We start from the raw sequence: 55,076 nt of genomic DNA on the forward strand, positions 1-55,076 counted from the left end.
ACGAGCCCGAGCGTCGTCTACGCCAATGCCGACATCCTCGCCGACTTCGGTGCGGTCCCGTCGTCCCTGACCGTCGCCGTCTTCCAGATCAGCGCCGTCGCGGGCCGCGGCTTCCCGCGCACCGTCACTTTGGAGATCAACTGATGCCCAGCCCCAATCTGGCCGTGACCCATGTCGCGGCCGCCCAGAACCAGAAAGAGGTCACGATCAACGACGCGGTCGATGCCCTCGACAACGCCATGAACCGGGCACTGTCGGTGGCGATGGCCGACGCCAACCTGACGCTGACTGGCACCCAAGCCAACCGGAACGGCCTCATCATCCTCACCGGTACGCTGACGGCATCGCGGACCCTGACGCTGCCCGCCAATCACCGGCGGCTCGCAATCCGAAACGCGTGCCAAGGCGGCCATGACGTCCGTGCCAAATATGCAGGCTCCGGCGCGGAGGTCGTCATCGCCCCTAGCGCGACGGTGCTGGTTCAAGGCAATGGCGGCGATCTCTACGGGGTGGGCGGCGGCGCTGGCGCGCTGGGTGATCTCACCGACGTTTCCATCGCCGGCGCCGCCAATGGCGACGTGCTCCAGTTCGATGGAGCCGCGTGGGGCGCCACAGGTGTCGCCATCTTCAACCGCGCTCTGCTGCCCTTCCGGGGCGCGCTGCTGCGACGCTCGACCAATTTCAGCGTCGCGACGACCGGCGTTTACGTCGCCGTGCCATGGCAAAGCGTCGAGTACGACAGCGACGCATTCTGGGATGCGGGCCAGCCCTCCCGCCTGACCATTCCCGCCGGGGTGACGAAGGTCCGGATCGTGGGCAACATCGAGTGGCAGACCTCGCCGACCAGTCAGCTGGTCGAGGTGCGCAAGAACGGAAACAGCGTGCCGGGCGGCGGCGCCGTCATCGTCCGCGGCGACAGCGGCTACTCCAACCAGATGCGCAATCTGTCGAGCGCCGTCCTGCCGGTGTCGGCGGGTGATTGGTTCGAGCTGGCCGTCTATGTCGGCACGGCCGGGGAGCTGCGCGGCCTCGAGCGCACGTGGCTGGCGATCGAGGTTGTCGAGACTGCGGATGCGGCCGATCCCCCGGCCGACATCAGCGGCTACAAGGCCGGGCAGCCGGCCGCGGACGAGGTGATCGTGCGGGTGCCGGTGGCGCGACGCACCCGGCTGAAGATTGATCTTGCCGGTAGCCATGCCAGCGCCGAGGCGGCGGCAACCGCCCAGACGGACTTCGACATTCGGGTCGATGGCGTGAGCAGCGCCGCCATGCGCTTCGCCGCCGCCAGCACGAGCGGCACCTTCATCGCCGCCAGCGAAACCGTGCTGGAGCCCGGCCAGGTGCTCAGCGTGGTCGCGCCTTCGACGCCCGACGCCACGCTCGCCGGGATCGGGTTCACGCTGGCCGGCTCGCTTGTCCTCTGATCACTCCCGAATTGCGTCATGGACAAGGAACCAGACAGCGGGGCGCTGATCGCGCTGCCGGCCGCCGAGTTTGAAGCCCTGCTGGAGCGGGCGGCCGAGACGGGTGCGCGGCGCGCCCTGCATGAGGTCGGTCTCGATGGCCAGGATGCCGCCGAGGACATCCGCGATCTTCGCTCGTTGCTCGCGGGTTTCCGCCTCGCGAAACAGACGGCCGTACAGACCGCCGTGCGGCTGATCACCACCGGCGTCCTGCTCGCCCTGATGGCCGGCATTGCTATCAAGCTGAAGCTCTTCGGGCCGACGCCTTAACCCATCCGCCCGACTTATCAGACCATCGCCCGCCCTCGCCGAGGAGCGGGCTTTTTTGCGCCTGGAGACCTGCGATGACGACCATGACCTACAAACACTGGCGCGACATGCCCGAGCGTTCGTGGCGCTGGAAGGATTTCTCCCCCGCGGAGATCGCCTGCCGGGGCAGCGGCTCCCTGCGGATCAACGAGGAGGCGCTCGACAAGCTCCAGGCGCTGCGCGACCGGCTTGGCAAGCCGCTCATCGTCCGTTCGGCCTACCGCAGTCCGGCACATAACCGCGCTGTAGGCGGCGCGCCGCGCTCGAAGCACATGGACGGCACGGCCTTCGACATCGCCATGGCCAACCACGATCCGGTCGCTTTCGAGGCTGCCGCCCGAGCCGTCGGCTTCCTCGGCTTCGGCTACTATCCGCGCTCGGGCTTCATGCACATCGATCTCGGCCCGGCTCGGCAATGGGGCGAGCGTTTCCCGGTGCGGGCGACGGCGTTCGCCGCGGAAACGGCGCCCGTGCGGGAGGTCTTGGCCGACAGTCGCACGATGAAGGGCAGCGGCGCAGCAGGCGTGGCGACGCTTGGCGCCGCTGGCGTCGAGGTGGCGCAGAACGTCCTGGCGGAGACCCAGACCGCGATCCTGCCGCTCGTGCCCTATCTCGACACCTTGCGCTGGGTGTTCATCGCCGTGGCGCTCGCGGGCCTTGCCGTGACGATCTACGCCCGCATCGACGACTGGAAGCGGGGGCGTCGATGATCGCCGCTCTGCTCACCGGGATCGCCGCCAGCCCGTGGGCCCGTGTCGCGCTGCGATACGGCGCGCTCGCCCTCACCGTCCTCCTGTTCCTGCTGTCGATCCGCCGCGCCGGCGAGCGCGCCGGGCGTTTGGCGGAACGTCTCGAAACCATGGAGAACGCCAATGACGTGCAGCGCCAGATGCTGGATGCCGCGGCTCGCCGCCCTCGCGATCGCGGCGAGCTTGCTGAGCGGATGCGCGACGGGCGTTTCTGAGCCGAGCGTCGTCACCGTCTGCCCGCCCGTGGCCGAGTATAGCCGCGAGTTCCAGGCGCGGGCAGCCGACGAGCTCGATCTGCTGCCGAAACATTCGGCCATCGCCGAGATGCTGCGTGACTACGCCGTCATGCGGGATCAGGCGCGTGTGTGTCCTCGCCCCTGATCAGGAGCGAAATTGCAGCTTCAAGGTCACGCGGCAGCGTAGCTGGTGAAGACTTCGGTCGATCCGCCGCCCCGAACGAGGAACACGTCATAGGCTTCGCGTTCGCTTTCCGGCCCCATGCTAGGCGATCCGTAGGGCATACCGGGCACTGCGAGGCCCACTGCGTCAGGGCGCTCATCCAGCAGGCGACGAATCTCGGCGACAGGGACATGGCCCTCGATCATGTAGCCCTCGACGCGGCCCGTATGGCAGGAGACCATCTCCTGCGGAATGCCGTTGTCCAGCTTGTAGCGCATCAGAAGAGTCCCGGCGCTCGGCTCGGTCGTGACGGTAAAGCCAACGTTCTCGAGGATCTCGATCCAAGCCGAGCAGCAGCTGCAATTCGGGTCCTTCATCACATGGATCGCCGGTCCGAAGCCCTGCGCGAGGGTCCTCAGCGGCGATGCAGCCAGCAATGCTGCTCCGCCGATCAGGATCGCGCGCCGAGAAAGAGCATCTGGAGTCATCTGGTTTACCTTTCCAGATTGGACGTTTTTTTATGCGGTCAGAGGTCTATCTGCCGGAGCCGCAGGGCGTTGGTGATCACCGAAACGGAGGACAGACTCATTGCCGCCGCCGCGATCATCGGCGACAGCAACATCCCGGTGACCGGGTAAAGAAGCCCCGCCGCGACCGGCACGCCGAGCGCGTTGTAGGCGAAGGCGAAAAACAGGTTCTGCCTGATGTTACGCAAGGTGGCGCGCGCTAGCTTGCGCGCGCGGACAATGCCCATCAGGTCGCCGCCCAGCAGGGTGATGCCCGCGCTTTCCATCGCCACATCGGCCCCGGTTCCCATGGCGATGCCGACATCGGCGGCGGCCAGCGCGGGCGCATCGTTCACCCCGTCGCCCGCCATCGCGATCTTGTGGCCATCGCGGCGCAACTGGTCGATCAGGTCTTTCTTGCCCTCGGGCAGGATGCCCGCGCGCACCTCGTCGATGCCGAGCTTGCCCGCCACTGCCTGCGCCGTGCGCTCGTTGTCACCCGTCGCCATGATGACGCGCAGCCCTTGGGCGTGAAGTTCCTTGATCGCTTCCGCGGTGCTGTCCTTGATTGGGTCGGCCACCGCCACGATGCCGGCAAGCGCGCCGTCGACCGACACGAACATGGCCGTCTTGCCCTCGACGCGCAGAGCGTCGGCCTTAGCTTCGGCCGCTGCCGTGTCCAGACCCATCTCCCGCATCATCGCGGCATTGCCGAGCGCCACCTCGCGTTCGCCAACCTTGCCACGTACGCCCTTGCCGGTGACGGCGTCAAAGTCCTTGGCCTCCTGACGCGGGGCGTCATGCGCCTCGGCGCCCTCGACGATCGCCTCTGCCAGGGGGTGTTCAGAGCCGCGCTCCAGGGCCGCAGCCAGCGACAGCAGGTCAATCTCAGTGACCTCCCCAAGCGCCACGGTGTCGGTCAGCTTCGGCTTGCCCATGGTCAGGGTGCCGGTCTTGTCCACGATGAGCGTATCGACACCCGCCATACGCTCCAGCGCCTCGGCGTCCTTGATCAGCACGCCCGCCTGTGCGCCTCGCCCCGCTGCCGTGGTGATGGAGATCGGCGTCGCCAACCCCAGAGCGCAGGGGCAGGCAATGATGAGGACTGAAACGGCGGATGCTATGGCGAAGACTAGCGCGGGTTCCGGGCCGAAGATCATCCAGACGATGAAGGCTATGATGGCGATGACGACCACGGTTGGCACGAAGACCGCCGACACGCGGTCGGCCAGCCCCTGGATCGGCGCGCGGGACCGCCGCGCCTTCGACACCATCGAGACGATCTGCGCCAGCACGGTATCGGACCCGACCTTGCCGGCCTCGATCACCAGAGAGCCGTTCTTGTTGATCGTGGCGCCGGTCACCGCATCCCCCGGACCTTTCTCAACCGGCATCGACTCGCCGGTCAGCATGCTTTCATCCAGCGAGGATCGCCCCTCGATCACCGTCCCGTCGACAGGGACAGCATCGCCCGGGCGCACGCGAAGCCGATCGCCCTCCATGATGTTTTCCAGCGGAGCGTCGTATTCGCTGCCGTCCGGCAGAATGCGCCGCGCGGTTTTCGGCGCGAGGTCCAGAAGTGCGCGGATCGCATCCCCGGTGCGTTCGCGCGCGCGCAGTTCGAGAACCTGGCCGACGAAGACCAGCGCCACGATCACGACCGCCGCCTCGAAGTAGGTGCCGACGCCGTGGCCCATCCGATACTCTTCGGGAAACACACCCGGCAGGAAGGTGGCGACGATCGAGTAGAGGTATGCCGCCGCCACACCGATGCTGATCAGCGTCCACATGTTGGGGCTGCGGTTCACGACCGAATCCCAGCCGCGCCGGAAGAATGGAAGCGCCGCCCAGAGGATGATCGGCGTGGCGAGCACGAACTCGAGGTAGCTGGCCATCTGGTGCCCGATCCAGTCGCGTACCGGCAGCGCCACCAGTTCGCCCATGGTCAGGATGATGAGCGGTACTGCGGCAGCCGCTGAGATCCACATCCGGCGAGTGAAATCCGTCAGCTCTTCACTTGGCTCGTCCGAAGGCACCATCGGTTCCAGCGCCATGCCGCAGATCGGGCATGAACCCGGCGCATCGCGCACGATTTCGGGATGCATCGGGCAAGTGTACCGGACGTTGGCCGGGGCTGCCTTCTTTTGACTGGCCGCGCGGCCTGAGGCATAGAACCAAGGATCGGCCTTGAACTTCGTGTGGCATTTCTCCGAGCAGAAATGGAAGGTCTTGCCCTGGAACTCGGCGCGACGTCCGTCCGGCTTGATCGCGACCGTCATCCCGCAAACCGGGTCCGTTGCAGTGTTCGCTCCCGCCGGTATGTCGGGCGCTGCGTGATGATGATCGTGCTCCATGGTCTGCCAGCCTTTCGGTAATTCGTTTCAGCTTGCGGCGTCCACTCGTTGGAAGCTCAAGCACTTTAATGGTGGTCGTGCGCACCTTCGGGGGCAGGATTGCGCGCGAGGAAAACACGCTCGAACACGAACACCGCCATCATGCCTACAATGGCAAGTACGACAATCAGCGGATCGGTCTGCCACTTCATTGCCGCAAAGGCCGCCAGAACCACCGTGTCTAGCGCGATCGCGGTCAGCAACACCCCGCCGCGTGCTCCGATGTCCTTGCGGAGCGTCCGATAGACGCCCCAGTGAATAATGATGTCCATTACGAGATAGAAGAATGCGCCGAGCGAGGCGATCCGGCTAAGGTCGAAGAACACTGTCAGGAAGCCGGCGATGACGACGGTGTAGACGAGCGTGTGGTCCTTGATCGCGCCCGACATGCCAAAGTGGCTGTGCGGGATCATCTTCATGTCCGTCAACATGGCCAACATGCGAGAGACCGCGAAGACGCTCGCAATCAGGCCAGAAGCAGTCGCCACGACGGCAAGAGCCACCGTCAGGTAAAAGCCGGTTTGCCCGAGCGCCGGCTCGGCCGCCTCGGCCAGGGCATAGTCCTTGGCCTCCACGATTCTATCGAGCGGCAGGCTCGATCCGACGGCGAACGCGACGAGCAGATAAACGACAACGCAGATCGCAATGGAAAAGACGATGGCCCGACCCACGTTGCGGTGCGGATTCGTGACCTCCGCTCCGCTGTTGGTGATCGTCGTGAACCCCTTGAAGGCAAGAATCGACAGCGCCACCGAGGCGATGAAACCGCCTTCACCCGTGTCCCCACCCGTCGCCTCGAAGGAAATGCCGCTGGCCCAGAGGCCTGCCGCGCCGAACAACGCGATGCCGCCGACCTTGAGCACAGCCATGAGGATGGACAACAGCCCGACCGATCGGTTGCCCGAGACGTTGACGAGATAGGCGAAGACGATGAGCCCGACTCCTAGCAAGGGAACCAGGAAGCTGTCCGGGTCGGCGCCGAAACCGCGCAACACGTAGGTGCCGAACGTCCGGGCGACGAGGCTTTCGTTGATGACCATCGAAAGCGCCATCAGCAGCGCCGCACCCGCCGCAACTGTCGTCGGCCCGTAGGCTTTCTTCAGGATCATCCCGATGCCGCCTGCCGACGGATAAGCGTTCGACATCTTGATGTAGGTGTAGGCGCTGAACGCGGTCACGACCGCGCCGACAACGAATGACAGCGGAAAGAGCGGTCCGGCCAGTTGCGCAATCTGTCCCGTAAGCGCGAAGATCCCCGCACCGATCATGACGCCGGTGCCCATAGCCACCGCTCCGGAAAGGCTGATGCTCTCTTTCTGGTATTCTTCTGTCATCGGCGACCCATACTCTTTGCACAGATTTCTCTTATCGGACAATCCCTTCGCACGTCGTTGGTCAGGCGAATTTTAGGGTTCCTCTTAGTTAGTGAACGTGAACGTCTGTCATAACGCGCGCATTCACAAGATCGAGTTCAAGATCGAAGACGTCCCCCGTTTCGAGCTTATTGCGTAGAGGAGACAGCTCATACCAAAGGTGCGAAGTCGTGGATCGAGTACTTCCCCTGCAGGCACGCTGATCGATTGGAGTTCAGTGGTGTCCGAGGCTCCGATTCGGGCGATGAGTCTTGAGTTTTCGGCGATCCGGGAACTCACCCCCAATAGCACGACGGTTGTGCCGCTTTCGTTTACCAGTCGGAACCGAACTTCCGTCGAACTTCCTGCAGGACCGCTTGTGGCATAGGCGGTCTCGACCTGGACCTGGTCCCCCAACGACAGCGTCGGGGCGTCGGCATAGACACTTTCAAGGCCCGCAAGAAGGTTGAGAGAAACGGTAGCGACCAACACTCTGAGGACCTGTCCCAGCCGCCGCTTGCCGGGTCGCGCACCATCCAGTGTTGGACTAACCTCCGTCGATGGAGACGGAGGGGCGCACTTTAGGCGCCCCTCCTGCTCTGTTCGGGCCACGGACATCAGGAACGCCCGACCTGTCCGAGCAGCAATTCGAGCCGCTGGCGTGCCTTAGGCGGAAGCTTTGCGATGCTCGCGCGCGCTGCCTCCGGCACCTCGACCTCGCCTACGACGATGATGCCGACCATGCCGAGCCCGACATGGGGCGTGCATTTCACGCCGTAGATGCCGGGCTTGTCGAAGGTGACCGATACCTCCTTGTTGAAGCCGACATTGATCGACTGATCGGCGCCGGTGCCAAACCCGCCGATGGAGACGGCATTGTGGCCTTTGTCGATGGGGACGAAGACGACCGTATCGCCCGGCGATACCCGGATGAAATCCGGCTCATAGACGAACCGCTCGCTTCCAGACTGATTGCGCATCTCCATGCGCACTTCGTCAGCCGCCGCCGGAGTACCGAGCAGCAGTATGGTGGCGAAAGCGAATAAACTTCTTGGCAGCATACCAATCTCCTGCTTCAGAACCAGAAACGAATGCCAGTGACGAAAGAAAGGGTGTCGATATCCTCTCCTTCATCCTGCGCAATGTCAGCCGTCTCGCCGATCTTTCGCTCCCAACTTATGCCGATATAGGGCGCGAACTTCCGCTCGATTTCATAGCGGAGGCGAAGCCCGAGTTCGACATCGTTGATGCCGGAGCCGATGCCCCTCTCCCGGACGCTTTGGACTGCAAAGTTGACCTCTGTCGTTGGCTGCAGGATCAGCTTTTGTGTGATCAGGAGGTCGTACTCGGCCTCGAAACGAGCCGAAACCTCGCCTTCGTTGCTGACGAACGCGGAGGCATCGATTTCGAACCAATAAGGGGCCAGTCCCTGCAGGGCGAAGACGCCGAATCCCCGTTCGGGGCCGGGTTCGATGTCGTAGCGTACACCCGCCTGCGCATCGAAGAAGTCGGAGATCCGGCGGCTGTAGAGGAGCTGGATCTCTCCCTTCTCCAGTCGTCCATCCGTCGGTTTCTCGCCTTCGGTTTTGAGCCAGGCCTTGTGGTCGTCGTTCCCGATCCAGCCCTGGGCATCCCAGTTGAGACTGTCGTGCCCATCGTTAGCCCTGTATTCGAATTGCTCGGCCTGAAAGAAGGTGAACAGCTGACCGGGCTCGGCGGACTGGGCCGGGCCGAACAGGAACACGGCGGGGAGAAAACCGGCAAGGAACGCAAGTTCCTGCCGAGAATTGTATCGTGCAATCATCGATTTCATCGTTCTGCCTCACGCGCTTTTCGGCTCGACGATGAAACGCGTCATCATCCCAGCTTCCATGTGATAGATAAGGTGGCAATGGAACGGCCAGTCGCCCGGCTCGTTCGCCGTCAACACCGCAGAGACGGTCTTGCCGGGAGGTACCACGACAACGTGCTTGCGCGGCTTCCTGTCGGTCTGGCCGTTCTCCAGTTCGACAAACATGCCGTGCAGGTGCATTGGGTGCGCCATCATCGTCGTGTTGACGAACTTCAAGCGCACCCGGTCCCCGTAGGCCACACGGATCGGCTCGTCCTTCCCGAAGGGACGGCCGTTCAGGTTCCACATGTACCGTTCCATGATGCCTGTCAGCCGCACTTCGATCTCGTGATTCGGTTCACGGCCGTCCGGGTTCGGGGTCGACGCTTTCAGATCCGCGTAGTCCAGAGCCTTCGCCCCCGGCGGCGTGCTTGCGTCGGCCCAACCGAAGGGGCGGCGTTCTCCTCCCTCCGCCGCGGCTCCGCCATGACCCATGGCGCCGTGGTCCATGCCAGCCATGGGAGCCCCGCCCATCTTGCTATGGTCCATGCCAGCCATCGCGCCACCGGACATGGCGCCGCCCGCCATCGAGCCATGATCCATCCCCGTCATCGAACCGTGGTCCATGCCACCGTGTGCCATGCCCATGTCCGCCATGCTGAGGATCGTGCGCGGTCGCTGTTCGGGGATAGCAGCCTCCATACCCTCACGCGGCGCCAGCGTCGCCCGGGCATAGCCCGAACGATCGATCGGCTCTGCGAAGATCGTGAACGCCTTGTCATCGCGTGGAAGCACGATGACGTCGTATGTCTCGCCGACGCCAAAGCGGAACTCGTCGACCCGAACCGGCTGGACATTCTGCCCATCGGCCGAGAACACGGTCATGGGAAGGCCCGGTATGCGGACGTCGAAGAAGCTCATGGCGGATGCGTTGATGAATCTGAGGCGGACACGCTCACCGGGCTTGAAAAGAGCGGTCCAGTTGTCTTTCGGTCCACGGCCATTGATCAGGAAGGTGTAGCCGGTGACATCCGCGAGGTCGGTCGGGTCCATCCGCATGTCGCCCCAGTCGAGGCGGTCCTTCAGAGCGGTATTGAACCCGTCGCGGTTTGCGTCCCGAAAGAAATCGATGAGGGTTCGTTTCCCGTAATTGTAGTACCCGGCATCGGCCTTCAGGTTGGACAGCACGCGCATCGGGTCTTCTTGGGTATGGTCGGAGAGGACCACGACATAGTCGCGGTTCGCCCGTACCGGTTCGCGTCCGGAGGGCTCGATGACGATGGCGCCGTACATGCCCTGCTGCTCCTGCATCGCGGAGTGGCTGTGGTACCAATAGGTACCGGCCTGGCGCAGCTTGAAGCGGTAGGTGTAGGTCTCGCCGGGCTGGATGGCGACATAGCCGTTGAAGCCGGGTGCGCCGTCCATGACGCCTTCAATGAGGAGGCCGTGCCAGTGGATGGACGTGGGCACATCCAGACGATTGGTCGCATAGACCACGACCTCGTCGCCCTCGCGCCACCGCATCGTCGGCGCCGGCACGGAGCCGCCCATCAGTATGGCGTTGCTGCCAATCCCGTCGACGGCGATGCGACCGGCATCGACGTTCAGCGTGTACTCCTTCGTCGAAGAGGCGAAGCTGCGGCGGCCGGGATAGACCGCGAGGGTGCCGGCCAAGCCCGCCGCTCCGGCGAGTTTGAGTGCGTCTCGTCGGGAGACGCCGGAGATTGGTTTGTTCATCGTCTGCTCCTCCCGTTCACTTCGTAAAGTTGATGGGGCCGGCCATACCGGACTCGTAGTGACCCGGGATGTTGCAGGCGAACTCCAGTTCAGTCGGCTGCGTAAATTTCCAGACCAGTTCGGCCGTCTTGCCGGGCTCAACCAATACGCTATTGGGGTCGTCATGCTTCATATCGCCCATGTTCATGCCGCCCATCTTTGAATGGTCCATCTTCGACATGTCATGGTTCATGCCCGTCGGCGTCAGCATGCCGTGTTCCATCATCATCGCCATTTCTTCTTGGTGCTTGGCGTGCATGGCGGCGGTACCGATGTTGAACTCGTGAAGCAGCTCGCCCTTGTTCACGAGCACGAAGCGGACGATCTCGCCCGGCTTCACGGTCAGACTTTCGGGTTCGTACAGATTGTCGCGCATAGTGATCGTCACGGTGCGCGTCGCCTGCTCGGCCTTGGCGGCCTCGCCGAATGCCAGGCTATGACCGGGAGATGCGAAAGCGGCGCTCGTGGCGGCGATCGTCGTGAGGCCGGCGAGCAAAGAGATGCGGAGAAGGTTCGGGAGCGTCTTCGACATTTTGCGAATCCTGTTTGTCACATTGATGAGAGTGTCGAGGCTGTTTGAGGACACAGACCTCCAGCGGCCGGGAGCAAAACCTCCGGCGGGCGTGACAAGCGAATTGGAAGGGAGACGGGACGTGCGATAGTGCACTTCCGGACCTGCCGCGCCCGAACGAGCGCAGATCTTAAGTCAGCAGGAACGCGAAGTTCTCGATGTCCGAATCCCGCCCGAGCAGGGCAGCCGCGCGGAGATCAGACGCGAGCGCGGGGAGGACGGAAAAGGCCGTCCGGGGCATTCGAGCCGGCGAACCGGTCTACATGAACACCCAGCCGTATCCCGGAAAAGGTGATGACGGCGACTTCCGCAATGGCGGCGACGATAACAGTCGGAGAGCAAGCGACGACGCAGCAGTTTCCAAGGGTCCCGTGCGTCGCGGGCTGCCCTTGGTCCTGCTGTGCTGCGGTTTCGCCGCAATCCTCCACTTGCGAGACGCGCGCATGACAGTCGTCCGCATGGGGCGATGTGGTCTCGACCGGATGGTCATGGGGACCTGATGCGGGCATGGAGTGGCCAATGCCGACGCTCGCCATGAGAAATGCCACAGCGACGAGTGCGCCTAATAGGCGCCTCATACCATCACTCAGCGTGAAGAAGGTACTTCCCATGGAGCTTGGCTAGCATGATGCTTCTGGCAGGTCAACGGTTCTACCTCATCAAATCTTAGCATCCCTCAGTTTTTTCTTGCCCTGAAGAATCCGGGTGTGATTCAAGGAGTCCGCCTTTTTTCAGGCGGAGGAACCGTGATGGGCGGGATCGAACACGTTGCTCGTGGGATCATAGCGGACCTTGAGGCGAAGCTGCCGGGCCAGCGCAGGACGCAGCGCGGCAAGCTGGGTCTTCTGGTGGCGACGATGCTGGAGGTGCGCAGCGCCAATTGCATGGACCTTGCGGCCTCACTGCCACGGCCGTGCAAGCTGGTCATCAAGCGCTATCAGTGGATCGAGCGTTTTCTGTCCAATGATCTGGTGGATGTGGACGCGGTGATGGCGCCTTATGGTCGCGAGGTGCTGAAGCATCTGGCGGACGCCGGACAGACCGTTGTGCTGATGATCGACCAGAGCAAGGCGACCGATCTGCACCAGATGGTGATGGTCTCGGTGCGCCTCGGCAACCGGGCGCTGCCCTTGGCCTGGCGAGTGAAGGAGACGCAGGGCGCCATCGGCATTGCCGAACAGCGCAAGGCGCTGGAAGCGGTGCGGGCCATGCTGCCCGAGGGAGTGAGGGTGGTGCTGATGGGCGACCGTTTCTATGGCAGCCCCGATCTCATCGCCTGGTGCCGGAAGCAGGGGTGGCACTGGCGGCTGAGGCTCAAGCAGGAGCTGCTGGTGTTCGAGCAGGACGGCGAGACGACGCTTGGCGAGTGCTTCGCCCGTGGCGAGCGCATGCTCAGCGACATCGAACTCACCCACAAGCGCGTGCGGACCCATGTCGCCATGGTTCACGAGGAGGGCCACCCCGAACCCTGGATCATCGCCCTCTCCGAAGCCCCGACAATACACCGTGCCTTCGATTATGGGCTGCGCTGGGGCATCGAGGCCATGTTCTCCGACTTCAAGACACGGGGCTTCGGGCTGGAGGACAGCCAGATCCAGTACCCGGACCGCCTTGCACGGCTGATCCTGGTCATGGCGCTGGCCCTCTACTGGGCCGTCTCCACCGGCATGTGGGATGCCGAGCACAATCCCACCCCCGCCGAAAAAAAGACCCGCGGGACCGTCCGCGCAAGGCGGGGCGCAGCCTGATCTCCCTGTTCAAACGCGGCATACGACGGCTTCAGGCCATCTTCCAGTCCTTTGCCCCGTTACCTCGCCTCTGGGGGGCGTGGAGAAACTGAGGGATGGTAAGCTCATCAAATGGATGCCGTGCCGCTGCGACGCAACCAGTTCGTCTACATGGCCGCCTGCGGGGCCAAGCTCGCGGCGCTCAATGCGCTCTACGGGAATAGTCTCGCCTAGGACGATAGCACCATGCCCTGGGTGGTGTTCGCCGACCTGCAGGTGGCGGGCGTCGGCCTGAGCGAGGCCGCGGCGAGAGCCGCCGGCCATGAGGTCAAGACATCCATCGTGCCGCTCGACCATGTGCCACGCGCACGGGCAGCCCGCGACACGCGCGGACTGATCAAGCTGGTGGCGGGCGCCAACACCGACCGTCTGCCGGACGGTCAGACCTCGCGCCCGAGGGCACCGACAGCATTCAGACGCTGGCGCTGGCGCTTAAGTTCGGCATGACCGCCAAGGCGCTGGCCGGGACCATCTTTCCATACCTGACCACGGTCGAGGGCCTTAAACTCGCCGCCCAGACCTTCGACAAGGACGTGGCCAAGCTCTTCTGCTGCGCCGGGTAAGGTCCTCAAGAAGGCGTGACACCTTGGAACTCGACAAGAATTCTGCGGCGGTCTATGAATACATGATGGTCAAGCTCGTACGGATATTCGTGTTCGCCTTGCTCACCGCATTCGCGGTGGGTTCGGTCGCGCACGCGGCGAGCACAACCACCATGTCGATCAAGATGGCGCTCGCCGATGGCGGCGCCATGGATATGGCCGACTGTCAGGGCTGCGGCTCCGAGAGTGACGGGGACGAGGGCGGGCTTGACTGTGACATGGTCTGCGTCGCTCCGGTTCTGGCCAATCTCAGTCCGGAGGGCGGTGTCCCAGCGGTGACAGGTTTAACACCGTCGGTCCGAGCCTTTTACAACCTTGTCGGACGGACAGGTCCGCCCGAACCCTACCCTCCCCGAACGCTCATCTGATCGGACGCCGGTCGGGGTGCGCTCCGACCGCTGCGCCCTGCTGCGCTTCCCGGGCAATCGCGCGGGCAGTCGCTGCTCAATGCCTGTGCAGACAGTGTCTGTACATCTGAAGCACAGCGGAAATCAGATGAGAGCGAACCATGTCACCGATGACCTTGGCGCTATCGCGCCGAACTTTACTGAAGGCGTGCGCCGCCGGCGCTGCAAGCCTGAGCATGCCTGGCCTTATGTTGCCCGCACGTGCGGCCGGCGTCCGGGAGTTCTCCTTGCGGGCCGCGCCGGGACGGGCGCGGCTCGTTCCGGAGCCGCACGGCGAGACGCCCGCCTGGTGCTATAACGAGACCGTCCCCGGACCTGAAATCCGCGTTCGTCAGGGCGAGCGTCTTCGGATTACCGTCGAGAACGGGCTTGCCGAAGAGACCACAGTCCACTGGCACGGGCTCCGGGTCCCCAACGCCATGGATGGCGTGCCGCATCTCAACCAGCCGCCGATCGCGCCGGGCGGAACCTTCGTCTACGAGTTCGACGCGGTCGATGCCGGCACCTTCTGGTATCACCCGCATCAGCGCAGCTTCGAGCAGGTCGGCCGCGGCCTGTACGGGCCGCTGATCGTCGAAGAGCCCGAACCGCCAAAAGTCGATCGGGAACTCGTCTGGGTGCTCGACGACTGGCGGCTCACGAAGTCTGCCGAGATCTCCAACGATTTCGGTAACGGCCATGACATGAGCCACAATGGCCGGATCGGCAACACCGTCACCATCAACGGTCGCGTGCCGGACGCGCGTCCGGTGCGCAGCGGCGAGCGCATCCGGCTGCGGCTCATCAATGCCGCGAACGCGCGCATCTTCAGCCTCGACTTCCAAGGCCATACACCGACGGTCATCGCGCTCGACGGCCAGCCGGTAACGCCGCACGCGCCAATGGGCGGCCTCGTCGTACTGGGACCGGCGATGCGGGCCGACATCATTCTCGACATGATGGGCGAGCCCGGCAGTCGGGTCTCGGTCATTGACCGCTTCTATCGGGACCTCGAATACCGGCTGGTCGACCTCGCCTACGGTGAGACAGCGTTTAGGGACACCATGCCTGACTGGCCGATCGTCCTGCCCGCCAATCCCTTGCGCGAACCAAATGTCGCTGCGGCGCTCCGCCACGAGGTGATCTTCAACGGCGGCATGATGGGCGGAATGGTGATGGCCGAGATGGGCGGCAGCATGGGCGAAGGAACATCAAGGGGAATGGGCGGCGGGATGATGCGCGGCATGATGGGCATGATGCACGGCAATGGCATCTGGTTCGTCAATGGCAAGGCCGCCGAAGGCCATGTGCTAGACCCGATGCTGACGCTCGAACGCGATGGTTCGCATGTGATCGCCATGACCAATGCGACGGCGTGGCACCATCCGATCCACCTGCACGGCCATTCCTTCCGTGTGATCTCGCGCAACGGCGAGCCGACGCCGCACCGCGAATGGCAGGACACGGTGCTGATGGCGCCTCGGGAGAAGGTCGAGATCGCCTTCGTCGCCGACAATCCCGGCGACTGGATGTTCCACTGCCACATACTCGAACACCAGGCCGGCGGGATGATGGGTGTCATCCGCGTCGCCTGATCCAGAGATTCAAGGAGAACCACCATGCACAAGATCATCGTCGCCGCCCTCGCCGTCGCAATTCTCGGTGCAGGCGTCTATCTCACGAACGCATCGCTCGCGGTCGCCCAGGAAGCGACCCTCTACAAGAACCCGCAATGCGGCTGCTGCGAAGCCTATGCCGACTATCTGCGCGACAACGGTTTCACCGTGACCGTCAAGCCGACCCATGAACTGGTCGCCATGAGCCGCGAGGCCGGCATCCCGGACGATTTCCAGGGCTGCCACCTCGCCTTCATCGACGATTATGTGGTGAGCGGCCATGTGCCTGTCGCGACCGTCAATCGCCTGCTCTCGGAGCATCCGGACATCAAGGGCGTGACCTTGCCCGGCATGCCGATGGGATCACCCGGCATGAGCGGCGCCAAGACCGAACCTTTTACGATCTACGCCGTGGGTGACGGCAAGCCGTCCGTATACGCGGTCGAATAGGGAGATTTTCCGATGAACAACGCTCCGACCGGTATGGGCATGGGGATGATGGACGGCATGGGCGGCATGATGATGTGGGGCATGGGCCTTGTCTGGCTGCTCGTGATCGTCCTGCTCGTCCTCGGGATTGCGGCGCTGGTCAAATACCTCTTCGGGGGCAAACGCTGATGAACCGCGCCATTATTGGCGCCACGATGTTGCTCGGCGGAAGCGCCGTGGCCGGGCTGCTCTGGGTCAGGTTTGATCAAAGTGGCCCGACGGAGGCATCCGCTGAACGGCTCGACCGCGGACGCGCGATCTACGCGGCGAACTGCGCTTCATGTCACGGCGCGAAGCTCGAAGGCCAGCCGGACTGGAAGAGCCGCCTGCCGTCGGGTCGCCTGCCCGCGCCGCCGCACGACGCTTCGGGACACACGTGGCACCACTCTGACGGTGTCCTGTTCCGCATCACCAAGGAAGGACCCGCCGCGGTCGTCGGCGGCGGCTATCAGAGCGACATGCCTGGATTCGCTGGCGTGTTGTCCGACGAGGATATCCACGCGGTTCTGGACTTCATCAAGAGCTCTTGGCCGGAGCGGGAGCAGCAATACCAGGCCGAGATGAGCCGCCGCGAAAGGGAGGCGAGCCAGTAAAACCCCTGCCTGCGCTCGGGTTCCTGCTGGCACTGCTCGTCTCGACCGCGACGATGGCGGACGGGCCGAATGCCGTCCCGCTGCACGACACGCCGCAGCCGCTCGCCGCAATCTCGTTCGCCGATGAGAACGGCAACGCGCTTACGCTCGACCGCTGGCGCGGCAAGGTCGTCCTTCTCAACATCTGGGCCACCTGGTGCGCCCCTTGTCGCCACGAGATGCCGACACTGGACCGCCTTCAGGCAAGTCTCGGCGGCGAGCGCTTCGAGGTCGTGGCCCTGTCGATAGATCGCGCCGGTGTGGATGTCGTCCGCCGGTTCTTCGATAAGATCGGCATCCAACATCTGGGCATCGTCATCGACGAGACGATGAAAGCATCGCGCGACATCGGGATCTACGGCCTCCCGGAGACATTGCTCATCGCCCCGGACGGGCGGGAACTCGGCCGGCTGATCGGACCGGCCGAATGGGACACGCAGGAGATGGTCGCCTTCTTCGAGAGCGTCATCTCCGACCACACAGGAAAGGAATCTAGACGATGACCACGGAACGGCCCGCCACAACTCCAACTCCGCGCGTCCCATTGTTCCTCAGGGTGCCCTGGCTGTCGAAACGTCGGATTGTCCTGCTTGTCGGCCTCGGGGCGCTCGCCGCAGGACTTGCCCTGAACTGGAACTGGCTGACGGCCGTCGGCGCGGCGCCGGTCCTGATCAGCCTCGCGCCCTGCGCCGCGATGTGCGCCCTCGGCCTGTGCATGCGCGGCGGCGGGGCAAAGTCTTGCGCGACCCATGGCGAGACGGATGCAAGCCCACTGCCGCGGAACCGACAGAAGTGATGTCGCCGACCGGCGTCATCGACCGCAGGGATGTTCGAGGAGAAGATATGAGTCTCGCACGATTAACCGCTGTTCTGATCGGTGCATTTGCCTTCGCCATGCCGGCAATGGCGCACCATCCGGGCGCCGACCTCGACCGGGTCATGGGCAGCAAAGAGCAGTTTTTTCAGCCCATCGACAGCCCGGCCCCGCCCTTCAAACTGGCCGATGCCGATGGCACTATCGTCAGGCTGTCGGACTTCGCCGACAGGATCGTCGTGCTGAACTTCGTCCTTGCCGGCTGCGCGGATGTCTGTCCCCTGCACTCCGCCCTGATCGCCGACGTTCAGTCGAAGATCAACGCCACGCCGATGAAGGACATGGTCCAGTTCATCACGGTGACGACCGATCCCGAGGTCGATACCGCGGATGTCCTGAAGAGCTATGGCGGGGCGCACGGCCTCGACCCGCGCAACTGGATGTTCCTGACCCGCCGCCCGGGCGATCCCGAGGACGCGACGCGAAAGCTCTCGGAGACCTATAACGTCAGGTTCCAGCCGCAGGATGACGGGCAGCAGTTGCATGGCGTCGTCACGCATGTGATCGACCGTGGCAGCCGGTTCGCCGCCAGGTTCCACGGCCTGCGCTTCGAGCCCTTGAACCTGGTGCTTTACATCAACGGGCTGACCAACGCCCCCTCTCGCCCATCCAAGCCGACAGAGGCTGGCTGGTGGGACAGCGTGAAGGGGCTGTTCCGATGACCGGCGTCCATTCGGACATGGACCGAGTGCGCGGTGAAAGATCTATCGGTTGGCTTTCGGCGCTGCGCCGCTACATGGCCTTTGTCGCCGCCGCGAACCTGGTCTGGGAGTTCGCCCACATGCCGCTCTATACGCTGTGGGAAACCGGCTCGGCGGGGGAAATCGTTTTCGCTGCAGCTCACTGCACCGGTGGCGATATTCTCATCGCCCTGAGCGCGCTCATGCTTTCCCTGTTCCTTCTCGGGAATGGGGCATGGCCAACCGAACGCCGGCTTCCGGTCGTCGCGGGGACTGTGGCCTTCGGGCTTGCCTACACGATTTTCAGCGAATGGCTAAATATCGAGGTGCGCCAGGCATGGGCCTATCGCGACCTGATGCCGGTGATCCCCGTTCTCGGCGCCGGCGTCAGCCCGGTCCTGCAATGGATCGTCGTTCCGCTCGCCAGCTTTCATTTTGCCATGGCATTCCCGGCAACCTCTCAAAGGAGCGAGACCCTCGACCCTCCGGCATCGGCCTGACGGCCCCATTTCTGGCCGGCGCGGTGTCGTTCGTCTCGCCCTGAGTCCTGCCTTTGATGCCGGGCTATGTCGCCGGACACACGGCGGGCGCGATCGATATCGAGTCTGCCCACCGTCGACGACTGGCATTGAGCATGGGCCTCTACTTTGTCGTCGGGTTCTCCACCCATTTTCAGGGCTCTTGGCGCGAGCGCGACCGCGCTCGGTTAGATGCTGTTGAGCTACCGGTACGAGCTCAATTTCGTTGGCGGCGCCAGTGTCATCCTGTTTGAGGGCGACACCTTCCGGGATGGTGGCGGATACCGCGCTGGCTGTTAAGGGATGGAACGCCTATCGGCTTCGACCGAAGGCGGAGGCATCCTGGATCGTCTCGCGCTCAGAGAACGTTGGACCCCTGTCTCTCTCCCTCCGCCAACACGCCTGCACGAACCGAAGCCATGGCCGCTCGCGCGGCCATTTTTCTTTCGCGTTCAAAGGGCTTTGCCGAATGCGGGTTTACCGCGGAGACCGGGCAGCCGTGCCCGTCGGCCCCATTTTGCCGTCTCTGTCTCTTTCCGACTTAACCGGCACCTCGCTCGTTAAGCGCTGCGAACGGGGCTTCTTTCAATGGGTTCTGGAAGCAGCCGGACTTTACGGTTGTGCTAGGCTCTCTCGCGCGCACATCGCTGCAATCCGCCGTCAATTATGTCCCCGTCGCGTGAAAGATCGCAACGGCGCGAGTTGGCACACATGTGCGCGAACCACATTGCTGCGCAACGCGGCCGAGCGAGGCCAAGTGTGATGGTGAGGGATCAGGCTAATTGCGCCACTTGTTTTGAACAGTGGCGATGTTATATATGCCTTCATGATGCTGAACGATGCCGAACGCTTTTCCCTCGACGAGCTTTGCGCCCTGGCGGACCTGCCGCGTCGGACGGTGCGCTTCTACATCCAGGAGGGCCTGGTCGACCGGCCGGAGGGCGCCAAGCGAGGCGCCTACTACACGCGGGATCACCTCGAGCAGCTGCTGACCATCCGCAAATGGCAGCGGGCCGGTCTCAGCTTGGAGCGGATCCGCGAGCTCGCCGCCGGACCGGTGGAGGGCGTAGACCTGCCGCCGGAGAGGCCCCGTCGTCCGGGCGACGTCACGGTGCGGAGCCATGTTCTTCTCCGCCCCGGCGTGGAGCTCGTCATCGAGCCGAGGGAGGCGGGTCTGACGCCCGAAGAGGTGCGCGCACTCGCCCGGCAAGCGGCGGCGCTGTTCGATCGGTTGAAGAAGGAGACAACACGATGAAGGCGGGTGCAGCAGCGGTCCTGGAGAGTGTGCGCGGCGAGGCCATCTTTCTCGAAGAGGTCCGCGCCGAGGCGTCGATCAATGACCTTTTGGCTGAGGTCACGGTCACGCAACGCTACCGCAATCCCGAGGCGACAAATGTCGAGGCGGTGTACACCTTCCCCCTTCCCTTGGATGGTGTGCTTCTCGGCTTCGGGGTCGAGATCGGCGACCGCAGGCTTGCCGGTGTGGTGGTCGAAAAGGCGGAGGGCGAGCGCCGCTATGAGGAGGCGATCACCGACGGCGATGCTGCAGTGCTGCTGGAGCAGGCCGAGCCCGGACTCTACACGGCGAGTGTAGGCAATCTCTTGCCGGGCGAAACGGCCACGATCCACTTCCGCTATGGCCTTCTGCTGCGCTGGAACGGCGACCGCGTCCGCTTCGCAATGCCCACGACGATTGCACCCCGCTACGGCGATCCCGCCTCAGCAGGCCTCGCGCCCCACCAGGCACCGGAGTACGCCCTCGACGCGGAACGAGCGTTCAGTCTCAGGGTGGCTGTGCGCGGGCTACTCAAGGACGCGCGCTTCAACTCCCCTTCCCACGGCGTCAGCGTTGCACCGGAAGCCGACGCGACGCTCATCGCGCTCACCGGCGCGCCGGCCATGGATCGAGACTTCGTGCTCGAGGCGCGCTCGTCTCGACCGGAAGCCGCCAGCGCGCTGGTCGCGCGGGACCTCGACGGCTGGGTCGCTTTGGCGAGCTTCCGGCCCGAGATCCCCATGGCCGGCGACGATCAGCGCCGCAGCGTCAAGATCGTGGTCGACTGCTCGGGCTCCATGGGCGGCGATTCCATTGCCCAGGCACGCGCGGCGCTGGAGCGCATTCTGGATGACCTGCGGGCGGGCGACCTCTTCGAGATCATCGCCTTTGGCAGCAGCCAGCGTGCTTTGTTTGGCCGCGAGACACCCGTCTCGGAAACGACCGTCGCTCAGGCGCGGCGCTTCGTTCGTGCCCTCGACGCCGACATGGGCGGCACCGAGATTGCCGCCGCCCTCGAGGCCGCCTATGCCGTTCGGGGCGCCTCCGACCTGCACCGTGACCTCCTCCTCATCACCGATGGCGAGGTGTGGGACGACGGCTCGGTCGTGGGGCGTGCGAAGCAGTCTGGCCACCGCTTCTTCACCGTTGGCGTGGGCAGCGCCGTCGCGGAGGCGTTCGTGCGCGGACTCGCCGAGGCGACCGGCGGGGCCTGCGAATTCGTAGCGCCGCGTGAAGACATGGCCGAGCGCGTCCACCGTCATTTCCAGCGCATGTACGCGCCGCGCGCCCGAAGCGCCTTCGTCAGCTGGCCGGCGCAGGCGTTGTGCCGCGTGCCCGACGCGATCGGGCCAGTTTACGGCGGCGACACCGTCCATCTCTTCGCCTGGCTCGCCGAGAAGCCGGAAGGCAGGGTCAGTTTGGAGGTGACGCTGGCCGACGGGCGCGTCGTCAGGCACGAGACCGAGATCCATCCATTCGAGGGAAGTCCGGTGGAAATGCCCGCCACCGACGACGCATCGCTGCCGGCTCTAACACGCCTTGCCGCCGCTCGCCGCTTAGCCGCCACGGGGGACGGCAAGGCGGCGACCGTGCTTGCCGTCCGCTACCAGCTCATGAGCGAATGGACCAACTACATTGTGGTTCACGTCCGGGCGGACACTGAGAAGGCGGAGGACCTGCCGAAGATCATCAGGGTACCGCAAGTGCTGGCCGCAGGCTGGCATGGAATGGGCACGGTGCACGCGGAGCGGAGTTTCGCTCTCGATGCCTGCTATGACCTTGCTGCTCCTGCTATGGCGGAGCGGGCGGACGATCTTCGTTCACTGCGGTCCCGAGCGTACGCACGGCCGATGCGGGGCGTGGTTGCCGGTGCGATCGGCCCGACTGAATTGGTCGCGCTGCTGAACGCGCATGCCATGACTTCGTCGCCGTCATTCAACGACCTCGAGGTCTGGGGCGCTCCGGAAGCAGTGCTGGTGGCGCTTCGGGATCTCGTGGACCAGGGGGTGGACGAGGCCATGGTTGTGGCGGCCTTCCTGTACCTGCTGGCCGGCTCGGAAGCCGGCAACGCGCTCGATCGTCAGGTTCGCAGTCGTATCCTCAAGGCCTACAAAACGGAAACCCCGCATCAGGCCGTTATGGACGCCGTGACTTACGCCTTCGATGCCTGGCGGCGTCAATGGGCCACGGAGGCGAATGGATTTTGAACGTGCACACGAGAGCGGACTTTTATGACCTGTTGACCGCGGAGTACGTTGCGGTTGCGAACCGGAGGTGGCCTTACACAGGTCGCTCTGAGCTGGAGGACACGAACTCCAAGGAGGCTGGTTCCTGGTGACGTGCAATTACGACGCGATCCGGCGCGACAACGAACGACGATATGGCACGGACATAGGTCGCATCGGTCCGATGCTTCTCGCGGATCGTTACGACGACCGCACGCACTTCATTTTCGAGCTCCTGCAGAATGCGGAGGACGCGCTCGCTCGTCGAACAGGGTGGCAAGGACCCCGATCGGTCAGATTTCATCTGACGAGGGACGCACTCCAATTCGGTCACTTTGGGCAACCTTTTGACGAAGCCGACGTCCGCGGGATTTGCGGCATCGGCGAGAGCACGAAGGACCTGACCGCCATCGGACGTTTCGGCATTGGTTTCAAGTCGGTCTATGCGTTGACCGACCGGCCCGAGATCCATTCGGGGCGAGAAGACTTCGCCATTGAGAATTTCGTCTGGCCGATCACAGCCCCATCTCGCGATCGCGATGCGGACGAGACGGTCATACTGATCCCACTCAAATTTGACGACGAGGCCACGCACAAAGAGGTCGTGGCTGGCCTTGAACGCCTTGGAGCTTCCACTCTCCTATTCTTGCGGGAAATCGAGGAGGTCCAATGGAGCGTCGAGGGCGGGCGCTCAGGCATCTACCTTCGGGAATCGAAGGAGATCGACCAAGGCGTTCGACGCGTGACTGTCGTCGGTCATGAGCGGGAGGAGGCCGAAGTAGATGAAGAGTGGTTGATCTTCTCCCGACCAGTGCTTCATGACGGACGCAGCGTGGGGCATGTCGAAATCGCCTTCTCAATTGTCCGGGACGAGAAGTCGAAGACCGAGAGTCTCCGAGCGTTAGGGCGATCGCCCCTTGTTGTGTATTTCCCCACCGTGGTCGAGACGCACCTTGGATTCCTTATTCAAGGTCCTTACCGAACAACGCCGAGCCGGGACAACGTGCCGCAAAGAGACCCTTGGAATCAGGGGCTCATAGGAGAGACGGCCTCGCTTCTGTCAGAAGCTCTGCGTTGGCTACGTGATCACAATCTTTTGGATACGATGGCTCTCAGATGCTTGCCGATCGAACCGACGAAATTCGCCGACGGTACGATGTTCGCACCTATGTTCGCAGCCACGAAGGAGGCCCTGATCTCTGACCCACTGCTGCCGTGCCTTGAGGAAGTGTACATGCCTGCTAGCCGCGCGCGGCTAGCACGCACTCAGGAAGTACGCGAGCTTTTTGCTCCAGCACAGCTTGCGGCACTCTTCGACGAAGAGCAGGAGCTGCATTGGCTTACTGGAGAAATAACCCAGGATCGCAGTCCTGAGCTGCGGCGGTACGTTATGCAGGAACTAGGCGTCCTAGAGGTAACCGCGGAATCGATTGTTGCAAGGCTCGATAAGGACTTCCTAGAAGCGCAGCCGGATGACTGGATTCGGTCGCTCTATGGCTTCTTGAGTGGTCAGCGCGCACTGCGGCGACAGCTGATGGAGGTGCCGCTCATCCGCCTGGAGGATGGTAGCCACGTGCCGGCACGGGCAAATGGCCAGTCCCAGGCGTTCCTGCCAAGCACGATCAGGACGGGCTTCCCCACCGTGCGCGCGGCCGTGTGCAGCAGTGACGCCGCCCGCGAGTTCCTGCAATCGCTGGGGCTCACAGAGCCTGATCCGGTGGATGACGTCATTTGGAATGTGCTGCCAAAATACGAACAAGATAAGCTTAGTGTTAGCAGTGTCGACTACGATTCCGATCTGCAGCGCGTGCTGACCGCGTTCGCCACTGATTCGAAGGTGCAGAAAGATAAACTGATTGCTGCTCTTCGTCAGACTGCATTCGTTATCGCGGTAGATGCTGGGAACGGGGTGAAGCGCTTTGCCAGGCCCGAAGAAGTCTATTTGGCAACAGACCGGTTAAAGCAGCTGTTTGCCGAAGTTGCAGACGTTCTCCTCGTAGACGATTCGCATGGCTCCCTGCGCGGCGAGGAGGTGCGGGAGCTTCTGGAAGCGTGTGGTGCCGTTCGATATCTCCGGCCAATCCCGAGCGCGATCTTGTCATGGGAGGAACGCGAGAAGCTGCGCGCGCAAGCCGGGCATCCAGAGACGTCCGGGTACAATGACCGCGTCGCAGATTGGACGCTAAACGGATTGAAAGAACTGCTGAGCGCATTGCCCCATCTTGAGACCGGGGAACAAGGCAAGAAGGCCGGTGCTCTATGGGAGGAGCTCAGTCATTTAGAGGAGCGTCGCGGCAAGGGAATTTTTACGGGCGAGTACACCTGGACGCACTACGGAAGGTATCGCGCAACATTTGATGCCGGATTCGTCAAAGAGCTGAACGAGAGACCTTGGGTGCCAGACGGGGATGGCGGGCTGCAGAGCCCTTCATTCGTCCTGTTCGATTCCCTTGGCTGGAAGCCGAACCCGTTCTTGCAGTCAAAGATACGCTTTAGGCCGCCGCTCATCGAGGAGCTTGCAAGGGAGGCCGGCATCGAGCCTGCCGTGCTCGACCTCCTGAAGAGCCTCGGCGTAACAAGCGAGGCCGAATTACGCCGTCGGCTTAAAATTGAGGAGCCGCCGCCCAAGGAGGGTGATGGCGGCGCGGACAAAGATGTGCGGTCTCCGGAACATGAAGGAATGGCGGGAGAAGGCAACGGCAAGGGCAAGGGCGACGAGGAGAAGGCGGGGGACCATGAGGGCGATGGCCGTGGGACACGGCGGAAAGGCAACAATCAAGACACGGAAAATGCCGAGGATGCCGGGCTTGGTTCCAACGGGTCACCTCGCGAAGGCGTAGGTGGTAGGCCGCACGTCTTTATTTCGTATGTCGGGGCGCATCCCGACGAGGAAGAGCCCGATCCTGATGGGCTCGATGCAGCGGCGCGAATGAATCTCGAGGCGCAGGCGGTCGATCTTATACTTTCCCAGGAACCGTTCTGGCAGCGCACGCCTCCTAACAACCCCGGCTATGACCTGTTTGAGGCCGGCGAAGACGGAAGCCCGGCACGTTTGTGTGAGGTGAAGGCGATGAAGGGAGGTCTTCAGGCTCGCCCCGCAGGGCTTTCACGCACCCAGTTCGAATGCGCCCGGGAGCATGGCAAAGCATACTGGCTTTATGTCGTCGAGCATGCAGGGACCGACGGTGCGCGTCTGGTCAGGATTCAGGATCCGGCTGGCAGAGCACGCACGTTCACCTTCGATCATGGTTGGCTTGATATCGCCGACGTGGATGCCGAGTAAGAATACCGAGCGGCGTATTTGTATGGCGAACATCGACATCACCTCGGTCGATGCCGCGCGCGCAGGCACCTGCACGGCGCTCGTCCGGGTCCTTTAGTCTTCGAACACCATACCCGGCTGTTCGATCCACGGCATGAGAGCGGCGGCGGCGAGCTTGTCGAGCGGCAGCGCGGAAGGGCGGCGGTGGATCAGCAGCCGCTCAAGGACCCTCGGCGAGAGATAGGCGAGCCGGATGTAGCGGCTGACGAAGGGGAGCGTCACCTGCTCGGCCTGCGCGATGTCGCTCAGTGTCGCCGCCTCGCCGCGCTCCAGGCGCCGGCGCCAGTCCCAGGCCCGGGCAATTGCGCGCAGGGTGCGCGGATCGGGCCCCGGGTCATCGGCCGCCTCGTCGAGATTGGCCGGCGGGACGATGCGCGGCCGGCCGTTGCGGTGCTTCACCTTGAGCGGGATGACGACGCGGATGGTGGAGGGCGTGGTCATGCGGCGGCCTCCTCAGGCTTCTGGGCCAGCATCTCGCGCACCACGGTGCCAAGGCCGTCGGTACGCAGATCAACGGCGAGGCCGTCGGCGGTCACGGTCACTCGTTCCACCAGCAGCTTGACGATGCGGGCCTGCTCGGCGGGAAACAGCGCGGACCAGATCTCGGTGAACCGGTCGACGGCGGCGACCACGTCGCGTTCGTCGACGTCGGGCGTTTCCCGGCGCGCGGCGGCCACGGCCTGCGCGACGATCTCCGGCGCGCGCGCAAGGCGGCGGATCTCCCGCACCACCGCGGCCTCGACCACATCGGCCGGCAGGCGCAGGGGCGCCGCCGTGCCGGCCGGCTTGCGCCCGCGGATCGCGTCGGTGGACACATAGTAGCGATAGAGCCGGCTGCCCTTCCTCGTGGAGGCGGGCGTCATCGCGCGGCCGGCCTCGGTGAAGATGAGGCCCCTGAGGAGCGCGGGCGTCCTGCTGCGCATCACTGCTCCGCGGGAATAGCCGTTGGTAGCGAGGATCGCCTGCACTTTGTCGAAGGTGTCGCGGTCGATGATTGCCTCGTGCTCGCCGGGATAGCTCGCGCCCTTGTGCACCGCCTCGCCGACATAGACGCGGTTGTTGATCAGCTTGTAGACGATCCCCTTGTCGAAGGGCTTGCCGCGCTTGGTGACCCGCCCCTCGGCCTGCAGCTCGCGTACGACCAGTGTGACCGAGCCGAGTTGGATGAAGCGCTCGAAGATGTGGCGCACCAGTGCGGCCTCGGCCTCGTTGACGACGAGCTTGCGCTCCTTCACGTCGTAGCCGAGCGGCACGAACCCGCCCATCCACATGCCGCGCTTGCGCGAGGCGGCGAACTTGTCGCGGATGCGCTCGCCGATCACCTCGCGCTCGAACTGGGCGAAGGATAGGAGGATGTTGAGCGTCAGCCGCCCCATCGAGGTCGTGGTGTTGAACGACTGGGTGACGGAGACGAAGGTGACGCCGCAGCGGTCGAACACCTCGACCAGCTTGGCGAAGTCCATCAGGGAACGGGAGAGCCGGTCGATCTTGTAGACCACCACCACGTCGATGAGGCCGGCTTCGATATCGGCGAGCAGCCGCTTCAGCGCCGGCCGCTCCAGGGTGCCGCCCGAGAAGCCGCCGTCGTCGTAGCGGTCGCGGAGCAGCACCCAACCCTCCGCCTTCTGGCTCGCGGTGTACGCCTCGCAGGCCTCGCGCTGTGCGTCGAGGCTGTTGAACTCCTGCTCCAGGCCCTCCTCCGAGGATTTGCGCGTGTAGATGGCGCAGCGCTGGCGGCGGGGCGTGGCGAGCGTCGACGAATCCCTCATCGCTCGCCCCGCTTGATCTCGCGGAGGCCGAAGAAGCGCCAGCCGTTCCAGCGCGTGCCGGCGATCGCGCGGGCGATTGCCGAGAGAGACTTGTACTTGCGTCCCTCCCATTCGAACCCGTCGCGCAGAACCGTGACCGTGTGCTCGACGCCGTTCCATTCCCGGACCAGCCGCGTGCCTGCGACCGGCATCCGCGATTCGCGGAGCATCGCCTTGCGTCCCGGTTTGCCCTGCAGCTCGTCGGCCAGGGCGTCGAGCAGCCGGACCGTCTCTCGGGGCGGGCCGCCGTAGGCCAGCTCCTGGATGCGGTAGGCGAGCCTCAGTTCCAGGAAGGGCCGGCTGTTGTTGGGGGCGTCCGCCCTGAACAGGCGCTGCCATTCGGCCTTGAGGTCAGCGACGCTCATCGTCCTGATGGCCGCCAGCCTGGCCAGGACCGTCGCGTCGCGGCTTTCGTCGTCGCCCGGGCGCGGCGGTGCCGAAGCGCTTGTTTTTGCTACTGAACTTCGTCCCATCATCATGCCTTTCCACTCTTTCGTGTGTTGGCATGACGGCGTTGGTCAGGCGGGAAGTCGAGGCAACTGTCTCCGCAGTCTTCAGATAAAGAAGTTGACTTGGCCGTGTGGAGACGAACGAGCCCCAGGCCCAGGATGCGCCCGACTTCCGCGATGCGCTCGTTCGGCGTCATCCGTTCAGGAGCGATGGCGTTGGGGCCTGCAAGGCTCGCGTGCATGTAATGGAGACCGTCCGCAAAGCGATGTCGATGGCGGGACGGTAGGGGTGGATTTCGAGAAACAGAAGTAAATTCAATCGCTTATCGCAGCCGCGCGCAAACAAAGGAAGCCGCGCGCGCCCTCTCGCATGTAAGCGATTGACTCTCGCGTCTGGCGAGAACAAAAATAGAACCCGGCTTCGCCGGATGAACAGACCGGCGTGCGAAGCTACACACCGGTTGGACCAGTCCGAGCGAAGGAAAAGGGGATGAACGAACTCCCAGGGGGCGACGTTGCCGAAAGCGAGAACGATCAGGATGGCCGCCGGCCGCACCACCGCATCCTGAACCTGGAGGTGGTGGGCGGGTTTCTCGACGGCACCCGGCTCGAGTTCACCGACGGACTCAACTGCATCATCGGCGGCCGCGGCACCGGCAAGACCACGGTCCTCGAGTTCATCCGTTACATCCTCGGCATGATGCCCGATCCCGCCGACAGCCGGCCGCGTGCCAAGGCCATCGAAGGCCACGTGCGCGGCAATCTTGGCAGCGGCACGATCTATCTTGATGTTGAGACCAAGCACGGCACCCGGTATCGCGCCGAGCGGCCATGGGGCGACGACGTCCAGGTCCTGGACAGCGACGGCGATCCGATTCCCGTGTCGCTCGACCGCGATCTCGTGTTCAAGGCCGACATCTACAGCCAGAATGAGATCGAGGAGATTGCGACCAATCCGCGGTTCCAGCTCTCGCTCATCGACAAGTTTGCCGAGGAGGCGATCCGCGCGGCCAGCGTCGAGATTCAAAAGGCCAAGCGCGCCATCCAGCAGAGCGCCACCGATCTCCGGCATCTCGACCAGCGCATCCGCGAACTTCAGGACGTGGTCCCCGAGATCGAAGTTGTCGGCAAGCGCCTTCAGGAAATGCAGGTGGTCGAGGGCGCGGACGCGCAGCTGATCAACGCGGCCCACGCGCACAAGGCGCTGCGGACCCGGGAGACGGAGGCTGTCACCGATCTGCGCCGGGCGGTCGGGGCAGCCGCCGCGAGCTTCCGACGCTTTGCCGACTCGGTCGCGGAGGATTGCGCGAACGCCATTGGCGACGGATTCCGCGAGGGCCCGAATGGCGACCTGTTCGAGGAGATGGAGACCGCCGTCGAGGAGTTCGTCAGCGTATTCCGGGACGCCGTGCCCAAGGTCGAGAGTCGATGCAACGCTCTCACCTCACGCCTCGACGACGTGACGCATCGGCTTGCGGCCGCGCATGCCCGGCAGGAGCAGCAATATCGCGAGATCATCGCCCGCTCGGCGCAGGAGCAGCAGCGGGCGGCCGAGCGGGCGAAGCTGCAGCAGCGGCATCTCGCGTTGACCAAGGCGCGGCACGAGCTGGATGGCCTGCGCCAGAAGCGGAAGGCGCTGGAGGCCAGCCACCGCCAGATGAACACGAAGCTGTCAGAGCTGCGCGACCGGCGGTTCGGGCTGCGCAAGGAAGTGGCCGAACGGCTCTCCGCCGCGCTCGGTCCGACCATCCGAGTGTCCATCACCCAGTCCGGTGACCGTTCCGGCTACGAGGCCCTGCTCAAGGACATGCTCAAGGGGAGCGGCCTTCAGTACAACCGCATCGTCTCGCGCCTCGTCGAGAGCGTGTCGCCTGAGGAGCTGTCGCGGATCGTCCGCAAGGGCGATGCGGCACGTCTTGCCGAGGATGGCGGCATCGCCGAGGACCAGGCGCTCCGCATCGTCACCCATCTCCAGGATGGCGACGATACGGCCAAGCTGGAGACGATCGATCTGGAGGACGAGCCGCTGATCGCGCTCAAGGACGGCGCCGATTTCAAGAACTCGGCGGACCTGTCCACGGGCCAGCGCTGCACCGTCATCCTGCCGATCCTGCTGCTCGAAAGCGAGCGGCCGCTGCTGATCGATCAGCCGGAGGACAATCTCGATAACGCCTTCGTCTACCACGCCATCGTCAAGAGCCTGCGCGAGGTGAAGGCCAGCCGGCAGCTGATCTTCGTGACCCACAACCCGAACATCCCCGTCCTCGGCGAGGCGGAAAGGGTGTTCGTCTTCACCTCCGACGGCCGGCGCGGCGCCGTCTCCCACGTGGGAACGGTGGATACCGTGAAGGAGCAGATCGAGCACCTGCTCGAAGGCGGCAAGGAAGCCTTCGTCCTCCGCATGCAGAAGTACGGCCACTGAGGCGGCCGCCATGACGGAGGAGGAAGAGCAGACCCTGCTCGGGGATCTCGACGCGGACGACTGGGGCACGGTCCGGGAAGCCATCGAGCAGGTGGGAGACTGGCTTCGCACGCAGCATGTCGATGACCTCCTGAGGTCGGAGCTCGCGTCCCGCCTCCTGCGCCTGTCCTCCCATCCCAAGTGGGAGGTCCGCAAGGCCGTTGCCCACGCGGTGCTCTTCCTCCGTCACGATGCCTTTCCCGCGGTGATCGCCCGGATCGTCGAGGATGAGAACGCCTGGGTCCGCGAGGCGGCGCGGAAGACCCTGCAGCGGCGCAGCGAACTCAGCCGGGCCGATATTCATGGCGACAGCCGCGGCGACACGATCCTCGGCCTCCTCTCCGCCCTGGAGGCCCGCTACGGGCTGCGCGCGCGGCGGGCGGCGCTCAATGTCGCCGACCATCTGCATCACCGCTTCGTGCGCGAGGCGTACCACGAGATCGTTCGGATCATCTCGCCGCTCGATGCCTCGCTCCTCAACCTGGAAAAGGAGCTCCAGGGCATACCGGGTGTCCCCGACCACACGCTTCTCCATGCGCGCCGGGCCCAGGCGCGCGTGCGGCTGATCACCGAATTCCTGGACAATCTCCGGGCGTTCACGACCGAGGCGCCGGCCGAGTTTGCCCTGGAGGCTCTGGTCCCCATCGTGAAGGAGGCCGCCGAGCTTGCCCTCAGCCACGTCGAGCTTCCCACCGCCGGCATCGACGTGCGCCAGGAGGTCGACGGCTCCTTGAACCTGGAAGCGAACCGCTCGCGGCTGCTGCAGGCCCTCATCAACATCATCGTGAACGCCGTCGAGGCCTGTTCGAACCAGCCGCGCCGCGGCGTCCTGACCATCTCCGCCACCCCGCAGACGGATTCGCATATCAAGATCACGGTCACCGATAACGGCTGCGGCATGAGCGAGGAGGCGCTGCGCGACTGCGTTCTGCTCTACAGCTCGGGCAAGGCCAACGGGATGGGCTTCGGCCTTCCGCTGGCAAAGAAGATCATCGAGATCGACCATCAGGGAACGCTGTCGATCGAGAGCCGCGACGGCGTGGGCACCACTGTGACGGTGATCCTGCCCGTAGAGCAGGCGCGTTCGGAGGACTGACTCCGATGGCCGATCGCCACATCGCTCTCATTGTGGAGGATGAGCCGGAGATGGCCGCCGAGCTTGCCGATCTCCTGCGGTCCTTCGGGCACGATCACCTGCATGCCGAAACCCTCGCCGATGCCAGAGCGTGTCTCGATGAAGGCGGCTTCTGCTACGTGCTGCTCGATCTGCAGATCAAGGCGGACGGTCAGTCGATCAAGCCGAGGGTGGAATCGGGCATGTCGCTTCTGCGCGAGATACGCAAGCGCTTCCCCCATCGCAGCGCCAACGACATGCATCTCGTGCCGGTGCTCGTGATCAGCGGGCACGGCAAGGAACCGAAGAACATCATCAGCGCATTCAAGGACGGCATCAACGACTTCATCATGAAGCCGCTCAGCGTCGACGGCCAGGACGTCGGCGCCAAGATCCGCCGCTGCCTGGAGCTCGCCGGCCGAAGCGACCACGACGCCTGCGAAGCGTGCACTCGTGCGGCGGCGGCCGGTCCGGCCGAGAAGCAGTACAATGGGACGGCGTTCTGGCACGCGTCCGACTACTCGGAGATTCGCCTGCGCGGCGAGCCCTATTACTTCACGGGCGAGATTCAGCAGGCCGCGATCCGCTTTCTCCACGCGGCGGCGCAGACGGACGAACCATGGCGTTCGGGCAAGATCGTGCTGCAGGCGGCCAAGTCGAATGACACGAACATGCGGATGGTCAACCTGTTCGGCCGCCATCCGGCCTGGGGCGTGCTGCTGCTCTCGAACGGGCGAGGGAAATACCGTCTAAGGACCGAGTAGTCCTTCGCAAACCCGGCCATCACCGGTCCATCACTGGGCCGGTACGCTCCAGCGGCGATCCGCCGCCGGTCCTGCGGACAGCGTTACTCCGCAGGACCATCCTCTCCGCAGGTTTTCGTTGAAGGCCGAAGGAGAGGAGCGTGACCGTCCGACATCTCACCCAAGTTGAACTTGCCCAGCGCTGGCGGATCAGCCCGCGCACGCTGGAGCGCTGGCGCTGGCTCGGCCAGGGGCCGCGATATCTCAAGATCGGCGGGCGCGTCGTCTATCGACTCGAAGATGTCGAGGCCTTCGAAGACGAGAAGCGGCAGGAGGCAGGCCGATGACGGCAGGTCTTCAGAGTCGCGATTTCGCGGAATCCCGCACGGATAACTTTGTTTTCTCTCCGGTTCGCGGGCGAAACCGCGCGAAATCATTCGAATTGGTGCCCGCAGCGCGAGCCGGTATTTCAATGGGGATGAAGATCCCCGAGCCCATCCGCACCATCGTCACCAGCGAAGCCGCGCTGTTCGGCTGGTTCGAGACGGCCCGGCCCGGCGAGCGCTTCACCTATCACATCGGCCACCTGGCAGTGGATCGCGCGCGGGAGACCTCGGGCCTGGCCGCAGGCGCGCGCGAGGCACTCGGCCGCGTCGCCGATCGCGTCATGGCGCTGGCCGGGCAGGAGATGCTGATCGCCGTGCAGCAGCGGCTCGACGATGGCCGCATGGCCTATCTCGCGATCAAGGCGGGCATGCGCGCCGCCAGGACGTGTGCGCGATGACGGCCCGACCGGCACTCGACGACGTCCGGCACATGCCGGTGCGCGATCTGCTCGCTCTGCCAGCGGAGCAGTTGGTTCGGCTCCGCCGCGAAGCCCGCATGGCCCGCGAAACAGCTGACCGCCTCGAGCGGTGGCTCGACGGCATCGCCCGGATCCAGGGAGGAGCATGATGGCGCTCAAGATCGTCACGGCCGACGAGCGTCTGGCCGAAGCCAACAACAAGACCACCCTCGCGATCTTCGGGCCGAGCGGTGTCGGCAAGACCTCGCTGCTGAAGACGCTGCCCGCGCGCGAGACGCTCTGTATCGATCTCGAAGCGGGCATGAAGTCGGTCCAGGACTGGCCCGGCGACAGCATCCCCGTGCGCACTTTCGCCGACGCGATCGACATCGGCTGCCTCGTGGGCGGCGTCGATCCCGCAGTGCCGCCGGACGGGTTCTTCTCGGAGGCCCACTACCAGCACCTGGCGGCGACCAATCCGAATCTGGTCCGCCTGATCGCCTCCAAGCGGATCATCTTCGTCGACAGCATCACGGACCTGACGCGCCAGGCGATGGCGTGGGCGCGGATGCGGCCGGAGGCCTTCTCGGAGAAGACCGGCAAGCCCGATACCCGCGGCGCCTACGGGCTGCTCGCGCGCGAGGTCATCGGGCTTCTGAAGCACCTGCAGCACGCGCAGGCGAAGACCGTGATCTTCGTCGGGATCCTGGAGAAGGTCACTGACGAGCTCAGCCGCGCCGTCTGGCAGCCGCAGATGGAGGGCGGCAAGGCAGGCCGCGAGCTGCCGGGCATCGTCGATCAGGTTATCAGCATGAGCTTCTTCAGCGCCGACGGCGACAGCTGGCGGCACGAGCCGGAGCGCGGCGAGACCCGGCGCCTGGTCTGCCGCGCCGGCAATCCCTTTGGCCTCCCCGCCAAGGACCGCTCCGGCCGCCTCGACGTAACCGAGCCCCCAGACCTCGGCGCCCTCCTCTCCAAGATCAACGCGACCACGAAAGGATGAATCCCATGACCTTCGACATGAACGACGCCGAGCCCCAGAAGACCGGCGAGCTCATCCCGGACGGCACCTTCGCCAAGGTGGCGATGGCGATCCGCAAGGGCGGCACGGACGGCCAAGCCGAGATCGATCGCGGCCTGCTCAAGGCCTCGAACTCGCCCGGCAGCGACGTGCTCATGCTCGACTGCGAGTTCACCGTGACCGAGGGACCGCATGCCCGGCGCAAGTTCTGGCAGATGTTCACCGTCCAGGGTGGCAAGGTGGACGAGCATGGCGTCTCGATCGGCTGGAAGATCTCCAAGAGCACCTTCCGCGCCATGATCGACTCGGCGCTCGGCCTCGATCCCGCCGACATGAGCGAGGCGGCGAAGGCGAAGCGCATCCTGCGCGGTCTCGCCGACTTGGGCGGCATCACCTTCGTCGCCAAGATCAAGATCGAGCCCTCCGAGGACCCCCGCTACGGCGACAGCAACAAGCTCGACCGCGTGGTCCTGCCGAGCGAGCCGGAATGGCGCAAGGTGATGGACGGCGAGGTCCTGCCTGCGAGCCCGAGCACCCGCGCCCGCCCGAAATCTGCTGCGCCGGCGGCGCAGCCGGCCTGGAACCAGGCGGCTCCCACCCAGCCGCCGGCACAGGCCGCCGCCCCGGCCTGGGCCAACGCAGGTGCGTCCACGCCGCCGCAGCCCGCCGGCAAACCCACCGGGCCCGCCTGGCTCAACAGCTGACCGCCATGACCGATGACGAGTGGCAGGCGCACGTGACGCGCGAAGCGGCAAAGGAGGTCGGCAAATGGCTCGAAGGGCGCGGAAGGCTCAATCAGCCCATCGCCGCCCTCACCATGGCCGACCTCGAGGCCATGGCCTCGAATGCGATCTCCCGCTTCATCGTCCTGGCCTCGCGGCGGATCAAGGAGCAGCCCACCGGCTACGAGGACCTGACCCGGCTCTTGCTCGGGTAGAGCCCTGCGCCCTGTGCGGGCGTGAGGCGCGCGGCTTCGGCTACGTCCACCGGCTGCAGTGGGACCGATTTCCGCACCACCGCTTCTGCTCAATGCGCTGCCTCGACGCCGGTTCGGCCCTCGCGAACAGGAACAACGGAATGATCGACAAGACCGAGATGGAGATCCGCGCGATCAAGGATGCCCGCCGCTTCCTGGCCGAGGCGCTCACCGAGCTCGGCCTGATGGCGCCCTTTCATGACCGCAGCGCGGCCGAGATCGACCGCATTATCGAGGCCTGCATCGATGGGTTCCAGGAGTCGATGCGCCGCCAGTCCGAGGAAGGGACGCGCAGCGACGAGCTGAACGATCCCATCCCTTTTTGAGGAGGCCGGCCGCCATGATGGATCTGAACCATGACGGTCCGGCCAGAAACTGGCTGGCGCTGCTCGCGGCGGCAGAAGCCAACGCCGAGACGGAGTTCGAGATCGAATTCTGCGCCAGCCTGCGCGAAAAGCTCGACGCCTATGGCGATCGCGCCCGTCTGACGCCCGCACAGGAATACAAGCTGCACTGCATCGCTGAAGCCGGCGGCTTCTGGGAGCGCAGCGCATGATCGATCTGAACCACGGCTCGGGCGCCGTCTATGGCGGCACCATCACCGGCGGGACGGCGACCCGCATCAATGCGCTTGTCGACGGCGCCCTCGTCAAGCGCCATCGCCGGCAGGCTCCACGCGACTATCTCGGCGGAAGCCGCATCGGCGAGCCCTGTGCGCGCCGGCTCGTCTATGAGATCAGCCATGCACCGCCGGACGAGGGCCGCGAGTCCGATGGCACCATTTTGCGCATCTTCGAGGCCGGTCATCGCTTCGAGACGCTCTCGATCGGCTGGCTGCGTGCCGCGGGCTTCGATCTCTGGACAGAGCGCCGCGACGGCGGCCAGTTCGGCTTCTCGGCCGCCGGCGGCCGGCTGCGCGGCCATATCGACGGCGTCATCGTCGGCGGGCCCGATGTCGGCATCGCCTGGCCGGCTCTCTGGGAGCACAAGGCGCTCAACGCCAAATCCTGGAACGACCTGGTCAAGCGGGGCCTGGCGGTCTCGAAGCCGATCTACTTCGCGCAGGTCCAGCTCTACATGGCCTACATGGAGCTCGCGGTCGCGCTTTTCACCGCGATCAACAAGGACACCCAGGCGCTCTATCACGAAGCCGTCGCCTTCGATGCGGCTGAGGCCCAGGCGCTCTCCAACAAGGCGGTCGAGATCATCCGTGCCGCGGAAGCAGGCGAGCTGCCGCCGCGCATCGCTACGGCGCCCGACTTCTATCTCTGCCGTCTGTGTCCTTATCAGCAACGCTGCTGGGAGGGCGCGCCATGACCTTCACGCCCTCCGCGCTCCAGGCGAAGGCCATCGAGGCCATCAAAGACTGGTTCACGAACCGCACGGCGGAGAACCAGGTGTTCCGGGTCTTCGGCTATGCAGGGACCGGAAAGACGACGATCACGAAGCACGCGATTGCCGAGCTGGGATTGGACGGGGGCGTCCTCTACGCCGCGTTCACCGGCAAGGCGGCGCTGGTCATGACCCGCAAGGGGACGCCGGCCTCGACCATCCATTCGCTGATCTACCGCGTCTCGGAGGCGACGCCGGCCGAGATCGAGCGGATCAAGCAGGAGATCGCCGACCTCAAGGCGAAGCTACCCGCCATGGGCACCGCCGAGCGCCTGTTTGCGGACTCGCAGCTGCGTTCGCTCGAGCTCCGCCTTGCCGACATCCACAAGCCGCGCTTTGTGCTGAACGAGCAGTCCGCGCTCCGCGAGGCCAAGCTTCTCGTGCTCGACGAGGTGTCGATGGTGGGCGACGACATGGCACGCGACCTCCTCGCCTTCGGCAAGCCGATCCTGGTGCTGGGCGATCCCGGTCAGCTCCCGCCGGTCAAGGGCGAAGGCGCCTTCACCAAGGATGCGCCCGACGTCCTCCTCACCGAGGTGCACCGGCAGGCGGGCGACAGCGCCATCATCCGCCTGGCCACGCTCGCGCGCGAAGGCACGCCGATCCCCTACGGCGAGCACGACGCCTTCGTGTGGAAGATGCGCAGGCAGGATATCGCGCCCGAGCAGATGCTGCGCGGCGGACAGGTCATCTGTGGCAGGAACGCGACCCGCATCCAGCTCAACCTTGCCATGAAGCGCGCGGCCGGCTTCGAGGGCGTCTATCCCATCGGGCACGGCGAGAAGATCATCTGCCTCAAGAACCGCAACGACCTCGGCCTCGTCAACGGCATGTTCCTCGACCTCACCGAGATCGAGGACGAGGACGAGCTCTCCTTCACCGCCGTCATCGACACCGAGGATGGCGAGAAGATCGGCGGCGCCAACGGCACGCGCGAGCGTTTCCGCATCTACAAGGGGCATTTCGATGAGCACGTCGCGCCCGACCGCGAGCGCGAGCGGCGCGATCACTGGAAGAAGAAGACGCTGATCGAAGCGGTGTGGGGCTGGGCCATCACCTGCCACAAGTCCCAGGGCTCGCAATGGGAGAATGTGATCGTCTTCGACGACGGTCTCGCGCGCACCGCCGAGGACCGCGCCCGCTGGCTCTACACCGCCATCACCCGCGCCGAGCGCGGCCTCGTGATCCTCGATTGAGGCGCGCGCATGATCGATCTCAACGACGCGAGCGCCCCGCTACCCCGATTCGATCTCGATGCGATCGCCGCGCGCCTGCGGGACAGCGCAGCGATCTGGGTGCCGCAGCATTTCCCGAACGGGAGGCGGGAAGGCGACGAATGGCGGCTCGCCAACATCCGTGGCGATGCCCCGCGCAAGAACGGCTCCTGCGTCATCGCGCTCAAGGGCGAGCGTGCCGGGGACTGGATCGACTTCGACGGCGGCAGTGGCGGCGGGCCCCTGAGCACGCTTGCAGAGGCGACCGGCTATGCCGGGCACCAGCTGTTCGCCTATGCGGCCGAGCTGGCGGGCGAAGCCCCATTTGCGGCACGCCCGAGAAAGAAGGCTCCGCGCCAATCATCCGACGACCTGGCGCGCGAGATCGCCTTCATCCTGTCGGGCGCACGGCCGATCGACGGCACGCATGCGGCAGCATATCTCGCCGCCCGCGGCCTCGCGCTGCCGCCCTCGTCCGACCTCCTCTTCCATGACGATCTCGCGCACTGGGAGGCGAAGCGCGGCTTTCCCGGCATGGTCGCCATCGTGCGCAACGCCGGTGGCGCGCAGATCGCGCTCCATCGCACCTATCTCGACCCAGAGAAGCCCGCCAAGGCCGACGTCGCGCCTGCGCGCAAGACGCTCGGGCCGGTCGGCGGCGGCGCGGTGCGGCTGGCCGAACCGCAGAATGGCCTCATCGCTCTGACGGAGGGCATCGAGACGGCGCTCGCCGTGATGTCCGCATGCCCTGATCTGCCAGCCTGGGCGACGTTGTCCGCCTCCGGCATGGAGAGCGTCGAGCTGCCGACCGGCATCGCGCGTGCTGTGCTGCTCGCCGACCACGACGACGCCGGGCGCCGCGCAGCCGAGGCAGCCGCCGCGAAGCTTGCGATGGAGGGCCGCCAGGTCTCCATCGCGCTGCCGCCCCGCGAGGGCGACGATTTCAACGACCTGCTCCTGCGCGACGGCCCGGAAGCGGTCAGGACCGCGATCGATGCCGCCGTGGCATGGGGCGGAGACAGTCCCTTGCACGCCGGCGGCGAAGGCACTCAGCAGCTTGAAATGGACCCCGTCATCGGTGCCACGGCGCCGGAACCCGACGAGGTTGCGCGCACCGCCGCAACCTATCCGCTGCCCTTCATCGAGGGTGTCGAGCTGCGCTACTTCCGCACGCGCAAGGGCGATGTCCTCGTCCACCGCAATGCCGGCAAGGACAAGGATGGCCACACCATCTGGCGCGTGGTCGCGAGCCCCTTCGGCATCCCCGCCCGGCTGCGCTATCTCGACCAGGAGGGGACCTATGGTCTGCGCCTGCTCGTGCGCGACATGCAGGGCGAGCCGCGCGCCGTCGACTTGCCGCGCGCCGGCCTCGCCCGCCAGGGTGCGCAGGAGATACGCTCCGCCCTCTTCGCCGCGGGCCTGCGCACCTATGGCGATGGCGACCAGGTCGCGCTGGCGGTGCTCAAGGCGGCCGATCCGCGAGACGAGATCCTCGTCGTCAGCCGGCCCGGCTGGCATCGGCTCGATGGCTGCGACCGCCCGCTCTTCGTGACGCCGGCGGGCCGGGCGATCGGTGATGCGCCGGCCTCCACGCTGGAGCTCGTCGCCAACGCCCGCTACGACACCGTGCGCGGCAGCCTCGACGGCTGGAAGGCCGCGGCGGCCGCCGCGGCATCGGTGAAGGGCTGTCCGCACTTCCTCCTCGGCGTGCTCGCGGGATTCTGCGGTGTCGTGCAGTCGCTCGCCGGCCTCGACAGCTGCGGCATCAATCTTTCCGGCCTCTCGTCGAGCGGCAAGACCACCGCCCAGCGCCTCGCCGTGTCCGCCTGGACCTCGACAGCCATCGGTGCCGGACTGCTCCAGTCGATGCGCTCGACCGAGAACGCCATCGAGGTCTTCGCCCAGGCGGCGAGCGGCACCGTCCTTGCCCTCGACGAGCTCGCCCATGCCGACGGCCGGGCAATCGCCAAGCTCATCTACGCCATCGCCGGCGGCCAGGGGAAGGCGCGCATGACGGCCGGCGCCATCCTCAAGCAGCGCTATGCCTGGTCGACCTATGCGCTGCTCTCCAGCGAGTGCTCCCTGGAGGAGAAGGTGCGCGCCGACGGCGCGTCCTGGATCGCCGGCATGGCGGTGCGCATCCTCGACGTCGACGTGACGGAAGTGGACCGCTCGGTGCCGGCGGCCAGGCTCAAGGCGATCGCCGACGCCGAGAGCCACTGCGGCCATGCCGGCCCCGCCTTCGTCGAGCGGCTGGTCGCGGCCAGGCTGCACCATGCGCCCGACGCGCTGCGCGACCGCATTCTCGAACAGGCGCGCGAGCTTGCAGGCGACCGTGCCGATTCCGCACGGCTCCGGGCCGCGACCTGCCTTGCTCTCCCGCTCGTCGCCGGCAGGCTCGCCCAGGACTTCGATCTGCTGCCCTGGTCGATCGACATCGAAGCGCCGGTCCGCTGGGCCTGGGAGCGCTTCGAGAAATCCTCCGATGCCGAGGCGCTCACCCCCGACGAGCAGGGCATCGCGAGCCTGCGCGCCTGGATCGCGGAACGCTGGGACGTCACCATCAAATCCGTCGACATCGGCGTCGAGAGCTTCGACCGCAAGCTGAACAACCGCGAGGCCGTCGCCTGGTACGACGACGCGGCCATCTATGTGCCCGCGCAGCGCCTGCGCGAAGCAGCGGGTGAGACGCTGAAGACCCAGCAGATCGTCAAGGCGCTCGCCGACCGGGACCTGCTGGCGACGCGCCAGGATCAGCGGCGCGCCACCGTGCGGTGGGTCCCGAAGATCGGTCGCATCGACGCCTACGCGCTCAAGCGCTCCGAGTTCGGCCGCCGCTCGGCCTGGGTCGATCACGGAATGCAGGAGGACGACGCATGACGGTGCGCGCCCATCCGTGCGCGCGCGCTGTGGCAACTGTGGCCAGTGTGGCCACGCCTAGGCGTGTGGCCATTGTGGCACCTGTGGCCAGTGCCGCCTCCCTCGATCATGTGGCCACTGTGGCACCTGTGGCCACTCCGCCCGCAGCGGCCGCCCGAGCAGGCATTTCAGTGGCCACAGTTGCCACACGGAATATCGCTGTGGCCACTGCTAACGCGTTGATGAACAAGGGCAGTTGCCACACTTTCCACAGTGGCCACAGCCGGGGGACAGATATAGGGGAAGAGAGGGTATTCCGTTCTTGCGGGAAGGTGCGGAGGGGTCGCGCGTCAATTTTATCTCTAGGAAGTGGAAAGTGTGGCAACTGTGGCCACTCGCCTTTGTCTTCAAGGGCTTATCAGTGGCCACATGAAATTCCGATGTGGCAACTGTGGCCACTGGCGAAGATCGCCCGCCCTTCCAAACATCTCCGCCGTCGCCGGTCATCGACGCTGACCCTTGTGGCGACGAGCGCGCCGCGACGGCAGCGAGGCCGCGATCCTCCTGCCGATCGGTGATCCCGAGCCGAGCGGACGACGACGGCCAGCTCCGCCAAGAACCAGACCGTCGCCGTCCTGACCACAACGATCCCGATCACGGAGACCATCATGGCTTCGACGACTCTGACCGCGGCGTGTGCGGATGCAAGCCTGCCGGCGGTCGGCATGGCGCCGCCGCTCAGCGCCATCCTCTCTCTCGACCTCGGCACCACCATGGGGTGGGCCGTGCGCATGGCCGACGGAGCCATTCACAGTGGCGCCGTCTCCTTCCGCCCGAGCCGCTATGACGGCGGTGGCATGCGCTACCTGCGCTTCCGCAGCTGGCTCGACAGCCTTGCCGCCGATGCCGGTGGTCCCGGCGCGGTCTACTTCGAGGAAGTCCGGCGGCATGTCGGAACCGATGCGGCGCATCTCTATGGCGGCTTTCTGGCGACACTGACCGCGTGGTGCGAGCAGAGGGGCGTTGCCTACGAGGGTGTGCCCGTCGGCACCATCAAGCGCCACGTCACCGGCAAGGGCAACGCGGACAAGGCGGCGGTGCTGGCCGCCGTCCGCGCACGCGGCTTTGCGCCCGCCGACGACAACGAGGCCGACGCCATCGCCATCCTGCTCTGGGCGATCGAGACGGGCGGAGGCGTGCGATGACCGCCGAGATGCTGCTGAAGCACGCGGCCGCGGTGGTCGCCAATCGGCGTGAGACCTACGGCTGTCCCCGCACCAGCATGGAAGCGATCGCGAAGCGCTGGTCGCTCAGTCTCGGGCACACCGTGACGCCGGCTCAGGTGGCGCTCTGCCTCATCGAGCTGAAGCTCGCGCGCCTCGCGCACGATCCGGCGCACCTCGACAGCATGGTCGATGTCGCCGGCTATGCCGCCGTCCTGCGAGAGGTGGCGCGGTGAGGTGGTTCCCGAAGGGCTATGGCGGCGAGCGCCGATCCGCCGAGGAGATCAAGCGCGAGGGCTGGCGCGAGCAAGGCCTGCTGGTGGTGAGCGCCGAGGACCAACGGCTCACCTGGCCCGAGCGCGAGCTCATCCGCCAGCTCGGCGAGAAGCTCTATGGCCGGCGCGCATCCCAGGAGGCGCGCCATGGCTGAGACGCACTGGACGCCGTCGCTGGTCGAGGAGCGGCTCGCCGAGGCGGCAAGCGTGCTCAAGCGGCTGCCCGAGCCGAAGTTGCAGGGCTATTACAATCTCTGGCCACGGATCATCTACGAGTTCAGCGATCTGGTGGGACAGGAGCCCAGGCCGATGCGTGTGCTGCCGTCCCCCGCAGCGATCAGCCGCATGGAGGAGACGCTGACCTGGACCGTCGGGCTCGCCCCCGTCGACGGCAAGATCGTCTGGATGCGCGCCTTCGGCGAGCGCTGGAAGACCATCTGCTGGACGGTGGGGCTGCAGCGCTCCGCCGCCCACGAGCACTGGCACTATGCGCTCTGTGTCATTGCCTGGCGGCTTAATGGGCGGCGGCTCAATCGTAATCATTCGCGGCGCAAAGTGATCGAGATGACCGGAGCGGCGAAGTCTTGAGAAGCAAAGAGAAAGGTGTCCGGCGGACACTTTTCGCTCGGACAAAATCGGTCGGATCGGCGTAGATTTCGGTCATGCTCAGGTGAGCCGCGCGCGGACGCCGCCGATCGGCGCCGAGCACGGGTCCTCCCTGGCCGAGAGCGTATGCTGGCGGCAATGGCCCGGAAGTTCGCCACCGCCAGCGGCGGAATCTGAGTTACCAGTTACCACCGAGCCGGCCGCCCGTCGCACGAATTAAGCCCGTGTTCGCGCGGGCTTGGCGCGCCTCCCGAATGGGAGCCGCGCCCCGGTAACCGTCCCCGGCAGTTACCACCCTCCGGTTACCACCCTGTCCTTCCGGATTCCGAGGTCCATGTCGCCACGGCTGCCCGACAGCGTCGAGCATTGGCCGCTCGACCGGCTGCGCGCCTACGCACGCAACCCGCGCACGCACTCGGACGAGCAGGTGGCGCAGATCGCAGCGAGCATCGTCGAGTTCGGCTGGACCAGCCCGGTGCTGGTCGCGGGCGACGGCACGGTGATCGCCGGGCACGGCCGCCTCGAGGCAGCCCGCCGTCTCGGGCTCGATGCCGTGCCGGTCGTGGTGCTCGACCACCTGAGCGAGGCGCAGCGCCGGGCCTACGTGATCGCGGACAACAAGCTGGCGCTCAACGCCGGCTGGAACGAGGAGCTGCTCGCCGCCGAGCTGCATGCATTGAACGGCGAAGGCTTCGACTTGGCGCTCACCGGCTTCGACGAGGCCGAGCTCGACCGGCTGATGGCGCCGCTCGACGACACGGAGGCGATGTCGCCGGGTGGCGACACTGGCGAGAACGGCGACGCCGCGGACGAAGCGCCCGAGCCTCCGCGCAATCCGGTCACCCGGCCGGGCGATCGCTGGCAGCTCGGCGATCACTGGCTGCTCTGCGGCGACAGCACCGATGCTGCCGTTGTCGCACGCGTGATGAATGGCGAGCGCGCGTCGCTGCTGTTTACCAGTCCGCCCTACGGCAACCAGCGGAATTACACGACTGGCGGGATCGGCGACTGGGATGCGCTGATGCGCGGCGTCTTCTGCCACCTCGATGAGGCGATGGCGGAAGACGGCCAGGTGCTCGTCAATCTCGGCCTCGTCCATCGCGACAACGAGTGGCAACCTTATTGGGAAGCCTGGCTCGCCTGGATGCGAGCCCAGGGCTGGCGGCGCTTCGGCCTTTACGTCTGGGACCAGGGGCCTGGACTTCCCGGAGACTGGAACGGCCGGCTCGCGCCCTCATTCGAGCTGCTATTCCACCTCAACCGCCTAGCGCGCAAGCCGAACAAGATCGTGCCCTGCAAGTGGGCCGGGCACATCAACGACAGCCACGGCGGCATGCGGGGCAAGGACGGCACCGTGGGCGAGTGGACTCATGCCGGCCAGGGCGTCCAGGAGACGCGCATCCCCGACAACGTCCTGCGCATCACGCGGCACAAGGCGCGCGGCATCGAGACCGAGCACCCGGCGGTGTTTCCGGTGGCGCTGCCCGAGTTTGTCATGAGCACCTATTCGGCAGCGGGTGACGTGGTGTTCGAGCCCTTCGCGGGATCCGGCACCACGTTGATCGCTGGCGAGCGCACCGGACGGAATGTGAGAGCGATCGAACTCGCGCCCGAGTATGTGGACGTCGCGCTCCTACGCTGGCGCCAGCTGTTTCCCGGAACCGAAGCCGTTCTCGACGGGGACGGCCGGACCTTCGAAGCGATCGCCACCGAGCGTGGCATCGACCTTCACGATGCGGTCTGATCATCTGCAGGTCGAGCAGTGGCCGATCGAGCGGCTCCTGCCCTATGCGGCGAACGCCCGGACCCATCCGGAGGACCAGGTCGCCCAGATCGCCGGATCGATCGCGGAGTTCGGCTTCAACGTCCCGTGCCTCGTGGACGAGCGCGGCGTGCTGGTGGCCGGCCACGGCCGCTTGCTGGCGGCCCGGCGCCTCGGTCTGGCGGAGGTGCCGGTCATCCGGCTCGGCCATCTGACCGACGCCCAGGCGCGCGCCTTCCGGATCGCGGACAACCAGATCGCGCTCAACGCCGGCTGGGACGACTCCCTGCTCGCGGCCGAGCTCGCGCGCCTGAAGGAGGACGGGGTTGACCTCGATGTCCTCGGCTTCGGCGAGGACGAGCTCGACCGCCTGTTCGATGACCTGAACGGGACCAATGGCGCGACGGAGGGCGAGGACGCCGTCCCGGAGCCGCCTGTGGAACCCGTCACACGCCCGGGCGACCTCTGGCTGCTTGGCGCGCATCGCCTGCTCTGCGGCGACGCCACCAGCGCCAGCGACGTCGAGAGGCTGCTCGCCGGAGCGGTCCCGCATCTGATGGTGACGGACCCGCCCTACGGGGTCGAGTACGATCCCTCCTGGCGCAACGAGGCCGGCGTGTCGGCGACCGCGCGCACCGGCCGCGTCTCGAACGACGACCGTGCCGACTGGCGCCAGGCCTGGGCGCTGTTCCCGGGCGACGTCGCCTATGTCTGGCACGCGGGCGTCCATGCGCGCACCGTCGCCGAGAGTCTGGAGGCGAGCGCGCTGATGATCCGCTCGCAGATCATCTGGGCGAAACCGCGCTTCGTGCTCGGGCGCGGCGACTACCATTGGCAGCACGAGCCGTGCTTCTACGCGGTCCGCAAGGGCGCGAACGGACACTGGCAGGGTGCGCGCGACCAGTCGACGCTGTGGACAATCGGCAGCGGCGGCGATGAGGACGAAGCGACGACACACGGCACGCAGAAGCCGGTCGAGTGCATGCGCCGGCCGATCGTCAACAACAGCAGGCGCGGCGATCTCGTCTACGAGCCCTTCGCCGGCAGCGGCTCGACCATCGTCGCAGCCCAGAGCACGGGGCGCGCCTGTCTCGCGCTGGAGGTCGACCCACGCTACTGCGACGTGATCGTCGAGCGGTGGCAGGCGTTCACGGGGTCGCCCGCGATCCTCGATGGCGGTGAGCGGACCTTTGCGGACGTGAAGGACGAGCGGGCAGCGGCATGAAGCAATCGAGAGCCATGTCGCTGGTCGAGGCGATCGCCAACGTGGGGGTCGGCTTCGGTGCGGCGGTGCTGGCCCAGGTCGTGGTGTTCCCGCTGTTCGGGCTCGACGTGCCGTTCGCGGACAATCTGCTGATCGGCGTGATCTTCACGAGCATGTCGATCGTGCGCTCCTACGCGCTGCGCCGGCTGTTCGAGGCCCTGCGGCGGGCATGACCGGCGCGCCCGCGCCCCGTCCCCCCGGATCATCAAATGATCCGGCCGGGCCGGAAAAAAGCAATCAGATTAATCGCTTAACCGCTTGGCTCCGGGCCGAAGCAGCGCCTCTATGGCGGCACAGACGATGGAGACCGCCACGAACACCATCCTTCAGACCGCCAACCCCGACTGGGGCTTCTTCGGGACCATCCGCCACCACGCCCGGCCGGAGGAGGCCTGGCCGCTCGCGATGTCGGCGATCGCCGCCGCGACAGGCTGCCCCGAAACCGCCGTACGCGACTTCCTCGACAGCCGCCACGGCCGCCACTTCGCCGACGACGCCGCCAACGGACTCTTCAAGGGCCTCGATCTGAAAGCCGCCATCGAGGCCGCGGTGGACCGCTGGATGGGCTGGACCATCGGCCGCCGCACCGAGCGCGAATACGGCATCCCGCGCGGGCTGCCCTACCTCACGGGCTTCGTCACCCACTGCGAGATCGTGGCCGATGCCTCCGCCTGATCGAGCCGCCTCGCCCTCAGCCCCGTGCCGCATTGCGGCCGGGGCTCGGGGTGGTAGAAGCGCCGCGATGGTCGCGGCGCCCTGCCCAAGGAGGCACCGATGACCAAGACCGAGCTTTCACCCACCCAGCAGTCGCTCCTGAAGTCCGCCGCCGGCTGCGAGGACCGCGCCATCCGCTGGCCCGACAATCTCCGGGGCGGCGCGCGCACGAAGATCATCACGGCGCTCGTCGAGGCGGGATTCGCGGAGAACCGGAAGGGCACGCTGGTCGTGACGGACGCCGGCATGCGCGCCGTCGACGTCGCCCCCGAGGCTGCACCCAAGCGCGCCCCGCACACGAAGGCCGCCGGGGCCCCGCGCAAGATGCGCGAGGGCAGCAAGCAGGCGCGCCTGATCGAGATGCTGAAGCGCAAGGAGGGCGCGAGCATCGAGGAGATCGTCGAGGCCTTCGGCTGGCAGCCGCACACCGTGCGCGGCGCCATCGCCGGCGCGCTCAAGAAGAAGCTTGGCCTGACCGTCACGTCCGAGAAGGTGGATGGCCGCGGCCGCGTGTACCGGATCGAGGCGTGAGGAGGCGCCGATGTCCGGAAAGCGTGGATACGACGTCTTCTCGATCGGCAGCCTCGCGGGCGAGGCGCTGATCCTCAGGAAGGGAATCACGCGGCGCGACATCCCGCGCGTGACCGAAGAGTACCGGAAGCGCGAAGGCGTGCGCGTCGGCACCGTGATCGGCGTGAATGAGGACGGCATCGTGGGCTCGGAGCGCGAGGGCTGGCATCCGGGCCTGCCGGATGCATTTGCCAAGCCCTTCATCATCATCCCCTGGGTGCAGGTTCTCGAGCTCCTGGGGCGCGTGCCCGAAGGGACGACGGGGAAGCTCCTCGACGCCGACGAAAGTCCTGCGACGAGGACCATCAGGGTGAGCGACGCCACGTACCGGGCCATCGCCGAAGAGGCGGTCCTGCCGTTCCGCTCGACGGCCACCCGGCAGCAGGATGGGAGCTGGCTGGTGCCCATCGCCGGCGATACGTGGGAGCGGCTCCAGCAGCACCGGCTGCCCGGCGAGACCGACGACGACGTGGTGTTGCGCCTGATCAGCCAGTACCGCGGCCACAAGCCGAACTGATCGGCGATGCCGCAGCGACGCCGCCGGGACCAGCGTCCCGGCGGCAGTCGTTTGGGCGGGCCGTTCTTCCGGAGACTTCCATTGGGACTGTCGATCCGCGCCTATGCCAGGGCCCGTGGCGTGAGCCATGTGGCGGTGCTCAAGGCCGCCAAGGCCGGCCGCATTCCGATGGAGCCGGACGGCACCATCGATCCCGCCAAGGCCGATGCGGCTTGGGCGCGATCGACGGAGCCCGGGCGGTCGCGTGCCAAGCCGGAGAAGCTGAAGCCGGTCGCCGAAGCGGCGGTCGGGTCGGTGCGCGAGACGCTCAAGGAGCAGGGGCTGCCTGCGAGCGGCAGCGTCACCTTCGTGCAGGCGCGCACCGCCCATGAGATCGCCAAGGCGCATCTCGCGCGGCTCCGGCTGCAGGAACGCAAGGGCGAGCTCGTCGACCGGGCGCGGGCGACGGGGCTCGTGTTCCGGCTCGCCCGCGAGGAGCGGGACGCCTGGGCGAACTGGCCGGCGCGGGTCGCGGCCCTGATGGCGGCCGAGCTCGGTGTCGAGGCGCATCCCATGCAGAAGCTTCTGGAGACGCATGTCCGTTCACACCTCGCCGAGCTCGCCGAGGTCCGGCCCGAGTTTCGCTAGCGCGGCCCTGCGGTTCGGTGACCTGTTCGCCTTCGAGGGTGTGGAGGAGCTTTGGCAGTCGTGGCGCGACGGCCTCACGCCGGACCCGCTGCTCGACGTCTCTGAGTGGGCGGACCGCCACCGCTTCCTGAGCCCGCGGGCGTCGGCGGAGCCGGGGCGCTATCGCACCGATCGCACGCCCTACATGCGCGCCATCGTCGATGCGCTGTCGCCGTCGCATCCCGCGCGGCGTGTCGTCTTCATGAAGGCGGCGCAGGTGGGCGCGACCGAGGCCGGCAACAACTGGATCGGTTACGTCATCCATCATGCGCCGGGCCCGATGCTCGCCGTCCAGCCGACGGTCGAGCTCGCCAAGCGCTTCTCGCGCCAGCGCATCGATCCGCTGATCGCCGAGAGCCCGTCCCTGCGCGAGCGGGTGAAGCCGGCGCGCTCGCGCGACGCCGGCAACACGGTGCTGTCGAAGGAGTTCCCGGCCGGGCTTCTGGTCATCACCGGCGCCAACTCGGCGGTCGGCCTGCGCTCGATGCCGGCGCGCTACCTCTTCCTCGACGAGGTCGATGCCTATCCGCCCTCGGCCGACGAGGAAGGCGACCCGGTCGCGCTCGCCGAGGCGCGCACGCGCACCTTCTCCTGGCGGAGCAAGGTATTCATGGCCTCGACTCCGACGATCCACGGGATCTCGCGCATCGAGCGGGAGTACGAGGCGTCCGACCAGCGCCGGTTCTTCGTGCCGTGCCCGCATTGCGGCCACCGCCAGTGGCTCAGGTTCGAGCGGCTCAAGTGGGACAAGGGCCGGCCGGAGACGGCGCACTATCTCTGCGAGGCCTGCGACGGCGCGATTCAAGAGCACCACAAGACGGCAATGCTGATCGCCGGCGAGTGGCGGCCGACGACCGAGGCCTCCGATTCGACGACGATCGGCTTTCATCTCTCGGCCCTCTACTCGCCGGTCGGCTGGCTGTCCTGGGAGGCGATCGCCCGCATGTGGGAGGCCGCCACCACCGACGAGGCCAGGCGCAGCTTCAAGAACGGTGTCCTCGGCGAGACCTGGATCGAGACCGGCGAGGCGCCGGACTGGCAGCGGCTCTACGAGCGGCGGGGGGATTGGCCGATCGGTACCGTGCCTGGCGGCGGGCTGTTCCTGACCGCCGGCGCCGACGTCCAGAAGGACCGGATCGAAGTCTCGATATGGGCCTGGGGCCGCGGTCTCACCAGCTGGCTCGTCGATCACATCGTGATCGACGGCGGCCCGGAGCGCGCCGAAGCCTGGGCGGAGCTCTCCGCACTGCTCGACCGAACCTGGCCACACGCGTATGGGCAGCGGCTCGGCCTCGCCAAGCTCGGCATCGACACCGGCTACGAGGCGCCGGCGGTCTATGCCTGGGCGCGCCAGGCTGGCTTCGCCCAGGTCGCGCCGGTGAAGGGTGTCGAGGGATTCAACCGCGCCGCCCCCGTAGTCGGGCCGAGCTATGTCGACGTGACGGAAGGCGGCCGCAAGCTGCGCCGCGGCGCGCGGCTCTGGACCGTGGCGGTTGCCACCTTCAAAAGCGAGACCTACCGCTTCCTGCGGCTCGGCCGCCCGACGGAGGACGAGCTCGCCGAAGGAACGCAGTACCCCGCCGGCTACGTCCATCTGCCGAAGGGGGCGGAGGCCGAGTGGGTCAAGCAGCTCGTCGCCGAGCAGCTGGTGACCGTCAAGACCCGCCGCGGCTTCCAGCGCCTCGAATGGCAGAAGCTGCGCGAGCGCAACGAGGTGCTCGACTGCCGCGTCTACGCCCGCGCCGCTGCCTGGATCGCCGGCATCGACCGCTGGAGCGAGGGAACCTGGCGCGACCTCGAGGCCCAGGTCACGGCAAACGACGGCGAAAGCGGAACGATGCCGGAGGCGGATGATTCGTCTGCGGAGCCGGATTCCTCCGACGCGCCCTCGGCGGGCCTCCTGCGGCGTGAGCGGCGGCCGCGCGGCCGGCGCGTGTTCACCCCGAGCTACTTGAGCTGAACCCGAGACCCATGACGCTCGAAGAGATGATCGCGCGGCGCGATGCTCTGCTCGCCGCCCGCTTCCGCGGCGTGCGCACCGTCGAGATCGAAGGCCGGCGCATCACCTACGCGACCGACGCCGAGATGGCCGCCGCGCTCGCCGACCTCGAGCGGCGCATCGCCGAGACCAAGGCGGGCGCCCGGCGCCGGATCGTCCGCACGGCAGCGAGCAAAGGGCTGTGAACGGCATGCTCGGCATGATGCGGCGCTGGCGCCGGCAGGTCGGCGCCTTCATCGGCGGCTTTGAGGCGGGCGAGGCGAGCCGGCGGCTCCGGCACTTCCAGCCGAGCCGGGCGCATCTCAACACGCTGATCGCCGCGGCCGGCGCCGACATCACCGCACGCGCCCGCTGGCTCGTGCGCAACAACGGCTATGCGGCGAATGCGATCGAAAGCTGGGCCGGCAATGTCGTCGGCGATGGGATCAAGCCGTCGTCGCTGATCGCCGATGCCGATCTCAAGGCGCGCGTCCAGCGGCTCTGGCTCGACTGGACCGACGACAGCGACGCCGAAGGCTTCACCGATTTCTACGGCCAGCAGCGCCGCGCCGCGCGCGAGGTGTTCATCGCCGGCGAGGTGTTCCTCCGTTTCCGGCCACGCCAGCCTGGGGACGGGCTCGTCGTGCCGCTGCAGCTGCAGATGATCCCGTCCGAGATGCTCCCGCTCACGCGCAACGAGCAGATCGCGGGCGGCAATGTCATCCGCCAGGGCATTGAGTTCGACCGCATCGGCAGGCGCGTCGCCTACCACTTCCTGCGCCGCCATCCCGGCGACGTGACCGATCCGGGCCTCTCCGGCGAGACGGTGCGGGTGCCAGCCTCCGAGGTGATCCACGTCATCGATCCGGTGGATGCGGGGCAGCTACGGGGCGTCTCGCGCTTCGCGCCGGGGATCGTCAAGCTGTTCCTCCTCGACCAGTACGACGACGCCGAGCTCGACCGGAAGAAGGTCGCGGCGATGCACGCGCTCTTCATCACCACGCCAGCGCCCGCCGAGCCGTTCGACGTCGCCGAGAGCGACGAGACGGGCGAGCGCACCATGGACCTGCAGCCCGGCCAGATCGTGATGCTGGAGCCGGGCGAGGAGGTCCAGACATCGGCGCCGGCCGACGTCGGCCAGACCTACGAGCCGTTCCAGTACCGCACGCTTCTGCAGGTCTCGGCGGCGCTCGGCGTCCCCTACGCGTACCTCTCGAACGACATGCTGAAGGCCAACTACTCGAACTCGCGGCTCGCGCTCCTGGAGTTCCGCCGCCGGGTCGAGGCCTACCAGCATGCCGTCATGGTCTGGCAGATCTGCCGGCGCGTGTGGGCACGCTGGATGGATACGGCCGTCATGGCGGGCGCCCTCGACCTCCCTGGCTACGAGGCGCGCCGCCGCGACTACATCGCCTGCTCGTGGCTGCCGCCGAAGTGGGACTGGGTCGATCCGCTGAAGGATGCCCGCGCCGAGATCGAGCAGATCGAGGCGGGGCTCAAGAGCCGCACCCAGGCGCTCGCGGAGCGCGGCTACGACGCCGACCAAGTCGACGCTGAGATCGCCGCCGATCGCGAGCGGGAGCGAAGCCTCGGACTCTCTTTCGCCGGCGCGCGGTCCGATTCGGTCCCTGCTGATCTGGAACAGCCGGCATCCGCACCGGCGCCCGACTGAGGACTCCATGAGGTCACATCATCCTGCGCTGACCCGGCTCTCGGGCCGGCCGCTGGCGATCGCGCCGCGCGCGCTCGACGGGCTGCTCGCCGCCGATCTTCCCATCGATGCGCGCTCCGCGATCATGCCGGTCCTCCGCGACGCCGATCCGGCGCGCGGCTTCACGGTGACCGACAGCGGCATCGCCGTGGTGCCGGTGCTCGGGCCGCTGGTGAGCCGGGGCGACTGGCTGACGGCCCTCTTCGGCGCCAGCGACTATGGTGCGATCGGCAGCGCCGTCGCGGCGGCATTCGCGGAGCCCTCGGCCCGCGCCGTGCTGCTCGAGCTGGACTCGCCCGGCGGCGAGGTCGGTGGCCTCTTCGATCTGGTCGACCGTCTCGTGTCCTTGCGCGACGAGGCGGACAAGCCGCTCTGGGCGGTGGCGCACGAGAGCGCGCTGTCGGCTGGCTTCGCCATCGCGAGTGCTGCGGACCGCCTCTACGTCAGCCGCACCGCCGAGGTCGGCTCGGTCGGCGTCGTCGCCATTCATGTCGACGAGAGCGCCGCCGACGCGATGGCCGGCCTCAAGTGGACGCTCATCCACGCAGGCAGAAAGAAGGTCGACGGCAATCCCCACGAGCCGCTCCCGCCTGAGGCCTTCACCGACATCCAGGCCGATGTCGACGCGCTCCATGGCGAGCTCGTCGCGCTCATTGCGCGCAATCGCGGCATGAGCCCGGACGCGGTCCGCGCAACAGAGGCCGCCATCTATCGCGGCCAGCGCGCAATCGACATCGGCTTCGCCGACCGCCTGGGTAGCGTCGACCAGGCACTCGCCGACCTCGTCGCAACGCTCGATCGGCCGGCGCGAAGCCAGTCCCCGGGTCGGAGTTCGGGGACCGCCGCCGCGCAAGGCCGCGTAACGCCGCACACCTCCGCCGCTCAACCTTCAAGGAGAAAGCCTGACATGACCACCGAAACCGAAGCGCAAGCGCCCACCGAGGATGTCGCCAACATCGAAACGGGAGCGCCCGACAACAACGACCACGCCGAAGCCGAAGCGGGCATCGGCCAGGCGCCGGATCCGGCCCCGGCGGCTCCCGTCTCCGCACCGGCTTCCCCCGAAGCGCCGGCCAACGATGCAGCGCAGCGCCTCCGGTCCGAGTATGCCGAGATCGCCGCCATCGCGGCGCAGGCGGGCCGGCTTGGGCTGACCATCGATGCGGCGGACGCCATGGAGAAGGGGATCAGGCCTGAGGCCCTGCGCCGCTCGGTGCTCGATGCCCTCAGCCAGCGTGCCGAAGCGAGCGCCGTGGTCGCCGCGGCGCCGCAGGCACCCACGGCTGGTGACAGCCCCATCGTCCGCCGCGCCCGTGAGCGCGCGGCGACCGCAAACCGCAACGCATGAGGAGGTGACCCATGCCTGTGCTGACCATGCCGCCCACGCTGGGCGATCTTCTCAAGTACGAGCTGAACGGCAGCTACTGCCGCGAGACCGTGACGCTCAAGGCGGGTACGAGCTATGCGCTTGGTTCCGTGCTCGGCAAGATCACGGCCTCGGGCAAGTACCGCCTCTCGCCCGCGGCCCTCGTTCTCGGCGACGAGGGCGCGGAGGTTGCTGCCGCCGTCCTGCTCGAAGCGGTCGATGCCACCGCCGGTGACAGGACCGGTCTCGTTGTCGCCCGCGGACCAGCGATCGTCTCCAAGGCCGCACTCGTCTTCGACGCCTCCGTCGATCAGGAGGCGGAGAAGGCCGCCAAGCACGCCGAGCTCAGCGCCGCTGGCATCGTGCCGCGCGACACCGCCTGATCCACGCCCGTCAGATCCGATCCGTCACCGGCTCCGAGGCCTCCACTTCGGGGCCTTTTTCATGCCAGTTCCAGCCCAAGGAGACCCGACCCCATGGTCGCCATGATCAACCCGTTCGATGCGGGCGGCTACTCGCTCGCCGAGATGACCCAGGCCATCAACATCCTGCCCAATGTCTACACCCGCCTCGGGCAGATGGGCCTGTTCCGCTTCGAGGGCGTGACCCAGCGCTCCGTTGTCATCGAGCAGGCGGAAGGAGTCTTGAACCTCCTGCCGACCGTACCTCTCGGCGGTCCCGCCACCGTCGCCAATCGCGACACGCGCTCGATGCGCTCCTTCACGGTGCCGTGGATCCCGCACGACGACGTGATCACACCCCAGGACATCCAGGGCGTGCGCGGCTTCGGCGTCGCCGACGCCGCCGATCCGCTCGCCACCGTCATGGAGCGCAAGCTCACCCGCATGCGGGTGAAGCACGCGCAGACGCGGGAGTACATGGAGGTCAATGCGCTTCGCGGCATCGTCAAGGACGGCGCCGGCACCACGCTCTACAACTACCTGACCGAGTTCGGCCTGGCGCAGCAGGAGACCGACTTCGTGCTCGGCACCGCCGGCACCCAGGTCCAGGGCAAGGTGCGCGACGTGCTGCGCAAGGTCGAGACCGAGCTCAAGGGCGAGACCATGACCGGCGTGCTGGCACTCGTCTCTCCTGAGTTCTTCGACAAGCTGATCGGTCACGCCAAGGTCGAGGACGCTTACAAGTACTACTCCTCGACCGGTGCCCAGCCGCTGCGCGAGGACACGCGCCGACGCTTCCCCTTCGCCGGCATCGTCTTCGAGGAGTACAGCGCCACCGTCACGCTTTCGACCGGCGCCACTGAGACGCTGATCCCGGCCGGCGAGGGAATCGCCTTCCCGCTCGGCACCCTCGACACCTTCGTCACCTACGGCGCGCCGGCGAACCTGATCGAGACGGTCAACACGGTCGGCCTGCCGATCTACGCGCGCCAGATCGCGCGACCGGACGGCAGCGCCATCGAGGTCAAGACCGAGGCTTCGATCCTGCCGGTCAACAAGCGTCCGCGGCTCGCGGTGCGCATCTTCTCCAGCAACTGATCCCTCGGCAGGCTCGGAATGAGCGTGTTTGCTGAGGCGATCGACGATCTCTTCGCCGATCCGAATCTCGCTCGGGACGCCCTGTGGCGTGCGGGCGGCACGGGCGTGGCTGTCCCGGTGCGGATCGTCCTGCGCCAGCCGGACCGCATTGGGAGCTTCGGCGAGACGCGCCTGCTCGCCGCGACCACCGTGGTCGAGGTGCGGACGGCAGAGGTGACGATGCTTGTGGAAGGCGACGCCTTCGAGATCGACGGCGAGACCTTCGTGGTCCAAGGCGAGCCCGTGCGTGACAGCGAGCGTCTCGTCTGGACGGCGGAGCTGCGGAAAGTGTCATGAGGCTCGCGGCTG

Annotated in this window: 63 protein-coding genes and 1 pseudogene (2 of these 64 cut by a window edge); 53 read left to right on the top strand and 11 right to left on the bottom strand. The window is 66.2% G+C overall.

The genetic code is table 11. The features are described from left to right. The 6 genes from AB1781_09785 to AB1781_09810 all read left to right on the top strand — a co-directional run. Positions 1-144, top strand: partial view of a phage tail protein gene (locus AB1781_09785; GenBank protein ID MEW5704856.1) — the 3' portion only. 3,360 nt of this gene lie to the left of the window's left edge; the window shows 144 of its 3,504 coding nt (coding positions 3,361-3,504); the start codon falls outside the window, past its left edge; its stop codon occupies positions 142-144. After that, a complete protein-coding gene (locus tag AB1781_09790) occupies positions 144-1,424 on the top strand; it encodes a hypothetical protein (GenBank protein MEW5704857.1) in 1,281 nt (426 codons plus the stop codon). The genes AB1781_09785 and AB1781_09790 overlap by 1 nt, the downstream gene beginning before the upstream one ends. A gap of 18 nt (positions 1,425-1,442) precedes the next feature. Next, positions 1,443-1,733 carry a DUF6127 family protein gene (locus tag AB1781_09795; GenBank protein ID MEW5704858.1) on the top strand — a complete coding sequence of 97 codons (291 nt, stop codon included), beginning with the start codon at positions 1,443-1,445 and terminating at the stop codon, positions 1,731-1,733. A gap of 74 nt (positions 1,734-1,807) precedes the next feature. Next, positions 1,808-2,482 (top strand): D-Ala-D-Ala carboxypeptidase family metallohydrolase, encoded by a 675-nt coding sequence (locus tag AB1781_09800; protein ID MEW5704859.1) that lies wholly within the window; start codon positions 1,808-1,810, stop codon positions 2,480-2,482. Further along, entirely contained in the window at positions 2,479-2,736 is a 258-nt protein-coding gene (locus tag AB1781_09805; protein ID MEW5704860.1) for a hypothetical protein, read from the top strand. The genes AB1781_09800 and AB1781_09805 overlap by 4 nt, the downstream gene beginning before the upstream one ends. Positions 2,737-2,764: 28 nt before the next feature. After that, entirely contained in the window at positions 2,765-2,902 is a 138-nt protein-coding gene (locus AB1781_09810) for a hypothetical protein (GenBank protein ID MEW5704861.1), read from the top strand. Positions 2,903-2,928: 26 nt separating this feature from the next. Here AB1781_09810 and AB1781_09815 read toward each other — a convergent pair whose 3' ends face one another. The 8 genes from AB1781_09815 to AB1781_09850 all read right to left on the bottom strand — a co-directional run bounded on the left by AB1781_09815 (position 2,929) and on the right by AB1781_09850 (position 11,858). Then, the gene (locus tag AB1781_09815) at positions 2,929-3,408 is read right to left on the bottom strand and encodes a DUF411 domain-containing protein (GenBank protein ID MEW5704862.1); all 480 of its coding nucleotides are present in this window, start codon (positions 3,406-3,408) and stop codon (positions 2,929-2,931) included. Positions 3,409-3,446: 38 nt separating this feature from the next. Next, entirely contained in the window at positions 3,447-5,780 is a 2,334-nt protein-coding gene (locus AB1781_09820; GenBank protein ID MEW5704863.1) for a heavy metal translocating P-type ATPase, read from the bottom strand. 65 nt (positions 5,781-5,845) lie between these two features. Further along, entirely contained in the window at positions 5,846-7,153 is a 1,308-nt protein-coding gene (locus AB1781_09825; GenBank protein ID MEW5704864.1) for an APC family permease, read from the bottom strand. Between the two features lie 635 nt (positions 7,154-7,788). Further along, on the bottom strand, positions 7,789-8,232 hold the full coding sequence (locus tag AB1781_09830) for a pseudoazurin (GenBank protein MEW5704865.1): 444 nt from the start codon (positions 8,230-8,232) through the stop codon (positions 7,789-7,791). A gap of 14 nt (positions 8,233-8,246) precedes the next feature. After that, positions 8,247-8,984: a copper resistance protein B gene (locus AB1781_09835; GenBank protein ID MEW5704866.1), complete on the bottom strand. Its 738-nt coding sequence runs from the start codon at positions 8,982-8,984 to the stop codon at positions 8,247-8,249. 9 nt (positions 8,985-8,993) lie between these two features. Beyond that, positions 8,994-10,739, bottom strand: coding sequence for a copper resistance system multicopper oxidase (locus AB1781_09840; protein ID MEW5704867.1), 1,746 nt, complete (start codon positions 10,737-10,739; stop codon positions 8,994-8,996). Positions 10,740-10,755: 16 nt separating this feature from the next. Further along, positions 10,756-11,310, bottom strand: coding sequence for a cupredoxin family protein (locus tag AB1781_09845; protein MEW5704868.1), 555 nt, complete (start codon positions 11,308-11,310; stop codon positions 10,756-10,758). A gap of 236 nt (positions 11,311-11,546) precedes the next feature. Then, a complete protein-coding gene (locus AB1781_09850) occupies positions 11,547-11,858 on the bottom strand; it encodes a hypothetical protein (protein MEW5704869.1) in 312 nt (103 codons plus the stop codon). Between the two features lie 237 nt (positions 11,859-12,095). Here AB1781_09850 and AB1781_09855 point away from each other — a divergent pair, with 237 nt between their 5' ends. From AB1781_09855 to AB1781_09920, 14 genes and pseudogenes are all read left to right on the top strand, one after another. Next, positions 12,096-13,097 (top strand): transposase, encoded by a 1,002-nt coding sequence (locus tag AB1781_09855; GenBank protein MEW5704870.1) that lies wholly within the window; start codon positions 12,096-12,098, stop codon positions 13,095-13,097. A 132-nt stretch (positions 13,098-13,229) separates the two neighbouring features. Then, positions 13,230-13,699, top strand: a pseudogene (locus AB1781_09860) (mercury(II) reductase). Between the two features lie 23 nt (positions 13,700-13,722). Further along, the gene (locus tag AB1781_09865) at positions 13,723-14,106 is read left to right on the top strand and encodes a hypothetical protein (GenBank protein MEW5704871.1); all 384 of its coding nucleotides are present in this window, start codon (positions 13,723-13,725) and stop codon (positions 14,104-14,106) included. Between the two features lie 140 nt (positions 14,107-14,246). Next, on the top strand, positions 14,247-15,719 hold the full coding sequence (locus AB1781_09870) for a multicopper oxidase family protein (GenBank protein ID MEW5704872.1): 1,473 nt from the start codon (positions 14,247-14,249) through the stop codon (positions 15,717-15,719). 24 nt (positions 15,720-15,743) lie between these two features. Continuing rightward, positions 15,744-16,190: a DUF411 domain-containing protein gene (locus AB1781_09875; protein MEW5704873.1), complete on the top strand. Its 447-nt coding sequence runs from the start codon at positions 15,744-15,746 to the stop codon at positions 16,188-16,190. A gap of 12 nt (positions 16,191-16,202) precedes the next feature. Next, the gene (locus tag AB1781_09880) at positions 16,203-16,358 is read left to right on the top strand and encodes a hypothetical protein (GenBank protein ID MEW5704874.1); all 156 of its coding nucleotides are present in this window, start codon (positions 16,203-16,205) and stop codon (positions 16,356-16,358) included. Next, positions 16,358-16,822: a cytochrome c gene (locus tag AB1781_09885; GenBank protein ID MEW5704875.1), complete on the top strand. Its 465-nt coding sequence runs from the start codon at positions 16,358-16,360 to the stop codon at positions 16,820-16,822. Before AB1781_09880 ends, AB1781_09885 begins: the two co-directional genes overlap by 1 nt. Next, positions 16,756-17,364 (top strand): TlpA disulfide reductase family protein, encoded by a 609-nt coding sequence (locus tag AB1781_09890; GenBank protein MEW5704876.1) that lies wholly within the window; start codon positions 16,756-16,758, stop codon positions 17,362-17,364. The genes AB1781_09885 and AB1781_09890 overlap by 67 nt, the downstream gene beginning before the upstream one ends. Beyond that, complete coding sequence (locus AB1781_09895) at positions 17,361-17,657, top strand: hypothetical protein (protein MEW5704877.1); 297 nt, start codon at positions 17,361-17,363, stop codon at positions 17,655-17,657. The genes AB1781_09890 and AB1781_09895 overlap by 4 nt, the downstream gene beginning before the upstream one ends. Before the next feature lie 47 nt (positions 17,658-17,704). Beyond that, positions 17,705-18,397 (top strand): SCO family protein, encoded by a 693-nt coding sequence (locus tag AB1781_09900; protein MEW5704878.1) that lies wholly within the window; start codon positions 17,705-17,707, stop codon positions 18,395-18,397. Next, a complete protein-coding gene (locus AB1781_09905; GenBank protein ID MEW5704879.1) occupies positions 18,394-18,915 on the top strand; it encodes a hypothetical protein in 522 nt (173 codons plus the stop codon). Before AB1781_09900 ends, AB1781_09905 begins: the two co-directional genes overlap by 4 nt. Positions 18,916-19,759: 844 nt before the next feature. Continuing rightward, on the top strand, positions 19,760-20,188 hold the full coding sequence (locus AB1781_09910) for a MerR family transcriptional regulator (protein ID MEW5704880.1): 429 nt from the start codon (positions 19,760-19,762) through the stop codon (positions 20,186-20,188). Further along, positions 20,185-22,416: a VIT and VWA domain-containing protein gene (locus tag AB1781_09915; GenBank protein MEW5704881.1), complete on the top strand. Its 2,232-nt coding sequence runs from the start codon at positions 20,185-20,187 to the stop codon at positions 22,414-22,416. Before AB1781_09910 ends, AB1781_09915 begins: the two co-directional genes overlap by 4 nt. 127 nt (positions 22,417-22,543) lie before the next feature. Continuing rightward, positions 22,544-25,717 (top strand): DUF3883 domain-containing protein, encoded by a 3,174-nt coding sequence (locus tag AB1781_09920; GenBank protein ID MEW5704882.1) that lies wholly within the window; start codon positions 22,544-22,546, stop codon positions 25,715-25,717. Positions 25,718-25,810: 93 nt separating this feature from the next. Here the strand turns inward: AB1781_09920 and AB1781_09925 are convergent, their stop codons facing one another. The 3 genes from AB1781_09925 to AB1781_09935 are packed head-to-tail and all read right to left on the bottom strand — an operon-like array spanning position 25,811 to position 27,929. Further along, positions 25,811-26,197 (bottom strand): hypothetical protein, encoded by a 387-nt coding sequence (locus AB1781_09925; GenBank protein MEW5704883.1) that lies wholly within the window; start codon positions 26,195-26,197, stop codon positions 25,811-25,813. Then, positions 26,194-27,525 carry a recombinase family protein gene (locus AB1781_09930; GenBank protein MEW5704884.1) on the bottom strand — a complete coding sequence of 444 codons (1,332 nt, stop codon included), beginning with the start codon at positions 27,523-27,525 and terminating at the stop codon, positions 26,194-26,196. The genes AB1781_09925 and AB1781_09930 overlap by 4 nt, the downstream gene beginning before the upstream one ends. Beyond that, positions 27,522-27,929 carry a DUF2924 domain-containing protein gene (locus AB1781_09935; protein MEW5704885.1) on the bottom strand — a complete coding sequence of 136 codons (408 nt, stop codon included), beginning with the start codon at positions 27,927-27,929 and terminating at the stop codon, positions 27,522-27,524. Before AB1781_09935 ends, AB1781_09930 begins: the two co-directional genes overlap by 4 nt. 574 nt (positions 27,930-28,503) lie before the next feature. On the opposite strand from AB1781_09935, the gene AB1781_09940 reads away from it, so the two are divergent. The 33 genes from AB1781_09940 to AB1781_10100 all read left to right on the top strand — a co-directional run. Then, a complete protein-coding gene (locus AB1781_09940; protein MEW5704886.1) occupies positions 28,504-30,435 on the top strand; it encodes an AAA family ATPase in 1,932 nt (643 codons plus the stop codon). A 10-nt stretch (positions 30,436-30,445) separates the two neighbouring features. Beyond that, positions 30,446-31,570, top strand: coding sequence for a sensor histidine kinase (locus AB1781_09945; GenBank protein MEW5704887.1), 1,125 nt, complete (start codon positions 30,446-30,448; stop codon positions 31,568-31,570). 5 nt (positions 31,571-31,575) lie between these two features. Continuing rightward, positions 31,576-32,352, top strand: a complete 777-nt coding sequence (locus AB1781_09950) for a response regulator (protein ID MEW5704888.1) — start codon at positions 31,576-31,578, stop codon at positions 32,350-32,352. 140 nt (positions 32,353-32,492) lie between these two features. Continuing rightward, the gene (locus AB1781_09955; GenBank protein MEW5704889.1) at positions 32,493-32,678 is read left to right on the top strand and encodes a helix-turn-helix domain-containing protein; all 186 of its coding nucleotides are present in this window, start codon (positions 32,493-32,495) and stop codon (positions 32,676-32,678) included. Beyond that, positions 32,675-33,115, top strand: a complete 441-nt coding sequence (locus AB1781_09960; GenBank protein ID MEW5704890.1) for a hypothetical protein — start codon at positions 32,675-32,677, stop codon at positions 33,113-33,115. Before AB1781_09955 ends, AB1781_09960 begins: the two co-directional genes overlap by 4 nt. Next, positions 33,112-33,285, top strand: a complete 174-nt coding sequence (locus AB1781_09965) for a hypothetical protein (protein ID MEW5704891.1) — start codon at positions 33,112-33,114, stop codon at positions 33,283-33,285. Before AB1781_09960 ends, AB1781_09965 begins: the two co-directional genes overlap by 4 nt. Next, on the top strand, positions 33,285-34,118 hold the full coding sequence (locus AB1781_09970) for an ATP-binding protein (protein MEW5704892.1): 834 nt from the start codon (positions 33,285-33,287) through the stop codon (positions 34,116-34,118). Before AB1781_09965 ends, AB1781_09970 begins: the two co-directional genes overlap by 1 nt. 5 nt (positions 34,119-34,123) lie before the next feature. Beyond that, a complete protein-coding gene (locus AB1781_09975) occupies positions 34,124-34,840 on the top strand; it encodes a hypothetical protein (protein MEW5704893.1) in 717 nt (238 codons plus the stop codon). Positions 34,841-34,845: 5 nt separating this feature from the next. Next, complete coding sequence (locus AB1781_09980; GenBank protein MEW5704894.1) at positions 34,846-35,073, top strand: hypothetical protein; 228 nt, start codon at positions 34,846-34,848, stop codon at positions 35,071-35,073. A gap of 140 nt (positions 35,074-35,213) precedes the next feature. Next, entirely contained in the window at positions 35,214-35,438 is a 225-nt protein-coding gene (locus AB1781_09985) for a DUF6511 domain-containing protein (GenBank protein ID MEW5704895.1), read from the top strand. Between the two features lie 14 nt (positions 35,439-35,452). Continuing rightward, a complete protein-coding gene (locus tag AB1781_09990; GenBank protein MEW5704896.1) occupies positions 35,453-35,668 on the top strand; it encodes a hypothetical protein in 216 nt (71 codons plus the stop codon). Next, positions 35,665-36,429 carry a hypothetical protein gene (locus AB1781_09995; protein MEW5704897.1) on the top strand — a complete coding sequence of 255 codons (765 nt, stop codon included), beginning with the start codon at positions 35,665-35,667 and terminating at the stop codon, positions 36,427-36,429. The genes AB1781_09990 and AB1781_09995 overlap by 4 nt, the downstream gene beginning before the upstream one ends. Then, positions 36,426-37,700: an AAA family ATPase gene (locus tag AB1781_10000; protein ID MEW5704898.1), complete on the top strand. Its 1,275-nt coding sequence runs from the start codon at positions 36,426-36,428 to the stop codon at positions 37,698-37,700. Before AB1781_09995 ends, AB1781_10000 begins: the two co-directional genes overlap by 4 nt. Positions 37,701-37,709: 9 nt before the next feature. Then, positions 37,710-40,598, top strand: a complete 2,889-nt coding sequence (locus tag AB1781_10005; GenBank protein MEW5704899.1) for a DUF927 domain-containing protein — start codon at positions 37,710-37,712, stop codon at positions 40,596-40,598. Between the two features lie 704 nt (positions 40,599-41,302). Next, a complete protein-coding gene (locus tag AB1781_10010; protein ID MEW5704900.1) occupies positions 41,303-41,782 on the top strand; it encodes a hypothetical protein in 480 nt (159 codons plus the stop codon). Further along, entirely contained in the window at positions 41,779-42,036 is a 258-nt protein-coding gene (locus AB1781_10015; GenBank protein ID MEW5704901.1) for a DUF6378 domain-containing protein, read from the top strand. The genes AB1781_10010 and AB1781_10015 overlap by 4 nt, the downstream gene beginning before the upstream one ends. Next, a complete protein-coding gene (locus AB1781_10020; GenBank protein ID MEW5704902.1) occupies positions 42,033-42,230 on the top strand; it encodes a hypothetical protein in 198 nt (65 codons plus the stop codon). Before AB1781_10015 ends, AB1781_10020 begins: the two co-directional genes overlap by 4 nt. Beyond that, complete coding sequence (locus AB1781_10025; protein MEW5704903.1) at positions 42,223-42,663, top strand: DUF6362 family protein; 441 nt, start codon at positions 42,223-42,225, stop codon at positions 42,661-42,663. Before AB1781_10020 ends, AB1781_10025 begins: the two co-directional genes overlap by 8 nt. Positions 42,664-43,015: 352 nt before the next feature. After that, positions 43,016-44,425, top strand: a complete 1,410-nt coding sequence (locus tag AB1781_10030; protein MEW5704904.1) for a site-specific DNA-methyltransferase — start codon at positions 43,016-43,018, stop codon at positions 44,423-44,425. After that, positions 44,415-45,668 carry a DNA methyltransferase gene (locus AB1781_10035; protein MEW5704905.1) on the top strand — a complete coding sequence of 418 codons (1,254 nt, stop codon included), beginning with the start codon at positions 44,415-44,417 and terminating at the stop codon, positions 45,666-45,668. Before AB1781_10030 ends, AB1781_10035 begins: the two co-directional genes overlap by 11 nt. Beyond that, a complete protein-coding gene (locus AB1781_10040; protein MEW5704906.1) occupies positions 45,665-45,880 on the top strand; it encodes a hypothetical protein in 216 nt (71 codons plus the stop codon). The genes AB1781_10035 and AB1781_10040 overlap by 4 nt, the downstream gene beginning before the upstream one ends. A 112-nt stretch (positions 45,881-45,992) precedes the next feature. Then, positions 45,993-46,382, top strand: a complete 390-nt coding sequence (locus tag AB1781_10045) for a hypothetical protein (GenBank protein MEW5704907.1) — start codon at positions 45,993-45,995, stop codon at positions 46,380-46,382. 99 nt (positions 46,383-46,481) lie between these two features. After that, entirely contained in the window at positions 46,482-46,952 is a 471-nt protein-coding gene (locus AB1781_10050) for a DUF3489 domain-containing protein (protein MEW5704908.1), read from the top strand. Positions 46,953-46,962: 10 nt separating this feature from the next. Next, on the top strand, positions 46,963-47,508 hold the full coding sequence (locus AB1781_10055) for a hypothetical protein (GenBank protein MEW5704909.1): 546 nt from the start codon (positions 46,963-46,965) through the stop codon (positions 47,506-47,508). A gap of 81 nt (positions 47,509-47,589) precedes the next feature. Then, positions 47,590-48,135 carry an elements of external origin gene (locus AB1781_10060; GenBank protein ID MEW5704910.1) on the top strand — a complete coding sequence of 182 codons (546 nt, stop codon included), beginning with the start codon at positions 47,590-47,592 and terminating at the stop codon, positions 48,133-48,135. After that, the gene (locus AB1781_10065; GenBank protein ID MEW5704911.1) at positions 48,083-50,134 is read left to right on the top strand and encodes a phage terminase large subunit family protein; all 2,052 of its coding nucleotides are present in this window, start codon (positions 48,083-48,085) and stop codon (positions 50,132-50,134) included. The genes AB1781_10060 and AB1781_10065 overlap by 53 nt, the downstream gene beginning before the upstream one ends. An 11-nt stretch (positions 50,135-50,145) precedes the next feature. Continuing rightward, positions 50,146-50,358, top strand: coding sequence for a hypothetical protein (locus AB1781_10070; protein MEW5704912.1), 213 nt, complete (start codon positions 50,146-50,148; stop codon positions 50,356-50,358). A 5-nt stretch (positions 50,359-50,363) separates the two neighbouring features. Continuing rightward, positions 50,364-51,824, top strand: a complete 1,461-nt coding sequence (locus AB1781_10075; GenBank protein ID MEW5704913.1) for a phage portal protein — start codon at positions 50,364-50,366, stop codon at positions 51,822-51,824. A 7-nt stretch (positions 51,825-51,831) separates the two neighbouring features. Continuing rightward, positions 51,832-53,211: a S49 family peptidase gene (locus AB1781_10080; protein MEW5704914.1), complete on the top strand. Its 1,380-nt coding sequence runs from the start codon at positions 51,832-51,834 to the stop codon at positions 53,209-53,211. A gap of 11 nt (positions 53,212-53,222) precedes the next feature. Continuing rightward, the gene (locus AB1781_10085) at positions 53,223-53,612 is read left to right on the top strand and encodes a head decoration protein (protein MEW5704915.1); all 390 of its coding nucleotides are present in this window, start codon (positions 53,223-53,225) and stop codon (positions 53,610-53,612) included. 93 nt (positions 53,613-53,705) lie between these two features. Continuing rightward, on the top strand, positions 53,706-54,728 hold the full coding sequence (locus AB1781_10090) for a major capsid protein (GenBank protein MEW5704916.1): 1,023 nt from the start codon (positions 53,706-53,708) through the stop codon (positions 54,726-54,728). Positions 54,729-54,746: 18 nt separating this feature from the next. Next, complete coding sequence (locus tag AB1781_10095) at positions 54,747-55,064, top strand: hypothetical protein (protein ID MEW5704917.1); 318 nt, start codon at positions 54,747-54,749, stop codon at positions 55,062-55,064. Beyond that, a protein-coding gene (locus tag AB1781_10100) for a DUF6441 family protein (GenBank protein ID MEW5704918.1) crosses the window boundary here: on the top strand, positions 55,061-55,076 show its 5' end (the start). The gene runs 644 nt beyond the window's last position; 16 of the gene's 660 nt are visible here — the first part of the coding sequence; it begins with the start codon at positions 55,061-55,063; its stop codon lies beyond the right edge, outside the window. Before AB1781_10095 ends, AB1781_10100 begins: the two co-directional genes overlap by 4 nt.

It is taken from the genome of Pseudomonadota bacterium, assembly GCA_040752895.1.
GTDB lineage: Bacteria > Pseudomonadota > Alphaproteobacteria.

Excerpts from the sequence above, each read along its gene's own strand:
- AB1781_09950 (MEW5704888.1), top strand. The coding sequence starts at position 31,576 with ATGGCCGATCGCCACATCGCTCTCATTGTGGAGGATGAGCCGGAGATG.
- AB1781_10010 (MEW5704900.1), top strand. The coding sequence starts at position 41,303 with ATGGCGCCGCCGCTCAGCGCCATCCTCTCTCTCGACCTCGGCACCACC.
- AB1781_09875 (MEW5704873.1), top strand. The coding sequence starts at position 15,744 with ATGCACAAGATCATCGTCGCCGCCCTCGCCGTCGCAATTCTCGGTGCA.
- AB1781_09800 (MEW5704859.1), top strand. The coding sequence starts at position 1,808 with ATGACGACCATGACCTACAAACACTGGCGCGACATGCCCGAGCGTTCG.
- AB1781_09790 (MEW5704857.1), top strand. The coding sequence starts at position 144 with ATGCCCAGCCCCAATCTGGCCGTGACCCATGTCGCGGCCGCCCAGAAC.
- AB1781_10015 (MEW5704901.1), top strand. The coding sequence starts at position 41,779 with ATGACCGCCGAGATGCTGCTGAAGCACGCGGCCGCGGTGGTCGCCAAT.
- AB1781_09885 (MEW5704875.1), top strand. The coding sequence starts at position 16,358 with ATGAACCGCGCCATTATTGGCGCCACGATGTTGCTCGGCGGAAGCGCC.
- AB1781_09820 (MEW5704863.1), bottom strand. The coding sequence starts at position 5,780 with ATGGAGCACGATCATCATCACGCAGCGCCCGACATACCGGCGGGAGCG.
- AB1781_09900 (MEW5704878.1), top strand. The coding sequence starts at position 17,705 with ATGAGTCTCGCACGATTAACCGCTGTTCTGATCGGTGCATTTGCCTTC.
- AB1781_09840 (MEW5704867.1), bottom strand. The coding sequence starts at position 10,739 with ATGAACAAACCAATCTCCGGCGTCTCCCGACGAGACGCACTCAAACTC.
- AB1781_10045 (MEW5704907.1), top strand. The coding sequence starts at position 45,993 with ATGGCGGCACAGACGATGGAGACCGCCACGAACACCATCCTTCAGACC.
- AB1781_10055 (MEW5704909.1), top strand. The coding sequence starts at position 46,963 with ATGTCCGGAAAGCGTGGATACGACGTCTTCTCGATCGGCAGCCTCGCG.
- AB1781_09880 (MEW5704874.1), top strand. The coding sequence starts at position 16,203 with ATGAACAACGCTCCGACCGGTATGGGCATGGGGATGATGGACGGCATG.
- AB1781_09945 (MEW5704887.1), top strand. The coding sequence starts at position 30,446 with ATGACGGAGGAGGAAGAGCAGACCCTGCTCGGGGATCTCGACGCGGAC.
- AB1781_09870 (MEW5704872.1), top strand. The coding sequence starts at position 14,247 with ATGTCACCGATGACCTTGGCGCTATCGCGCCGAACTTTACTGAAGGCG.
- AB1781_09925 (MEW5704883.1), bottom strand. The coding sequence starts at position 26,197 with ATGACCACGCCCTCCACCATCCGCGTCGTCATCCCGCTCAAGGTGAAG.
- AB1781_09915 (MEW5704881.1), top strand. The coding sequence starts at position 20,185 with ATGAAGGCGGGTGCAGCAGCGGTCCTGGAGAGTGTGCGCGGCGAGGCC.
- AB1781_10035 (MEW5704905.1), top strand. The coding sequence starts at position 44,415 with ATGCGGTCTGATCATCTGCAGGTCGAGCAGTGGCCGATCGAGCGGCTC.
- AB1781_09850 (MEW5704869.1), bottom strand. The coding sequence starts at position 11,858 with ATGCCCGCATCAGGTCCCCATGACCATCCGGTCGAGACCACATCGCCC.
- AB1781_10025 (MEW5704903.1), top strand. The coding sequence starts at position 42,223 with ATGGCTGAGACGCACTGGACGCCGTCGCTGGTCGAGGAGCGGCTCGCC.
- AB1781_09895 (MEW5704877.1), top strand. The coding sequence starts at position 17,361 with ATGACCACGGAACGGCCCGCCACAACTCCAACTCCGCGCGTCCCATTG.
- AB1781_09940 (MEW5704886.1), top strand. The coding sequence starts at position 28,504 with ATGAACGAACTCCCAGGGGGCGACGTTGCCGAAAGCGAGAACGATCAG.
- AB1781_09825 (MEW5704864.1), bottom strand. The coding sequence starts at position 7,153 with ATGACAGAAGAATACCAGAAAGAGAGCATCAGCCTTTCCGGAGCGGTG.
- AB1781_09815 (MEW5704862.1), bottom strand. The coding sequence starts at position 3,408 with ATGACTCCAGATGCTCTTTCTCGGCGCGCGATCCTGATCGGCGGAGCA.
- AB1781_09980 (MEW5704894.1), top strand. The coding sequence starts at position 34,846 with ATGACCGATGACGAGTGGCAGGCGCACGTGACGCGCGAAGCGGCAAAG.
- AB1781_09990 (MEW5704896.1), top strand. The coding sequence starts at position 35,453 with ATGATGGATCTGAACCATGACGGTCCGGCCAGAAACTGGCTGGCGCTG.
- AB1781_10065 (MEW5704911.1), top strand. The coding sequence starts at position 48,083 with ATGTCCGTTCACACCTCGCCGAGCTCGCCGAGGTCCGGCCCGAGTTTC.
- AB1781_09905 (MEW5704879.1), top strand. The coding sequence starts at position 18,394 with ATGACCGGCGTCCATTCGGACATGGACCGAGTGCGCGGTGAAAGATCT.
- AB1781_10040 (MEW5704906.1), top strand. The coding sequence starts at position 45,665 with ATGAAGCAATCGAGAGCCATGTCGCTGGTCGAGGCGATCGCCAACGTG.
- AB1781_09910 (MEW5704880.1), top strand. The coding sequence starts at position 19,760 with ATGATGCTGAACGATGCCGAACGCTTTTCCCTCGACGAGCTTTGCGCC.
- AB1781_10095 (MEW5704917.1), top strand. The coding sequence starts at position 54,747 with ATGAGCGTGTTTGCTGAGGCGATCGACGATCTCTTCGCCGATCCGAAT.
- AB1781_10005 (MEW5704899.1), top strand. The coding sequence starts at position 37,710 with ATGATCGATCTCAACGACGCGAGCGCCCCGCTACCCCGATTCGATCTC.
- AB1781_09995 (MEW5704897.1), top strand. The coding sequence starts at position 35,665 with ATGATCGATCTGAACCACGGCTCGGGCGCCGTCTATGGCGGCACCATC.
- AB1781_09965 (MEW5704891.1), top strand. The coding sequence starts at position 33,112 with ATGACGGCCCGACCGGCACTCGACGACGTCCGGCACATGCCGGTGCGC.
- AB1781_10070 (MEW5704912.1), top strand. The coding sequence starts at position 50,146 with ATGACGCTCGAAGAGATGATCGCGCGGCGCGATGCTCTGCTCGCCGCC.
- AB1781_10000 (MEW5704898.1), top strand. The coding sequence starts at position 36,426 with ATGACCTTCACGCCCTCCGCGCTCCAGGCGAAGGCCATCGAGGCCATC.
- AB1781_09985 (MEW5704895.1), top strand. The coding sequence starts at position 35,214 with ATGATCGACAAGACCGAGATGGAGATCCGCGCGATCAAGGATGCCCGC.
- AB1781_10085 (MEW5704915.1), top strand. The coding sequence starts at position 53,223 with ATGCCTGTGCTGACCATGCCGCCCACGCTGGGCGATCTTCTCAAGTAC.
- AB1781_09930 (MEW5704884.1), bottom strand. The coding sequence starts at position 27,525 with ATGAGGGATTCGTCGACGCTCGCCACGCCCCGCCGCCAGCGCTGCGCC.
- AB1781_10030 (MEW5704904.1), top strand. The coding sequence starts at position 43,016 with ATGTCGCCACGGCTGCCCGACAGCGTCGAGCATTGGCCGCTCGACCGG.
- AB1781_09835 (MEW5704866.1), bottom strand. The coding sequence starts at position 8,984 with ATGAAATCGATGATTGCACGATACAATTCTCGGCAGGAACTTGCGTTC.
- AB1781_09830 (MEW5704865.1), bottom strand. The coding sequence starts at position 8,232 with ATGCTGCCAAGAAGTTTATTCGCTTTCGCCACCATACTGCTGCTCGGT.
- AB1781_09795 (MEW5704858.1), top strand. The coding sequence starts at position 1,443 with ATGGACAAGGAACCAGACAGCGGGGCGCTGATCGCGCTGCCGGCCGCC.
- AB1781_09960 (MEW5704890.1), top strand. The coding sequence starts at position 32,675 with ATGACGGCAGGTCTTCAGAGTCGCGATTTCGCGGAATCCCGCACGGAT.
- AB1781_09935 (MEW5704885.1), bottom strand. The coding sequence starts at position 27,929 with ATGAGCGTCGCTGACCTCAAGGCCGAATGGCAGCGCCTGTTCAGGGCG.
- AB1781_09975 (MEW5704893.1), top strand. The coding sequence starts at position 34,124 with ATGACCTTCGACATGAACGACGCCGAGCCCCAGAAGACCGGCGAGCTC.
- AB1781_09805 (MEW5704860.1), top strand. The coding sequence starts at position 2,479 with ATGATCGCCGCTCTGCTCACCGGGATCGCCGCCAGCCCGTGGGCCCGT.
- AB1781_10050 (MEW5704908.1), top strand. The coding sequence starts at position 46,482 with ATGACCAAGACCGAGCTTTCACCCACCCAGCAGTCGCTCCTGAAGTCC.
- AB1781_10080 (MEW5704914.1), top strand. The coding sequence starts at position 51,832 with ATGAGGTCACATCATCCTGCGCTGACCCGGCTCTCGGGCCGGCCGCTG.
- AB1781_09970 (MEW5704892.1), top strand. The coding sequence starts at position 33,285 with ATGGCGCTCAAGATCGTCACGGCCGACGAGCGTCTGGCCGAAGCCAAC.
- AB1781_10090 (MEW5704916.1), top strand. The coding sequence starts at position 53,706 with ATGGTCGCCATGATCAACCCGTTCGATGCGGGCGGCTACTCGCTCGCC.
- AB1781_10075 (MEW5704913.1), top strand. The coding sequence starts at position 50,364 with ATGCTCGGCATGATGCGGCGCTGGCGCCGGCAGGTCGGCGCCTTCATC.
- AB1781_09845 (MEW5704868.1), bottom strand. The coding sequence starts at position 11,310 with ATGTCGAAGACGCTCCCGAACCTTCTCCGCATCTCTTTGCTCGCCGGC.